44 protein-coding genes, 3 tRNA genes and 1 pseudogene (1 of these 48 running past the window's edge) are annotated in these 57,671 nt (G+C 67.3%); 28 read left to right on the top strand and 20 right to left on the bottom strand.

Annotation, left to right across the window (positions count from 1 at the left end):
- The 3 genes from QRO91_RS05830 to QRO91_RS05820 all read right to left on the bottom strand — a co-directional run.
- Positions 1–1,726, bottom strand: the 5' portion of a protein-coding gene (locus QRO91_RS05830; RefSeq protein ID WP_049428725.1) for a ligand-binding sensor domain-containing diguanylate cyclase. The gene continues 1,301 nt to the left of window position 1, outside the view; the window shows 1,726 of its 3,027 coding nt (coding positions 1–1,726); its start codon is at positions 1,724–1,726; its stop codon lies off the left edge, out of view.
- A gap of 177 nt (positions 1,727–1,903) precedes the next feature.
- Positions 1,904–3,313, bottom strand: coding sequence for an ATP-binding protein (locus QRO91_RS05825; RefSeq protein ID WP_049428723.1), 1,410 nt, complete (start codon positions 3,311–3,313; stop codon positions 1,904–1,906).
- A 6-nt stretch (positions 3,314–3,319) separates the two neighbouring features.
- Complete coding sequence (locus QRO91_RS05820; RefSeq protein ID WP_005408779.1) at positions 3,320–4,048, bottom strand: response regulator; 729 nt, start codon at positions 4,046–4,048, stop codon at positions 3,320–3,322.
- Between the two features lie 203 nt (positions 4,049–4,251).
- On the opposite strand from QRO91_RS05820, the gene QRO91_RS05815 reads away from it, so the two are divergent.
- From QRO91_RS05815 to QRO91_RS05805, 3 genes are read left to right on the top strand one after another with little or no spacing between them, the layout of a single operon-like run.
- Positions 4,252–5,490: an efflux RND transporter periplasmic adaptor subunit gene (locus tag QRO91_RS05815; protein ID WP_049430101.1), complete on the top strand. Its 1,239-nt coding sequence runs from the start codon at positions 4,252–4,254 to the stop codon at positions 5,488–5,490.
- A complete protein-coding gene (locus QRO91_RS05810) occupies positions 5,487–7,445 on the top strand; it encodes a MacB family efflux pump subunit (protein WP_049430102.1) in 1,959 nt (652 codons plus the stop codon). The genes QRO91_RS05815 and QRO91_RS05810 overlap by 4 nt, the downstream gene beginning before the upstream one ends.
- A complete protein-coding gene (locus QRO91_RS05805; protein ID WP_197620003.1) occupies positions 7,442–8,881 on the top strand; it encodes a TolC family protein in 1,440 nt (479 codons plus the stop codon). Before QRO91_RS05810 ends, QRO91_RS05805 begins: the two co-directional genes overlap by 4 nt.
- A 172-nt stretch (positions 8,882–9,053) precedes the next feature.
- Here the strand turns inward: QRO91_RS05805 and rlmB are convergent, their stop codons facing one another.
- The 3 genes from rlmB to rnr all read right to left on the bottom strand — a co-directional run bounded on the left by rlmB (position 9,054) and on the right by rnr (position 12,938).
- Entirely contained in the window at positions 9,054–9,797 is a 744-nt protein-coding gene (gene rlmB / locus QRO91_RS05800) for a 23S rRNA (guanosine(2251)-2'-O)-methyltransferase RlmB (RefSeq protein ID WP_049430104.1), read from the bottom strand.
- Between the two features lie 93 nt (positions 9,798–9,890).
- The gene (locus QRO91_RS05795) at positions 9,891–10,385 is read right to left on the bottom strand and encodes a GFA family protein (protein ID WP_197620002.1); all 495 of its coding nucleotides are present in this window, start codon (positions 10,383–10,385) and stop codon (positions 9,891–9,893) included.
- 87 nt (positions 10,386–10,472) lie between these two features.
- Positions 10,473–12,938, bottom strand: a complete 2,466-nt coding sequence (gene rnr, locus QRO91_RS05790; protein WP_049430106.1) for a ribonuclease R — start codon at positions 12,936–12,938, stop codon at positions 10,473–10,475.
- 128 nt (positions 12,939–13,066) lie between these two features.
- Between rnr and QRO91_RS05785 the strand changes: the two genes are divergently transcribed.
- Both QRO91_RS05785 and QRO91_RS05780 read left to right on the top strand, forming a co-directional pair.
- Positions 13,067–13,151, top strand: a tRNA-Leu gene (locus tag QRO91_RS05785).
- Positions 13,152–13,359: 208 nt separating this feature from the next.
- A tRNA-Leu gene (locus tag QRO91_RS05780) sits at positions 13,360–13,444 on the top strand.
- 56 nt (positions 13,445–13,500) lie between these two features.
- Here the strand turns inward: QRO91_RS05780 and QRO91_RS05775 are convergent.
- On the bottom strand, positions 13,501–14,247 hold the full coding sequence (locus QRO91_RS05775) for a sulfite exporter TauE/SafE family protein (protein ID WP_049426719.1): 747 nt from the start codon (positions 14,245–14,247) through the stop codon (positions 13,501–13,503).
- 98 nt (positions 14,248–14,345) lie between these two features.
- Between QRO91_RS05775 and QRO91_RS05770 the strand changes: the two genes are divergently transcribed.
- The 3 genes from QRO91_RS05770 (at position 14,346) to QRO91_RS05760 (ending at position 16,323) form a co-directional block, all read left to right on the top strand.
- Entirely contained in the window at positions 14,346–15,239 is an 894-nt protein-coding gene (locus tag QRO91_RS05770; RefSeq protein WP_049426718.1) for a LysR family transcriptional regulator, read from the top strand.
- A 56-nt stretch (positions 15,240–15,295) separates the two neighbouring features.
- Positions 15,296–15,380, top strand: a tRNA-Leu gene (locus QRO91_RS05765).
- A gap of 157 nt (positions 15,381–15,537) precedes the next feature.
- Entirely contained in the window at positions 15,538–16,323 is a 786-nt protein-coding gene (locus tag QRO91_RS05760) for a hypothetical protein (RefSeq protein WP_049427535.1), read from the top strand.
- A gap of 99 nt (positions 16,324–16,422) precedes the next feature.
- On the opposite strand, the gene emrB is transcribed toward QRO91_RS05760, so the two are convergent.
- The 4 genes and pseudogenes from emrB to emrR all read right to left on the bottom strand — a co-directional run bounded on the left by emrB (position 16,423) and on the right by emrR (position 21,143).
- The gene (gene emrB / locus QRO91_RS05755) at positions 16,423–18,009 is read right to left on the bottom strand and encodes a multidrug efflux MFS transporter permease subunit EmrB (protein ID WP_197620001.1); all 1,587 of its coding nucleotides are present in this window, start codon (positions 18,007–18,009) and stop codon (positions 16,423–16,425) included.
- 7 nt (positions 18,010–18,016) lie between these two features.
- Positions 18,017–19,366: a biotin/lipoyl-binding protein gene (locus QRO91_RS05750; RefSeq protein WP_336621512.1), complete on the bottom strand. Its 1,350-nt coding sequence runs from the start codon at positions 19,364–19,366 to the stop codon at positions 18,017–18,019.
- A pseudogene (gene emrC, locus QRO91_RS05745) lies at positions 19,333–20,703 on the bottom strand (multidrug efflux transporter outer membrane subunit EmrC); the annotation flags it as partial. The pseudogene emrC and the gene QRO91_RS05750, both read right to left, overlap by 34 nt.
- Positions 20,700–21,143, bottom strand: a complete 444-nt coding sequence (gene emrR, locus QRO91_RS05740; RefSeq protein ID WP_049429561.1) for a multidrug efflux system transcriptional regulator EmrR — start codon at positions 21,141–21,143, stop codon at positions 20,700–20,702. The pseudogene emrC and the gene emrR, both read right to left, overlap by 4 nt.
- Before the next feature lie 172 nt (positions 21,144–21,315).
- Here emrR and QRO91_RS05735 point away from each other — a divergent pair, with 172 nt between their 5' ends.
- Both QRO91_RS05735 and parC read left to right on the top strand, forming a co-directional pair.
- Positions 21,316–22,197, top strand: a complete 882-nt coding sequence (locus QRO91_RS05735) for an AraC family transcriptional regulator (protein WP_180849161.1) — start codon at positions 21,316–21,318, stop codon at positions 22,195–22,197.
- A 60-nt stretch (positions 22,198–22,257) separates the two neighbouring features.
- A complete protein-coding gene (gene parC / locus QRO91_RS05730; RefSeq protein ID WP_049429559.1) occupies positions 22,258–24,501 on the top strand; it encodes a DNA topoisomerase IV subunit A in 2,244 nt (747 codons plus the stop codon).
- Between the two features lie 250 nt (positions 24,502–24,751).
- Here the strand turns inward: parC and bfr are convergent, their stop codons facing one another.
- Positions 24,752–25,240: a bacterioferritin gene (gene bfr, locus QRO91_RS05725; RefSeq protein WP_049429558.1), complete on the bottom strand. Its 489-nt coding sequence runs from the start codon at positions 25,238–25,240 to the stop codon at positions 24,752–24,754.
- 124 nt (positions 25,241–25,364) lie between these two features.
- Here bfr and QRO91_RS05720 point away from each other — a divergent pair, with 124 nt between their 5' ends.
- Positions 25,365–27,692, top strand: coding sequence for a penicillin acylase family protein (locus QRO91_RS05720; protein WP_197619999.1), 2,328 nt, complete (start codon positions 25,365–25,367; stop codon positions 27,690–27,692).
- Between the two features lie 75 nt (positions 27,693–27,767).
- On the opposite strand, the gene QRO91_RS05715 is transcribed toward QRO91_RS05720, so the two are convergent.
- A complete protein-coding gene (locus QRO91_RS05715) occupies positions 27,768–29,159 on the bottom strand; it encodes a cation:proton antiporter (protein WP_197619998.1) in 1,392 nt (463 codons plus the stop codon).
- A 131-nt stretch (positions 29,160–29,290) separates the two neighbouring features.
- Complete coding sequence (gene asnB / locus QRO91_RS05710; protein WP_049427311.1) at positions 29,291–30,982, bottom strand: asparagine synthase B; 1,692 nt, start codon at positions 30,980–30,982, stop codon at positions 29,291–29,293.
- A 336-nt stretch (positions 30,983–31,318) separates the two neighbouring features.
- Between asnB and QRO91_RS05705 the strand changes: the two genes are divergently transcribed.
- The gene (locus tag QRO91_RS05705; RefSeq protein ID WP_370672020.1) at positions 31,319–32,197 is read left to right on the top strand and encodes a tetratricopeptide repeat protein; all 879 of its coding nucleotides are present in this window, start codon (positions 31,319–31,321) and stop codon (positions 32,195–32,197) included.
- A 132-nt stretch (positions 32,198–32,329) separates the two neighbouring features.
- Here the strand turns inward: QRO91_RS05705 and dapE are convergent, their stop codons facing one another.
- Genes dapE through map form a run of 6 tightly spaced genes read right to left on the bottom strand, consistent with a single transcriptional unit; the run spans position 32,330 to position 39,259 of the window.
- On the bottom strand, positions 32,330–33,457 hold the full coding sequence (dapE, locus tag QRO91_RS05700) for a succinyl-diaminopimelate desuccinylase (protein WP_049429630.1): 1,128 nt from the start codon (positions 33,455–33,457) through the stop codon (positions 32,330–32,332).
- Positions 33,454–33,825, bottom strand: a complete 372-nt coding sequence (locus tag QRO91_RS05695; protein WP_180849163.1) for an arsenate reductase — start codon at positions 33,823–33,825, stop codon at positions 33,454–33,456. The genes dapE and QRO91_RS05695 overlap by 4 nt, the downstream gene beginning before the upstream one ends.
- A gap of 31 nt (positions 33,826–33,856) precedes the next feature.
- Complete coding sequence (locus QRO91_RS05690; protein WP_197619996.1) at positions 33,857–34,723, bottom strand: hypothetical protein; 867 nt, start codon at positions 34,721–34,723, stop codon at positions 33,857–33,859.
- 2 nt (positions 34,724–34,725) lie between these two features.
- A complete protein-coding gene (dapD, locus tag QRO91_RS05685) occupies positions 34,726–35,787 on the bottom strand; it encodes a 2,3,4,5-tetrahydropyridine-2,6-dicarboxylate N-succinyltransferase (protein ID WP_197619995.1) in 1,062 nt (353 codons plus the stop codon).
- Positions 35,787–38,414, bottom strand: a complete 2,628-nt coding sequence (locus QRO91_RS05680) for a [protein-PII] uridylyltransferase (protein WP_100443635.1) — start codon at positions 38,412–38,414, stop codon at positions 35,787–35,789. The genes dapD and QRO91_RS05680 overlap by 1 nt, the downstream gene beginning before the upstream one ends.
- Positions 38,415–38,416: 2 nt before the next feature.
- Entirely contained in the window at positions 38,417–39,259 is an 843-nt protein-coding gene (gene map, locus QRO91_RS05675) for a type I methionyl aminopeptidase (protein WP_005408754.1), read from the bottom strand.
- A gap of 173 nt (positions 39,260–39,432) precedes the next feature.
- On the opposite strand from map, the gene QRO91_RS05670 reads away from it, so the two are divergent.
- The 16 genes from QRO91_RS05670 (at position 39,433) to bamA (ending at position 57,206) form a co-directional block, all read left to right on the top strand.
- Complete coding sequence (locus tag QRO91_RS05670; protein ID WP_049427402.1) at positions 39,433–39,963, top strand: spore coat U domain-containing protein; 531 nt, start codon at positions 39,433–39,435, stop codon at positions 39,961–39,963.
- Positions 39,963–40,712, top strand: a complete 750-nt coding sequence (locus tag QRO91_RS05665) for a molecular chaperone (RefSeq protein WP_049427399.1) — start codon at positions 39,963–39,965, stop codon at positions 40,710–40,712. The genes QRO91_RS05670 and QRO91_RS05665 overlap by 1 nt, the downstream gene beginning before the upstream one ends.
- 7 nt (positions 40,713–40,719) lie before the next feature.
- The gene (locus QRO91_RS05660) at positions 40,720–43,098 is read left to right on the top strand and encodes a fimbria/pilus outer membrane usher protein (protein WP_285310311.1); all 2,379 of its coding nucleotides are present in this window, start codon (positions 40,720–40,722) and stop codon (positions 43,096–43,098) included.
- Positions 43,095–44,132 carry a spore coat U domain-containing protein gene (locus tag QRO91_RS05655; RefSeq protein WP_197619993.1) on the top strand — a complete coding sequence of 346 codons (1,038 nt, stop codon included), beginning with the start codon at positions 43,095–43,097 and terminating at the stop codon, positions 44,130–44,132. Before QRO91_RS05660 ends, QRO91_RS05655 begins: the two co-directional genes overlap by 4 nt.
- 59 nt (positions 44,133–44,191) lie before the next feature.
- On the top strand, positions 44,192–44,512 hold the full coding sequence (locus QRO91_RS05650) for a hypothetical protein (protein ID WP_238378633.1): 321 nt from the start codon (positions 44,192–44,194) through the stop codon (positions 44,510–44,512).
- Positions 44,512–45,210, top strand: a complete 699-nt coding sequence (locus QRO91_RS05645) for a molecular chaperone (protein WP_049428030.1) — start codon at positions 44,512–44,514, stop codon at positions 45,208–45,210. The genes QRO91_RS05650 and QRO91_RS05645 overlap by 1 nt, the downstream gene beginning before the upstream one ends.
- A gap of 220 nt (positions 45,211–45,430) precedes the next feature.
- Complete coding sequence (rpsB, locus tag QRO91_RS05640; protein ID WP_005408748.1) at positions 45,431–46,237, top strand: 30S ribosomal protein S2; 807 nt, start codon at positions 45,431–45,433, stop codon at positions 46,235–46,237.
- Positions 46,238–46,364: 127 nt separating this feature from the next.
- Entirely contained in the window at positions 46,365–47,240 is an 876-nt protein-coding gene (tsf, locus tag QRO91_RS05635) for a translation elongation factor Ts (RefSeq protein WP_005408747.1), read from the top strand.
- A 275-nt stretch (positions 47,241–47,515) separates the two neighbouring features.
- Positions 47,516–49,054 (top strand): GGDEF domain-containing protein, encoded by a 1,539-nt coding sequence (locus QRO91_RS05630; RefSeq protein ID WP_197619992.1) that lies wholly within the window; start codon positions 47,516–47,518, stop codon positions 49,052–49,054.
- A gap of 121 nt (positions 49,055–49,175) precedes the next feature.
- Positions 49,176–49,904 (top strand): UMP kinase, encoded by a 729-nt coding sequence (gene pyrH / locus QRO91_RS05625; protein WP_005408745.1) that lies wholly within the window; start codon positions 49,176–49,178, stop codon positions 49,902–49,904.
- A gap of 96 nt (positions 49,905–50,000) precedes the next feature.
- Positions 50,001–50,555 carry a ribosome recycling factor gene (gene frr, locus QRO91_RS05620; RefSeq protein ID WP_049427358.1) on the top strand — a complete coding sequence of 185 codons (555 nt, stop codon included), beginning with the start codon at positions 50,001–50,003 and terminating at the stop codon, positions 50,553–50,555.
- 5 nt (positions 50,556–50,560) lie between these two features.
- A complete protein-coding gene (gene uppS, locus QRO91_RS05615; protein WP_049427360.1) occupies positions 50,561–51,328 on the top strand; it encodes a polyprenyl diphosphate synthase in 768 nt (255 codons plus the stop codon).
- Complete coding sequence (locus tag QRO91_RS05610; RefSeq protein WP_100443637.1) at positions 51,325–52,161, top strand: phosphatidate cytidylyltransferase; 837 nt, start codon at positions 51,325–51,327, stop codon at positions 52,159–52,161. Before uppS ends, QRO91_RS05610 begins: the two co-directional genes overlap by 4 nt.
- A gap of 2 nt (positions 52,162–52,163) precedes the next feature.
- Positions 52,164–53,354: a 1-deoxy-D-xylulose-5-phosphate reductoisomerase gene (locus QRO91_RS05605; RefSeq protein ID WP_285310310.1), complete on the top strand. Its 1,191-nt coding sequence runs from the start codon at positions 52,164–52,166 to the stop codon at positions 53,352–53,354.
- Between the two features lie 55 nt (positions 53,355–53,409).
- Entirely contained in the window at positions 53,410–54,768 is a 1,359-nt protein-coding gene (rseP, locus tag QRO91_RS05600; RefSeq protein ID WP_049432376.1) for an RIP metalloprotease RseP, read from the top strand.
- Between the two features lie 74 nt (positions 54,769–54,842).
- A complete protein-coding gene (gene bamA, locus QRO91_RS05595) occupies positions 54,843–57,206 on the top strand; it encodes an outer membrane protein assembly factor BamA (RefSeq protein WP_197619991.1) in 2,364 nt (787 codons plus the stop codon).
- The last annotated feature ends 465 nt before the right edge of the window (positions 57,207–57,671 follow it).

Genomic DNA, 57,671 nt, shown 5'->3' with positions numbered 1-57,671 from the left:
GGCGGTCCGGCACCAGCTGGAACACTGCATCCACCGGCATGCCCTGCTCCAGGCCGACGCGTGCCAGTTTTCCGTCGCGCCAGCGGTACAGGCCGCGGTCGCTGCTGACCCACATCGCATCGCCCAGCTGATGGAAGCCGAACACACTGCGGCCCCCGCCCATCGGTGCCAGGTCGATCGACTGCACGTGGTCGCCACGCAGCACGCGGATGCCCTCGATGGTGCCGATCCACAGATTGCCTTGGTGATCATGCTCGAGTGCGGTGATCAGGCCACTGGGCATGCCCACAACGTTTGATACCTGCACGCGGTCGCCGTCGATGCGGACTACGCCCTTCTGCGTGCCTGCCCAGACCACGCCCTGCGGGTCCACGCTGATCGCGCGGATGTTGCCGCCCGGCATGCCATCGGCGGCGGCATAGTTGTGCCGCAGCCGGCCATCGCGGCCAAGACGGTAGACACCATCGCCAAACGTTCCGACCCACAGGTCACCGTCCGGGCCCTGCGCCAGGCTGAGCACCGAAGGTGCCTTGCCGCCGCGGTTGTGCAGCGGCATTGCGCGGAAGCGGCCATCGGCGGTCTGCAGATCCAGGCCACTGGCGCTGCCGACCCACAACTGGCGGTCGCGGTCCTCCAGCACCGTGCGCACATAGTCGCCACTGAGACCATCGCGCTCGGTGTAGCTGCTGAACAGGGTTTCTCGCAGGCGGTACAGGCCACCGTTGGCCCCCACCCAGATGCTGCCTTCGGCATCCTCGCGCAGGCTGACAACGCGCCCGCCCGGCAGGTTCAGGCCGGCCGGCAACCGCTCCAGCCCATGCGCCGAGATCCGCAGCAGGCCCTGGTTCTCGGTTCCCAGCCACAGGTCGCCGTGCCGGTCCTGCAGCATCGAGGTCATGTGCAGCTGTCCCGGCAGCCGGTGCACCAGCACCAGCTGATCGTCCTCCACGCGGTACAGGCGCTCGCCGGCGACGATCCACAGCGCGCCATCCGGCGCCCGGTACGGCCATGACAGGCCCGTGCCGGCACCCAGGCCCCACGCCGCGGGTGCGCGCTTGAGCACGCCGTCGTTGTCGCGCAGCACCAGCCCGTCCAGCGTGCCAACCCAGACCCGGTCCTGCGCATCGACCACCAGCTTGGTGAAGCTCATCGCCATCGGCAGGTCGGCCGCCGGTGCCTGGTAGACGATGCCCTTGTCCGGCGTCAGATAGCCGATGCCCTTGCCTTCGTACAGCAACCACAGGCGCCCCTGGCTGTCCATCTGCATGGACTGGATCAGCACCTGCGGGGTGTCGGCCTGATGCTCCCAGACCCGCCACTGGCCGTCGTTGCCGCGATGGCTGACATTACCGCGCGAATCACTGATCCACAGCCCACCCTGCCGATCCACCAGCAGTGCGCCGATGCCGTTGTCGCGCAGCCCCGGGCGGGTGCTGCGGTCGAACACGGTGAAATCCAGGCCGTTGTAGCGCACCAGGCCTTCCCAGGTGGCAAACCACAGATGCCCCTCGGGGGTCTGCGCGATATCGCGCAGCGAGTTGTGCGGCAGGCCATTGCGCGAGGTCCACACATCGATGGCGTAGTCGCGCAGGGTCGGTGCTCCCTCCTGCGCGGCCAGCGGCAGCGCCAGGACAAGCAACAGCCACAGCAGGCCGCGCTGCAGCGCCTGCCTGGCTTTCGAAACGCGGCGCTCCACCCAGCACCCGTTGTCCCCTGGCCTGCCCATCAGCTCGGCGGCAGTGGCCGGTGGCGGCTGCAGGGCATGGCAGCAAGCGGGAACGACCGGGCAACGCGGAACAGCGTGCCGGCAGGAACAGGCTGACTCATCGGGGAGAAACTGGGGAGATGCGCAGATGATAGGCCAAACCCTGGCCCCGGCGTCATCACCGTGCGGCCGGCAGGCTCAGCCGGCCCGGCCTGGCGGCACCACCTGTGCACTGGCCGGCCACTGCACTACCGCCTCCAGCCCGCCTTCGGCGCGGTTGCGCAGCCACAGCCGCGCGCCATCCTTTTCGGCCAGGGCGCGGGCGATGGTCAAGCCCAGACCGGCGCCGCCGGTTTCGCGCGAACGCGAGGTCTCCACCCGCACGAACGGATCGAACACGGCTTCCAGCTGATCCTCGGCCAGGCCCGGGCCATCGTCGGACACCATCGCCGTGATCGCGCCGCCGCTGCGCTCCACCCGCACGCGCACGCGGTGGGCATACATCACGGCGTTGTCCACCAGGTTGGAGAACAGCCGGTGCATGGCCAGCGGGCGCAGCATCAGCACCGCACCGGTGCCACCTTCGAAGACCACGTCGGCACCGCCCTCGGCGGCGTCTTCCACGATGCTTTCCAGTAACGAATCCAGATCCAGCGCGGCGCGCTGCTCGGCGCTCTCTGCGCTGCGGGCCAGCTCCAGGCCTTCGCGCACCAGTGCCTGCATCGCCGCCAGATCGCCGATCAGGCGTTCGCGCAGCACCTCGTCGCTGACGTTCTCCAGGCGCAGGCGCAGGCGGGTCAACGGGGTCTGCAGGTCGTGGGTAATCGCCGCCAGCATCTGCGTGCGTTCGGCCAGGTGCCGCTGCAGGCGGTGCTGCATGGCATTGAAGGCCTCGGCGGCGCGCTGCACCTCGCGCGGTCCGCGCAATGGCAGTGGATCGCGCTGCAGATCGTCGCCGAGATCCTCGGCGGCGGCCGCCAGCTCCTGCAGCGGCGCGCTGGCCATGCGCGCGACGATGTAGGCCAGCACGGCGATGGCCAGCACCAGCAGGGTCAGGAACCACGGGTCCACGGCCAGAATGCCGTTGTGGGCCACCGCCGGCGAATCCAGCGCCAGCTTCAGCAGCGTACCGTCGTTGAGCGTCACGTCGACCGCGCGGCACTTGGGCGGAATGAAGGCCGGATCGCGCTCACGCGGATGCCGCCGGTGCCCGGGCGGAGGCGGCGGCAGCAGATCCTGCAGCTTGGGAATGCAGGAACGGAACGAAGTGAAGTGCACGTGCGCGCGCGACACCGGGCCGGGCCGGTCATCCAGGACTTCCATCAGTGCGGTATCCGCCCGCCCCAGGCGCGCGCCGGGCTGCAGCGCACGCACGCTGGGCCCACCGACCTCAAGCAGGCGCTCACGCAGTTCGGGATTGCCATCGAGCAGGTTGACGTAGCCCTGCAGGCGGTCGGCAATGCGGTTCAGGTTCTGCCGCTCGAACTCCTGCTGGCGTTTGGACGTAGCCAGCATGGTCGCGCCGATCGCAGCCACGCTCATGCCCAGCAGCAGGATGACGAACAACCGCCCGACCATCGAGGACAGGAAATGGCGCAGGCGCTTCATGGCGGCTTATTCCAGGTTCACCGAGGAGGCCAGTACGTAGCCTTCGTTGCGCACAGTCTTGATCAGGCCATCCGGGCCACCATCATCGCCCAGCTTGTTGCGCAGGCGGCTGACCTGCAGATCGATCGCGCGGTCCTGCGCCTCATAGTTGCGGCCACTGCTGAGCGCGACCAGCTGCTCGCGCGACAGCACCTTGTTGGCATGCGCGATGAACACCCGCAGCAGGCGGAACTCGGCGCCGGACAGCACCACCACGCGATCGTCCGGGTCCACCAGGTGGCGATGCTCCAGATCGAACACCCAGCGCGAGAAGCGGGCGCGGCGCACCGCCAGGGGCTCGAGATTGGCCGGCAGCGCCTCGGTCCGGCGCAGCACGTTGCGGATGCGCGCCAGCAGCTCGCGCGGTTCGAACGGCTTGGCCAGATAGTCGTCGGCGCCCATTTCCAGGCCCAGCACGCGGTCGATCGGCTCGGCGCGCGCGGTCAGCATGATCACCGGCGTGTTCGATCGTGCGCGCAGGTCGCGGCACAGGGTCAGGCCATCCTCGCGCGGCAGGTTGAGGTCGAGCACGATCAGATCCACGTGCTCGCGGTCCAGCAGCTGGCGCATGGCAGTGCCATCGGCGGCGGTGCTCACCTGGTAACCGGCACGGCCGAGCTGCTCGGCCAACAGGGTGCGGATGTCGTTGTCGTCGTCGACGATCAGCAGTCGATGCATCGTGTTTTCAGTCTCCATGGCGCGATCATCCCGTGTCGGCAGCTGAACCGCATCCGGGGCAATGCGTACCAGTGTATCCAGCCGGGGGCGGGATACCTGTGGTTACGCGTATTCACCGACAGTGTTACATAGAGACATACCCCGAGGATTGAGCCGCCCATCGCCCGGTCTTCACAATGCCCACCAACGCCGCCACCGCGGCCCGAGAGTGAAGCCACGACGTGACGTTCCGCCTGTTGCCCGCGACCCGCCGGGGTCGCCTGATACTGATCGCCCTGCTTGCCCTGATCGTTGCCGTGGCCGCCTGGTGGCTGCTTCGCAAGCCCGCCGCCCCGGCCGTGGCGACCACCCCGGTCAGCCGCGGCGACATCGAACAGACCGTGGATGCCACCGGCGTGATCGACGCCTACAAGCTGGTCAGCGTGGGTGCGCAGGCCTCGGGCCAGATCAAGTCGCTGAAGGTGCAGCTGGGCGACACGGTGAAGGAAGGCGACCTGATCGCCGAGATCGACGCCACCACCCAGCAGAACCAAGTGCTCAACGCGCAGGCCTCGCTGGACCAGGTCACCGCCCAGCGCGCCGTGCAGCAGGCCACCCTGCGCCAGGCCGAACTGGAGTTCGCGCGCCAGCAGCAGATGCTGGCCGCCGAAGCCACCTCGCGCCAGGAATATGATGCCGCCGAGGCCCAGCTGAAGACCGCCCGCGCCCAGTTGCAGTCCTACGAGGCGCAGATCAAGGGTCGCCAGACCGAACTGGGCACCGCCCGCGCCAACCTGGCCTACACCCGCATCACCGCGCCGATGGATGGCACCGTGGTGGCGGTGGTGGCCGAGGAAGGCCGCACCGTGAACGCCAACCAGACCGCGCCCACCATCGTGATGCTGGCGCGGCTGGACGTCGTCACCGTCAATGCCGAGATCTCCGAGGCCGACGTGGTCAAGATCAAGGCCGGCATGCCGGTGTACTTCACCACCCTGGGTGACCCGGACCGCAAGTACCACGCCACCCTGCGCCAGATCAATCCGGCGCCGGCCTCGATCGCCAACGAGAACTCCTCCAGTTCCAGCAGTTCGTCCAGCTCCAGTTCCAGCAGCGCGGTCTACTACAACGCGCTGTTCGACGTGGAAAACCCGGACGGCACGCTGCGCATCGACATGACCGCGCAGGTCTCGGTACTGCTCAAGCAGGCCAAGAACGTGCTGATGGTGCCGGCGGTAGCGCTGGGGCCGAAGCGCCGTGGCGATGAGCGCATGGTGCGGGTGCTGGATGACAAGGGCCAGCCGCAGCCGCGCAAGGTGACGGTCGGCATCAACAACGGCGCCTCGGCAGAAATCCTGTCCGGGCTGAAGGAAGGCGAGCGCGTGGTGGTCGGCGAGGCCAATGCGGCTGCGGCCGGTGGCGGCAGCCGTGGCGGCATGCAGATGCGGGTCGGCGGCCCGGGCATGGGTCCGCGCCGATGAGCACGACGGCGCCGCTGCTGCGCCTGCGCGACCTGCGACGCGAATTCCCGGCTGGCGATGACGTCATCGCCGTACTGCGTGACGTCAACCTGGATATCCACGCCGGCGAGATGGTGGCGATCGTCGGCCAGTCCGGCTCGGGCAAGTCGACGCTGATGAACATTCTCGGCTGCCTCGACCGCCCTACCCGCGGCAGCTACCAGGTGGCCGGGCGCGAAACCGGCAGGATGGAGCCGGACGAACTGGCCGAACTGCGCCGCGAGCATTTCGGCTTCATCTTCCAGCGCTACCACCTGCTGGGTGACCTGGACGCGCGTGGCAACGTGGAAGTCCCCGCGGTGTATGCCGGCAGCCCCGGCCCGGTGCGCAACGCGCGCGCCGAACAGCTGCTGCAGCGGCTGGGCCTGGGTGATCGCATGCACCACAAGCCGGGCCAGTTGTCCGGCGGCCAGCAGCAGCGCGTATCGATCGCGCGTGCGCTGATGAACGGCGGCGAGGTGATCCTGGCCGACGAACCGACCGGCGCGCTGGACACGAAATCCGGCGAAGAAGTGATGGCGATCCTCGGGGAGCTGCATGCCGAAGGCCACACCATCATCATCGTCACCCACGACATGAGCGTGGCCCAGCACGCGCAGCGCATCATCGAGATCCGTGATGGCGAGATCATCGCCGACCGCGCCAACCCGGAGGCACCGACCTACCGTGCGCAGCGCGAAGCCAGCACCGGCGTTGCCCACGGCAACAGCTGGCGGGCGGCCCGGGATCGTTTCACCGAAGCGTTCCGCATGGCCCTGCTGGCGATGAACGCGCATCGGCTGCGCACCTTCCTGACCATGCTCGGCATCATCATCGGCATTGCCTCGGTGGTCTCGGTGGTGGCGCTGGGCAACGGCTCGCAGCAGCAGATCCTGCAGAACATCAGTGCGCTGGGCACCAACACCATCGACGTCTATCCCGGCCGCGGCTTCGGCGACATGCGCTCGGCCCGCGTGCAGACCCTCAAGGCCAGCGATGCCGATGCCCTGTCCCGGCAGAGTTATGTGGACAGCGCCACGCCCAGCGTGTCCAGTTCGGTCACCGCGCGCTACCGCAACCAGTCGTCCACCGCGCAGGTCAGCGGTGTCGGCGAGCAGTTCTTCCGGGTCAAGGGCGTGAACCTGCTCAGCGGCAGCTTCTTCGATGCCGATGCGGTGAAGGGCCTGGGCCAGGTGGCGGTGATCGATGAGAACACCCAGACCCAGTTCTTCCCCGATGTCGATCCGATCGGCCAGGTGATCCTGCTCGGCAACGTGCCGGCACGCGTGGTCGGCGTGGCCAAGCGGCAGAGCTTCGGCTTCGGTGGCAGCACCAGCCTCAGCGTATGGGTGCCCTACACCACGGTGATGTCGCGCATGCTCGGCCAGAGCCACGTCTCCAGCATCACCGTACGCGTGGACGACAGCACGCCGATGGATGCCGCACAGGAAGCGATCACCCGCCTGCTGACCCTGCGCCACGGCACCGAGGATTTCTTCCTAAGCAACAGCGCCGAGATCCGCGAGACCATCGAACAGACCACGCGCACGATGACCCTGCTGATCGGCGCCATTGCCGCCATCGCGCTGCTGGTCGGCGGCATCGGCGTGATGAACATCATGCTGGTGTCGGTGACCGAGCGAACGCGCGAGATCGGCGTGCGCATGGCCGTGGGCGCACGGCAGAGTGACATCCGCCAGCAGTTCCTGATCGAAGCGGTACTGGTGTGCCTGCTCGGTGGCGTACTCGGCATCGGCCTGGCCTTGCTGCTGGGCTCGATGATCGGCCGCTTCGCCAGTGACTTCCAGGTGCTGTTCTCCACCGCTTCGATTGTTGCCGCGTTCGCCTGCTCGACCCTGATCGGCGTGGCGTTCGGCTTCCTGCCCGCGCGCAATGCCGCGCAGCTCGACCCGGTCGAGGCCCTGGCCCGCGAATGACGATGATGACCCGACTGCCCTTCCCCGCTCCCTCGCGCCTGCTGCTGGCCGGCGCTGTCCTGCTCGCCCTGTCCGCGTGTGCCTCGGTGGGTCGCTATCCGGTGCAGGACCCCGACGTGGCGGCCAGCTACGGGCGTGGCGATGCCACGCTCAATGCACCGGCCGACGACCCGCGCAGCAGCCTGGATACCCCCGGCCGCGACATCCGCCAGGACACCTGGTGGACCGGCTTCGGCGATGAGCGGCTGGACCGTCTGGTGGCCCGCGCGCTGGCCGCCAACAGCGACCTTGCCGCCGCCGGCCTGGCCGTGCAACGCTCACGCCTGCAGGCCGGGCTGGCCAGCAACGCGCTGTGGCCGCAGCCTTCTTCGTCCGGCGTAAGCGGTAATGCCAGCCGCGCCACCGACCAAGCCGACGACTGGCGCCGCAGTTATTCCACTGGCGTCTCGCTGGGCTGGGAGGTCGATCTGTGGGGCCGCCTGCGCACCCAGCGCGACATCGCCCGCTGGGAAGCCCAGGCCAGCGAGGAAGACCGGCAGAACACCGCGCTGCTGGTGATCAGCGACACCATCACCCAGTACTGGAACCTGGCCTATCTCAACCAGTCGATCGCCACCGGGCAGGCCAACCTGGAGCGGCTCGAACGCACCCGCGAACTGGTGCAGGCGCGCTTCGATGCCGGTGCTGTGTCGCGCCTGGAAGTGCGCCAGGCACTGCAGAACCTGCAGTCGCAGCGGTCCTCGCAGAGCGCGCTGGAACAGCAGCGGGTGGAGGTGCGCAATGCGCTGACCGTGCTGCTGGACGGCACGCCGTGGCCGCAGCAGGACGAGCCGCAGGACCTGCTGGGCGCACACAGCCCGGGCATCAGCGAAGGCCTGCCGGCCGACCTGCTCGGCCGCCGTCCCGACCTGCGCGCGGCCGAACTTCGCCTGCGCAACAGCCTGAAGACCATCAAGGTGACCGCCACCCAGTACTACCCCGCGTTGAGCCTGACCGGCAGCCTCGGCTCCAGTGCAACCTCGCTGGGTGATGTGCTGCGCAACCCGGTGGCCACGCTCGGCGCGGGCCTGTCGCTGCCGTTCCTCAACCTGCAGCGCGCGCAGCTGGATACGGATATCGCCGGCACCGCCTATCAGATCGCCGCCACAAACTTCCGCAAGACGCTGTACACCGCGCTCTCGGAAGTGGACAACGCGTTGTCCGCGCGCGAACAGCTGGCACGCCAGGTGGCGGCCTCGCAGGCCTCGTACGACGAAGCGGTGGAAGTGGAGCGCGCGCAGGAAGTGCGTTACCGCGTGGGCGCCACCGACCTGCGCACCTGGCTGGAAGCGCAGCAGACCCGGCGCGATGCCGAGCTGTCGCTGGCGCGCGTGCGCCAGGGGCAGCTGAATAACGACGTCACCCTGTTCAAGGCGTTGGGCGGCAGCGCGGGGTGAAGCCGCGAGAGCGCCAACCAAGGTTGGCGACTACCGGGCAGGTGTCGACCTGGGTCGACACGCTACTTCTGTAGAGCCGAGCCCATGCTCGGCTGCTTTCTGATCGGGAAGACGCGCCCGCGCTGCGTGCGACAGCCGAGCGTGGGCTCGGCTCTACAAGACCGCTGGCGGATCAACCGCGCTGGCGCACGGCCTCGAACAGGCTGACGCCGGCAGCGACCGAGACATTCAGGCTCTCGATCTCGCCCGGCATCGGGATCTTGACCAGGCCATCGCAGTTCTCGCGGGTCAGGCGACGCAGGCCATCGGCCTCGCCACCGAGCACCAGGGCGATGTTGCCCTTCAGGTCCAGCTGGTACAGCGAAGCGGTGGCTTCACCGGCCAGGCCATAGATCCACACGCCCAGCTTCTGCAGGTCCTTCAGGCAGCGCGACAGGTTGGTCACCGCCACCACCGGGATCAGATCGGCGGCACCGGCCGAGGTCTTGCGCACGGTGGCATTGACCGTAGCCGACTTGTCCTTGGGGATGATCACGGCGGTCGCACCGGCCGCAGCGGCCGAGCGCAGGCAGGCGCCGAGGTTGTGCGGGTCCTGCACTTCGTCCAGCACCAGCAGCAGGGCCTTGCCTTCGGCTGCGGTGACCAGGCCTTCCAGCTCGTTCTCGCTGTAGGTGCGGGCAGCAGCATAGCGCGCGGCCACGCCCTGGTGGCGCACCGAACCGCCCACGCCATCCAGCGCCTGACTGTTCACCTTGCGCACGTCGATGCCCTTGCGGCGGGCATTTTCCTCGATCTCGGTCAGGCGCGGGTTCTTCGCACCGGCCTCGACCAGCACTTCGCGGACGTTCTCGGCGTCGTTCTCGATGGAGGAGGCGACGGCGTTGACGCCGACGATCCACTGGCTGTTCTTGCTCATGCGGGCGGGGACCGGAAAGGGGGTGGCTATGGTAGAGCATCGGCGGCGGCCGCGCTTCGCGCTCGCCGGGCATGGCCCGGCGCTACCCGCCTTTCACCCTTCGGCTGAACGGCTGCGCGGCGGCCAGTGCGGCGTGTCGTGGTCCGGGTGCTGATGGGACACGATGGTAGCCAGGAACTCCAGCGCCGCGATGTCTTCCTCGGTACGACGGGCCGGCAGGCTGGCCAGCGTATCGACAAACGGCAGCTTGCGCTCGACTCCGTACTGGATCGTCGGCGGCAGGCGCTCGGGTTCGTCAAAGGCACCGGCGGCCACCGCCACGCCGTCCGGCGCCTCGTAGGTCAGCGGCGTGCCGCAGTCGGCGCAGAAGCCACGCCGCACCACGTTGGACGACTGGAAATAGCGCGGCTGGCCGCGGGTCCAGCTGAACTGCACGCCGCGCACGGATACCAGCGGCGCGTAATAGGCACCGAACGCCTTCTGGCACATCCGGCAATGGCAGATCGAGCTGTCGGTCAGCGCACCGCGCGCCTGGAAGCGGATCGCGCCGCACTGGCAGCCGCCGCTGTATTCGGGTTGGCCTTGCATGGTGCGTTCCTCCGAAACGTCGTGCCAACGCACGGTTGGCACCTACCGGGTGAGGTGGGGGCCGACCGTTGGTCGGCACGCCTTTCATCAATATTGCTTCTTGGTGCGCTTGGCCGGCTTGCCACGCTCGGGCAGCGGCGGCAGGCCATCGCCTTCGTCCTCGCCCTTGTGCTCGACCAGGCGGAAATCGATCTTGCGCTCTTCCATGCTGGCCTTCAGTACCAGGATGCGCACGCGGTCGCCCAGGCGGTAGCTGCTGCCGCGGCGTTCGCCGGTCAGCGTCTTGCGGGTGGCGTCGAACTTGTAATAGTCCTGCGGCAGTTGGGTCACGTGCACCAGGCCCTGCACCTTCGACTCGTCCAGTTCCACGAACAGGCCGAAGCTGGTTACGCCGCTGATCACGCCGTCGAACTGGCCGCCCACATGCTTTTCCATCCACGCGGCGCGGTAGCGCTCGTCCACCTCGCGCTCTGCCTCGTCGGCACGTCGCTCGCGTTCGGAACATTGCAGTGCCAGCGCGGCCATCTCGCGGGCGTTGTAGGTGAACTTGTCCAGCGGCTTGCCGGACAGTGCGTGCTTGATCGCGCGATGCACCAGCAGATCGGGGTAGCGGCGGATCGGCGAGGTGAAATGCGCGTACGCCTCCAGCGCCAGGCCGAAGTGGCCGTGATTCTCCGGGCTGTAGATCGCCAGGCTCTGGCTGCGCAGCAGCACCGATTCCAGCAGCGTGGCATCGGGGCGGTCGCGGATCTTCTTCAGCAGCTTGGTGTAGTCACCCGGGCGCACCTTCGACCACGGCGGCAGGCTCAGCTTGAACTCCTTGAGGAATTCCAGAAGGTCGGCGTACTTGGTTTCCGGCGGCTTCTCGTGGATGCGGTACGGGGCCGGCACGTGGCGCGACAGCAGGTACTTCGCCGCCTCGACGTTGGCCGCGATCATGCATTCCTCGATCAGCTTGTGCGCGTCGTTGCGCACCAGCATGCCGGCCTGGGTGACTTCACCGCGGTTGTCCAGCACGAAGCGCACTTCACTGCTTTCGAACTCGATGGCACCGCGCTTGGTGCGCGCCTTGGACAGCACCTTGTACAGCTGGTGCAGGCGCTGTACCTGCGGCAGCAGGTCGCCCATCCAGGCTTTGGTATCGGCATCGTCCTCGCCCACCGCCTTCCACACCTGGGTGTAGGTCAGGCGCGCGTGCGAGTTCATCACCGCTTCGTAGAAGCGCGAATGCGTGACCAGGCCGTCGCGGTCGATCTGCATGTCGCAGACGAAGCACATGCGGTCGACCTTCGGCATCAAAGAGCAGATGCCGTTGGACAGCGTCTCCGGCAGCATCGGCACCACGAAGCCCGGGAAATACACCGAGGTCGCGCGCTTCTGCGCTTCCTCGTCCAGCGGCGTGCCGGGGCGAACGTAGTTGGATACATCGGCAATCGCCACCACCAGGCGGAAGCCATCGGCATTCGGTTCGCAGTACACCGCGTCGTCGAAGTCCTTGGCATCTTCACCATCGATGGTCACCAGCGGCGTGCTGCGCAGGTCGACGCGGTCGCCGATCATCGCCGGCTCGACCACCATCGGCACCGACGCGGCTTCGTCCAGCACTTCCTGCGGGAACTCGAACGGCAGTTCGTGGCCGTGGATCGCGGTTTCCACCACCAGCGAGGCGGTCAGCTTGTCGCCGAGCACGGCGATGATGCGGCCGATCGGCGGACGGCGGCTGTCCGGCGCCTGGGTCAGCTCGCAGACCACCAGCTGGCCGTCACGCGCGCCACCGGTCTGGTCCGGCGGCACCTGCACGTTGCGCTGCACGCGCTTGTCGTCGGGCACCACGTAATTGATACCCATCTCGATGCTGAAGCGGCCGATCAGGCGGGTCATGCCGCGTTCGAGCACGCGTGCAATGCTGCCTTCGCGACGGCCACGGTGGTCGATGCCGGTCACGCGGGCCAGCACCTTGTCGCCGTGCATCACCTTGCGCATTTCATACGGCGGCAGGAACAGATCATCGCCACCCTCGACCGGGCGCAGGAAGCCGAACCCTTCCGGGTTGGCGATCACCACGCCGGTCACCAGGTTCAGGGTCTGGATCGGGGCGAAGCCGCCACGGCGGTTCTGCACCAGCTGGCCATCACGGACCATGGCGCCGAGCCGGCGCGACAGCGCCTCGGCACGGTCCGGCGCGGTCAGTCCCAGGCGTGCGCCCAGTTCCTCGGCGGTCTGCGGCCCTTCGCAACGCTCCAGCAGGGCCAGGATGGCCTCGCGGCTGGCGATGGGCTGTTCGTATTTCTCGGCTTCGCGCGCGGCATAGGGATCGTCGATCACCTTGCCGGTCGGCGGCAGCTTACGGCCCGGCGCCGGGCCGGGGGCAGTGGCATCGGTATTGCGGACCTTGCGGCCGCGCGGCGGTGCGCCGCCTTCATTCAATTCGGGGAACCAGCCCGGCAACGGCTTGCCCGGCTTGGTGATGCGGGCTGCGCCCGCCTTGGCGCCCTTCTTTGGGGCCTGGCTGCGGGAATTGCTCCCGCCCTTGCTTGGTTTTTTGGTAGTCATCGCCCTACATGGTAGCCGTTGATGGCGTGCAGAACGGGTCAGCGCCCGCCTTGGAGGCGTTGGATTAATAAATTTCAGAAAGTCGTTGACAGTCCCCGGATTCATCTTCACAATTGCGCCTCTGGAACGCCCAGGTGGCGGAATTGGTAGACGCACTAGTTTCAGGTACTAGCGGGTAAAACCGTGGAGGTTCGAGTCCTCTCCTGGGCACCAACGAAAAAACTCCTCGCTTCGGCGAGGATTTTTTTTGCCCGCGATTTGGCGTCGAGGGTCGGATCGCTTTCCGCGAGGCAAAGGGCTCTGACCCCGACACCAGCCCTTGGGGTCAGAGCCACTTTCGCACGCGAAACGGGTTCCGACCCCGGCCCTGCAAAAAGTATTGACACCCCCGTCACAGCACCCCATAATCTCGCTCCTCGACGCCCAGGTGGCGGAATTGGTAGACGCACTAGTTTCAGGTACTAGCGGGTAAAACCGTGGAGGTTCGAGTCCTCTCCTGGGCACCACGTCGAGAATGAGAAAAACCCGCGAAAGCGGGTTTTTTCATGCCCGGAATCCGGCATCAGAACAGCGGCCGCAACACCAGTTCCAGCCCAAGCAGCAGCAGGAACCCGAGGAAACAGGCGCGGAACACCCGTGCGCTGATGCGCTGCCGGATCACTTGGCCCAGCCACATGCCCAGCAGCGCCGGCACCACCGCCAGCGCACTCAGGCCCAGCTGCTGGATGCCGAATGCACCGTGCATCACCAGTCCGGTGGTCAGCGAAATCGTTGACACGGTGAACGCCAGCCCCAGCGCCTGCACCAGTTCCTCGCGCTGCAGCCCCAGCGACTGCAGGTACGGCACCGCCGGCATCACGAACACACCCGTCGCACCGGTGACCACGCCCGACAGCGCACCGACCAGCGGCCCCAACCAACGCTCGCGCCGCTGCGGCACGCGGAACACCGGCGCCAGCAGCGCATAGGCCGCATAGACCACCAGGGCCAGGCCCAGGGCAACGCGCGACCCGGTGCGGTCGACCCGCACCAGCAGCGCTGCCGAAGCCAGGGTCACCACCACCACTGCCAGCATCATCGGCCACAGCCGCCGCACGATGCCGCCCAGCGACGGACCGGACACCAATTGCCACGCGTTGGTGACGAAGGTGGGAATGAACAGCATCGATGCGGCCGCCACCGGCGACAACGCGCCGCCCAACAGGCCCATCGCCACCGTCGGCAGCCCCATGCCGGTCACGCCCTTGACCACGCCGGCCAGCACGAACACCACCACCAGCAACCCATAGAAGTACATCGCCTCGTTCATGCCGCCATTGGAGCGGCCGCGGCAACGGCGCACAATGCGGCTTTGCGGCCCCACCCTTCGGACCAGCCGAAGGCAGCCGCCCTGCCGAGGTCATTCCCATGCGACTGGACATTGCCGATCTGCGCCTGTTCCTGGCCGTCGCCGACGCGGGCAGCATCACCGCCGGTGCGGCACAGGCCAACCTGGCCCTGGCATCGGCCAGTGAACGCCTGCGCGCCATCGAAGCCGATGCCGGCAGCACGCTGCTGGACCGGCATCCACGCGGGGTAAGCCTGACCGAAGCCGGTGCCGCCCTCGCCCACCATGCGCGCTTGATCGTGCAGCAGCAGACGCAGCTGCGCGGCGAGCTGCAGGCATTCGCACAGGGCGCGCGCGGCACCCTGCACCTGTATGCCAATACCGCTGCGCTGACCAACTACCTGCCCTCGCGCCTGGCACCGTGGCTGGCCCAGCGGCCACGGCTGCGGGTGGAACTGCACGAGCGCACCAGCAACGAAGTCGTGCGCGCACTGCGCGCCGGGCAGGCCGAGGCCGGCATCATCAGCGACGCCGTGCCGGCCGAGGGACTGCAGCGCCATGTGGTGGCCGAAGATCCGCTGGTGATGCTGTTGCCGGGCCACCACCGTTTCGCCCAGCGCCGCAGCGTGTCCTTCGCCGATGTGCTGGGTGAAACTTTCGTCGCGCTGGCCGACGGCAATGCCCTGCAGACCTACATCGAAGAACTGGCCGCTGCCGCCGGTCGCGTGCTGGATGTGCGCATCCGCATGAAAACCTTCGAGGGCCTGTGCACGATGGTCGGCCACGGCATCGGCGTGGGCATCATGCCGCGCACGCTGGCCCGGCAACACCGGCGCAGCACCGGCACCGTTGCAGTTCCACTGGAAGATGCCTGGGCACAGCGTCGTCTCTGCGTGTGCATTGCCGACGCGCAGGCACTGTCAGCACCGATGCGCAGCCTGCTGCAGCACCTGGGCGTTCGCACTGAAAAATAAATGTGAAATTGTGTTGACACATCGGCGTGCTTACCGCACAATTTCTCTCCTGAGTCGCCCAGGTGGCGGAATTGGTAGACGCACTAGTTTCAGGTACTAGCGGGTAAAACCGTGGAGGTTCGAGTCCTCTCCTGGGCACCATGACTCAAGATGATCAAACCCGCGAAAGCGGGTTTTTTCGTTTCTGCAGTCCCCGTCGACCTGGATTGACAGCGCGCCCATCCTGAGCGCCTGCAACTGATTCAAGTCCGCCCATCCGGTACCGATATGGAAGGCAGGACCGTGAACATCTGGGCTTATGGACAAGGCAAAGAAAGACCCGATCACACTGGATGTTGCCTCGCTCTTCAACGAGATGAAGGAATTTGATGGCGCTTATGTGAAAGCGCGCAAGGCACACTCCCCTCCGATCCTCAGCGATACGGTACTGGTCGCCCTCGGAATCGCGCTCGCCGTCCTGCTGACCGTGATCGCAATGGCCGCCATCATCAAGCAATTTGCGTATGAAGGCGACCAAACCTTCTGGAATCCCATGGGTCTGGGATTCATGATTTTCCTTGTGGTCCTCGCGCTGCTCTGGGCAGTCTGGTTCGCACTGGATGCCGTTCACTCGGCATTGACGATGTATCGCACACGACTGACAGGTATCGATCAAGCACTCCGCCGCGACGATTGGGTCGCTGCCGCACTTCAGGAGCGGATCTACAGTGCGCAGAAGCAAGCAGCGAATGGCAAGGCTTCCTCGCCCATGGAGCCCGCCGGGACATGCGCGCGTTTGCAGCAATTGATCCGCCACCTGCAGTCGGAATGCCGAGTCCGCTTGGCACGTGCCAATACTGGAGGTCTACTGGGCGCAATGGCGGGCTTGATCATCACCGGGTCGGATACGGCGCAGAAGCTCATGCAGATCAAAGTGCCGATCGAGGTCCCCTCCTACACTGTGGCACTGGCCATCGGAATCATGCTTGGCGCAATCCTCCAAACCTACTTCGCCGCCAGACTCTCACGACTGGCGGAACTGCTGGAACGGGTCGTACTGGGCCTTCAGTCGCATTCATCGGCCAGCGCGGGCCAAAGCCGATAGCCCGTAGCATGCATTTCAGGTGTGACGGCCGCCACGACACCCCTCAAACAAAAACCCCGCCTTGCGGCGGGGTTCTTGCATTTCAACGGCAATGATCGATCAATGGCCGCCGGCAGACGCCGCACCCGCACCCGCGCCGAACGGTGGTTTGGCCAGCCACAGGAACGTGATGATCGCCAGGAAGATCCAGCCCAGCAGGAAGAAGATGTCGTTGAAGCCCATCTGCGAAGCCTGGTGGTTGATCATGTTGTTCAGCACCGCTGCACCGTTCTGCAGGTTGCCCTGCCCCATCGCGGTCACCTGGTCCTGCATGCCCGGCTGATAGGCCGAGATGTGCTCGGTCAGATCCGCATGGTGCACCTGGGTACGACGCGCCCACAGCCACGTGGTCAGCGATGCTGCGAAGCTGCCGCCCAGCGTACGCAGGAAGGTGGCCAGGCCGGAACCCGCCGCGATCTCGCGGCCATCCAGGTCCGACAGCAGGATCTGCAGCACCGGCATGAAGAACAGCGCCACGCCGATGCCCATGATCAGCTGCACGCCGGCCACGTGCATGTAGTCCACCTGCAGGTTGAAGTTCGAGCGCAGGAAGCTGGTCATCGACAGCACGATGAAGGCGATCGTGGCCAGCATGCGCATGTCGAAGCGCGATGCGTACTTGCCCACGAACGGGGTCATGATCACTGGCAGGATACCGATCGGCGCGGTCGCCAGGCCCGCCCAGATCGCGGTGTAGCCCATGTCACGCTGCAGCCACTGCGGGATCAGCAGCGCCACGCTGAAGAACGCCGCATAGGCCACCACCATCGCCAGCGTGCCTGCGCGGAAGTTTCGATGCCGGAACAGCTTGAGGTCGACGATCGGATCCTTGTCGGTCAGCTCCCAGATCAGGAAGACCGTCAGCGTCACCACTGCCACGCAGGCCAGCACCACGATCTTCATCGACGAGAACCAGTCCTCGTCATTGCCCAGATCGAGCACCAGCTGCAGCGCGCCGACACCGATCACCAGGGTGGCCAGGCCGACATAGTCCATCTTCGGCTTCTCGATCTGCTCCGGGCGCCCCTTCAACTGGTTGCCCACCACCAGCGCGGCAAAGATGCCCAGCGGCACGTTGATCAGGAAGATCCACTCCCAACTGTAGTTGTCGGTGATCCAGCCACCGAGGATCGGGCCGCAGATCGGCGCCACCACCGTGATCATCGCCAGCAGCGCCAGCGCCTGCCCGCGCTTCTCGCGTGGATAGATCGAGACCAGCAGCGACTGCGTGATCGGATACATCGGGCCGGCCACGAAGCCCTGCAGCGCGCGTGACAGCACCAGCATGCCCATGCTCTGGGCCAGGCCGCACAGCAGCGAGGTGATGACGAAGGCCAGCGTGGCCCAGACGAACAGCTTGCGTTCGCCGAAGCGGCGGCTGAGCCAGCCGGTCAGCGGCAGCGCGATGGCCGTGCTGACCGCGAATGAGGTGATGACCCACGTCGCCTGCTGCGAACTGGCGCCGAGATTACCGGCGATGGTCGGCAGCGAGACGTTGGCGATGGTGGTGTCGAGCACCTGCATGAACGACGCCATCGCCAGGCCCACGGTGCACAGGGCGACGCTGGGCGGCAGGAATCCGGAGGCCGCTCCCGGCGCCGCCGGTGCGCCCGGAGCGCCGGGCGCGGCTGGAGCTTGTGCGGACATGGCGACCTCAGCCCGCCTTCGCCTGCTGCTGCGGCAGGTTGCCCTGGATGATCGTGTGGATCACCTCGTCGGCATCATGCAGCTGCTTGGCATACACGTCGGTGTCGAACACCGTGCCCTTGGCCGGGGTGCTCGGCAGCACTTCACCCTTCTGGTCGCGCAGGCTCACTTCAGCCTTCATCGACAGGCCGATGCGCAGCGGGTGTTCGGCCAGCTGCTTGGCATCGATGGCGATGCGCACCGGCACGCGCTGCACGATCTTGATCCAGTTGCCGCTGGCGTTCTGCGCCGGCAGCAGCGAGAACGCCGAACCGGTGCCCAGGCCCAGGCTCTGGATGCGGCCCTTGTACTTCACGTCACCGGCATACAGGTCCGACTTCAGCTCCACTTCCTGGCCCAGGCGCATGTGGCGCAGCTGGGTTTCCTTGAAGTTGGCCTCGACCCACATCTGCTCGGTCGGCACTACCGCCATCAGCGCGTTGCCCGGCTGCACGCGCTGGCCGACCTGCACCGAACGACGGGCGACGTAGCCGGTGACCGGCGCGACGATGCCGGCGCGGGCGTTGTTGAGGAAGGCCTGGCGCAGCTGCGCGGCTGCCGCCTGCACGTCCGGCTGGGTGGCGATCACGGTGTCGTCGACCAACGCGCGGTTGCGTTCGACGGTCTCGCGCGACCCGGCAACGGCCGCTTCGGCCGCAGCCAGCTCATCGCGGGCGTGGGCCAGTTCTTCGTTGGAGATGGCGCCGGTGGCGGCCAGGTCCTTGCGGCGGGCGAAGTCATCACGCACGCGCTTCAGGGTCACCTGGCGCGCGTTCAAGTCCGCCTGCGCGCCTTCCACGCTGCGGTACAGGCCACGGGTCTGGCGCACGGTCTTGGCCAGGTTGGCTTCGGCCTGCTGCAGCGCCACCGAGGTGTCGGACGGGTCCAGCTGCACCAGCAGCTGGCCGCGCTCCACGCGCATGCCGTCATCGGCGTTGATGGCGACCACGGTACCGGCCACCAGCGGGGTGATCTGCACTTGGTTGCCCTGCACGTAGGCATCGTCGGTCTCTTCGAACCAACGACCGAACATGAAGTACCACAGCGCCAGCGCGGCAAGCAGCAGCACGACGATCACGAACAGGCCGCGCAGCAGGTTGCCACGGCGGTTGGAGGCGGCCGGGGCCGCGGTGTCTTGGGTCTGGCTCATGGCAGGGGTCTTCAGGAATGCGAGGAATCGGAATGGGAGGCGATCGGTGCGCGGTCGGCGTCGGCGGGCTGGAAACCACCACCCAGTGCCTTGCTCAGGCGCACCGAGGACTGCACCTGCTGCGACTGCAGGCCGGCCAGCTGCTGCTGCGACTGCAACAGCGTGGATTGCGCGGTCAGCACGTCCAGGTAGCTGCCGATGCCGGCGCGGTAGCGCTGCTGGGCCAGGTCGAAGGCCGAGCGCGCGGTGTCCACCGCCTGCTGCTGCGAGTGCGCCTGCTGCGCCAGCGAGCGCACCGCATTGACCTGGTCGGCCACGTCGCGCAGCGCGTCGAGTACGGCCTGGTTGTAGTTGGCCACCGCCAGGTCGTACTGCGCATCGGTGTTGGCCAGGTTGGCACGCAGCTTGCCGCCTTCGAAGATCGGCAGGCTCAGCGCCGGGCCGATGTAGGCGAAGGTGGAGCTGCTCTTCAGCAGGTCGCCCACGTTCGGGGCGACCACGCCGGCCAGCGCGGTCAGGTTGAAGCTCGGGTAGAACTTGGTCCTGGCCACCTTGATCTGCTTGTCGGCCGCTTCCACGCGCCAGCGCGCGGCGACGATGTCGGGGCGACGGCCCAGCAGTTCGCTGGGCAGCACGCCCGGCAGCTGCAGTGCCACCGGGTTCAGCGGTTGCGGGCGCTGGATCGACAGGCCACGGTCCGGGCCCTTGCCGACCAGCGCGGCCAGTGCGGTGCGGGCCGCGTCGATGCGCTGCTGCGCGGCCTGCATCTGCTGCTGCGCGGCCGGTACGCGAGCCTCGGCCTGGCGCACCTGCAGGTCGCTGTCGATGCCGGCACTGCGGCGCTGGCGGGTCAGCTCCAGCGACTTCTGCGAACGGGTCAGCTCTTCCTCGGCCACGTCATTGAGCTGCCACGCATAGGCCAGGTCGGCATAGGCCTGGGTGATGCCGGTGGACAGGTTCAGGCGGGCGGCCTGGGCTTCGACGGTGGCGGCGTGGGCACCATCCACGGCGGCTTCCCAGGCAGCGCGCTTGCCGCCCCACAGGTCCACGCCGTAGCTGAAGTCGAAGGCGACCTGGCTGCTGCCGCCGTAGCGGCCACCCATTTCGCTGCCGACCATCGACTCAGGCAGGCGCAGGCCAGTGTAGCCGCCGGACACCGACAGGCTGGGCAGCTGGTCAGCGCGCGCGGTACCGACCTGGGCCTGGGCCTGGCGCAGGCGCGCGTCGGCGGCGTCCAGGCTCGGATGACCGGCCAGGCCCTCGGCAACCAGCGCGTCCAGCTGCGCATCGCCCAGCGCCTTCCACCAGTCCTGCGCCGGGAAGCCGGTGGCGCTCAGGTCGGTGTCGGCCAGGGTGCGTTCGCTGTGCAGGCTGTCCACGTCTAGCACGTGGCCCTGCGGGGTGAGGCCACGGCTGCTGGCGCAGGCGGCCAGGGCCAGGGCCAGCGCTGACACCAGCAGCGCGCGCCCGGACCGGCGGAGAGTGGGATGCGGGATCGGGTTCATGGGGTCGTCAGTGAATCGCGGATTCGGGTAAGGAGGGACAGCAGCAGCGTGCGCTCGTCGGTGGAAAGATCGCGCAAGGCGTAATCCATCACCGCGTCGCCGCGCAGCTTCAGCCGCGCCCACAACGCGCGGCCTTCATCGGTCAGCACGATCTGCAGCGCGCGGCGGTCCTGCGCATGCGGTTCGCGGCGGACGCAGCCCAGCGCCTCCAGCTTGTCCAGCAGGCGGGTGACCGCGCTGGGCACCTGGTCGATGGCCTGGGCCAGCTCGTTGGCGGTGCACGGGGCCATGTGCGAAAGCACCTTCAGCCCGATGTAGTGGGTGAAGCCGATACCCAGATCTTCTTCGGCCATGGACGCGTCGAGTTGCCGGACCAGGCCGTCGCGCACCTGGCGCAGCAGCAGGCCGAAGCTGGGGGGAGTGGTTGCAGGACAGATCATGGGGGAGCATTCTCTTCCAAAAAAAATATTTCTCAATGGAAATATTTGATCTGGCATCGAATGCTGTGTTGCAGCAGTGGGCTGGATCAGTGACGGCGCACACCTTAATGGCCCGCTCAGCTGGCCCGGTAGTACAATTAAGCCAATGGATGACACATTTCAGCCAGCGGATATGATGAACAAGGCAGAAATCCCCCCTCCGAAACGCCTGCTGCGTGACGACGCACTGGACTGGTTCGAGCGCAACGACGGCCCGCCGGTGGTCGCCTTCCGCTTCGACAGCCCCCTCGGCCTGGTCCGGGAAGTGGACTGGCACCACCACCAGCGCGCCCAGCTGATCTGCGTCGAACGCGGCCTGCTGACCACCCGCACCTCGCACGGGACGTGGTCGCTGGCGCCGGGCTCGGCCGGCTGGATGCCGCCGCTGGAGCCGCATACGGTGACCCTGGACGGTCCGCTGCGTGGCTGGGGCATGGCGCTGGCCGCACCGGCCTGCGCCACCCTGCCCGCCGATCCCTGCGTGCTGGGCCTGTCCAAGCTGGCGCAGGCGCTGGCCGACCGCATCTGCGAATGGCCGCTGGGCTACGACACCACGCCCGAGCGCCAGCACATCATCGACGTGCTGCTGGACGAGATCCGCACTGCGCCGCGCCAGCGCATGCACCTGCCGATGCCGCATGACCGGCGCCTGCTGAAGATCGCCTCGCAGCTGCTGGCCGACCCGTCCGACGAGCGCAGCCTGGCCGAATGGGCGCACTGGGCCGGCCTGTCGCCGCGCAGCCTCACCCGCCACTTCCGCGACGAGACCACGCTCAGCTTCGCCCAGTGGCGGCAGCAGGCCCGGCTCTCCGAAGCCCTGCGCCAGTTGACCGATGGCCGCAGCGTGGCCGACATCGCCCACGCACTGGGCTTCAGCAGCGCCAGCGCCTTCGTCACCGTGTTCCGCCGCCACTTCGGGCTGCCGCCCGGGCGCTACCTGGCGCGGGCCGGGCATGGCCTGGAAACCGGGCTGGACCCTGCGCGCGGCTTGGCATCCCCCGCCGCATCCGGATAATCACAGGATTGCGAGCGGCGACCGCCGTCGCCGCCTCCCGACAACAGGTAACAACGCCGCATGACCGAACTTGCCCGCCCCGTGTTCCACGGATTCGAACAACTGCCGCTGCGCGAGTACGCCGAACGCGCCTACCTCGATTACTCGATGTACGTGGTCCTGGACCGCGCCCTGCCGTTCATCGGCGACGGCCTGAAGCCAGTGCAGCGCCGCATCATCTATTCGATGAGCGAGCTGGGCCTGAATGCCGCGTCCAAGCCGAAGAAGTCCGCGCGCACCGTCGGTGACGTCATCGGTAAGTACCACCCGCACGGCGACAGCGCGTGCTACGAGGCGCTGGTGCTGATGGCGCAGCCGTTCTCGTACCGCTACCCGCTGATCGAGGGCCAGGGCAACTTCGGCTCCAGCGACGACCCGAAGTCGTTCGCGGCGATGCGTTACACCGAATCCAAGCTGACCCCGATCGCCGAAGTGCTGCTGGGCGAGCTGGGCCAGGGCACCACCGACTGGGCGCCGAACTTCGACGGCACCCTGCAGGAACCGACCTGGATGCCGGCGCGGCTGCCGCACCTGCTGCTGAACGGCACCACCGGCATCGCCGTCGGCATGGCCACCGACGTACCGCCGCACAATCTCAACGAGATTGTCAGCGCGCTGCTGCACCTGCTGGACAACCCCGATGCGACCGTGCGCGACCTGTGCGAGCACGTGCAGGGCCCGGACTACCCGTCCAGCGCCGAGATCATCACCGCGGCCAACGATCTGCGGAACATGTACGAGACCGGCAACGGCAGCGTGCGTGCGCGTGCGACCTTCACCAAGGAAGCCAACAACATCGTGGTGACGGCGCTGCCGTTCCAGGTGTCGCCGTCGAAGGTGATCGAGCAGATTGCCGCGCAGATGCGCGCCAAGAAGCTGCCGTGGCTGGAAGACATCCGCGATGAATCCGACCACGCCAACCCGGTGCGCGTGGTGCTGGTGCCGCGTTCCAACCGCGTCGACGCCGAGCAGCTGATGGGCCACCTGTTCGCCACCACGGACATGGAGCGCAGCTACCGCGTCAACCTCAACGTGATCGGGCTGGACGGCCGTCCGCAGGTGAAGAACCTGAAGATGCTGCTCAGCGAATGGCTGACCTTCCGCAGCAACACCGTCACCCGCCGCCTGCAGCACCGCCTGCAGAAGGTCGAGCGCCGCCTGCACCTGCTGGAAGGCCTGCTGATCGCCTTCCTCAACCTGGACGAGGTGATCCACATCATCCGTACCGAGGACGAACCGAAGGCGGCGCTGATCGCGCGCTTCGGCCTGTCCGAGGAACAGGCCGAGTACATCCTGGAAACCAAGCTGAAGCAGCTGGCCCGCCTGGAGGAGATGAAGATCCGCGGCGAGCAGGACGAGCTGGCCAAGGAGCGCGAGAAGATCCTCGGCATCCTCGACAGCAAGGCCAAGCTGAAGAAGCTGATCCGCGACGAACTGACCGCCGACGCCAAGAAGTTCGGCGACGCACGCCGTTCGCCGCTGGTGCAGCGCCAGGCCGCGCAGGCCATCGATGAGACCGAGCTGGTGCCGAGCGAGCCGATGACCGTGGTGCTGTCGGAGAAGGGCTGGATCCGTGCCGCCAAGGGCCACGACGTCGATGCATCGGCCCTGTCCTACCGCGAAGGCGACGGACTGCAGGGCGCGGTGCGCGCGCGCAGCACCCAGCAGGTCGCGTTCCTCGACAGCGAGGGCCGCGCCTACTCGACGCCGGTGCACACCCTGCCCTCCGCGCGTGGCAATGGCGAACCGCTGACCGGCCGCTTCTCGCCGGCGCCGGGCACCAGCTTCGTGACCCTGGCCAGTGCCGAGCCGGAGGCCCGCTTCGTGCTGGCCTCCAGTCATGGCTATGGCTTCGTCACCCGCTTCGAGAACCTGATCGGTCGCAACAAGGCCGGCAAGGCGATGCTGAATCTGTCGTCCGGCTCGTCGGTGCTCACTCCGTCGGTGCTCGCCAACGTGGCCACCGACCGCATCGTGGCGGTGACCAGCTCGGGCAACCTGCTGGCGATCGCCGCCAACGACCTGCCGGAACTGGACAAGGGCAAGGGCAACAAGATCATCGAGATCCCGAAGGCCAAGCTCGCCACCGAACGCGTGGTCGCCATCGTGGCGATCAGCCCGGGGCAGACCCTGCAGGTGCGCAGTGGCCAGCGCACGATGGGGCTGAAGTTCAACGAGCTCGACGCCTACCTCGGCGCCCGCGCCACCCGTGGCCACCTGCTGCCGCGCGGCTGGCAGAAGGTGGAAGGGTTGTCGGTGGAATAAGGGCTGGGGCCCTGCCCTGGTGGGTGTCAACCTTGGTTGACACGCCTTGCCGGGGATCAGACACGAAAAAGCCGGGGCAATCCCCGGCTTTTTCGTTGTCGGCTGGCGGGCGGTGGAGCAGCTGGCGAGCGAAGGCTGGCGGGCGGTGCGCCGGTGCTGGCGGGCGACAGAACGTTGTAGAGTCGAGCCATGCTCGACTCGGATCCAAAGCAGCCGAGCATGGCCCGGCTCTACAGAGAGCGGTGCCGGCTCAGTGCGCCGGGGCGCCGCTGCCGTCGATCTTGCTCAGCTGGTACAGCTCCAGGCCGATGCGCTTGATCAGGCCGAGCTGCTGTTCCAGCCACCAGGCGTGGTCTTCTTCGGTGTCCTTCAGCTGCGCCAGCAGGATGTCGCGGCTCACGTAGTCGCCGTTCTCCTCGCACAGCTTCATGCCGGCGGCGAGATTGTTCCGAACGGCGTATTCAGTGTCGAGATCCTTCTGCAGCATCTCTTCCACAGTCTTGCCCGGCTCGGTGGCATGCGGGCGCATGTCCGGGTCGCCGCCCAGGAACAGGATCCGGCGCAGCAGCGCATCGGCGTGCTGGGTTTCCTCTTCCATCTCGTGGTTCAGGCGTTCGTACAGCGCGAACAGGCCCTGATCCTCGTAGCGGCGGGAATGGATGAAGTACTGGTCGCGGGCAGCGAGCTCGCCGCGCAGCAGTTCCTTCAGACAGGCGATGACGTCCGGGTTGCCTTTCATGGGGGGGCTCCTGTGAATCGATGTGGCATAGGGTGCCGCATTTCAGAATACGGTGATCTAATCGGAATCAGTCGCAGTTGCGCCTGCGGCTACAATCGGCCCACGAGTTCGGAAAGGACGTGCGATGCGACGTACATGGCGTTGGGTGCTGGGCGTATTGATCGCCATCGTCCTGGTCACCGCCCTGGTGCTGTGGCTGCTGCTGCGCGGCAGCCTGGCCGACCTGGACGGCGAGCATGCGCTGCCGGGGCTGGCCAAGCCGGTCACCCTCGAACGCGATGCGCTGGGCGTGGTGACCATCACCGCCGCCAGCCAGGCCGACGCGATGCGCGCATTGGGTCGCGTGCATGCGCAGGAACGTTATTTCGAAATGGACCTGATGCGCCGCAGTGCCGCCGGTGAGCTGTCGGCGCTGTTCGGGCCGAAGGCCATCGACGCCGACAAGCGCATGCGCGTGCATCGGCTGCGCGCGCGCACCGAGGCGAACATGCAGGCTGCACTGGGCGACAACATCGAAGCCGTGAGCGCCTACGTCGGTGGGGTCAATGAAGGCCTGGCCGATCTCTCCGTGCGCCCGTGGGCCTACCTGCTGCTGCGGCAGTCACCGCAACCGTGGAAGGCCAGCGACAGCGTGCTGACCGGGCTGGCCATGTACGCCGACCTGCAGGACCCGGGCAACCAGACCGAGCTTGCACTGAGCCGCATCCGCGCAGTGGTGCCGTCCGCGCTGTACGCGCTGATCGCCCACGACGGCACCGAATGGGATGCACCGCTGTTCGGCGAACCGACCGGCAACGCCACGCTCCCCGATGCCAGCCAGCTCGACCTGCACACATTGAAGGGAAAATCCGGCACCGCGCAGGAAGAGGTGGACGCTGTCGGCAGCAACAACTTCGCGGTGGCGGGGGCGCTTACCGCCGATGGCCGCGCTATCGTCGCCGACGACATGCACCTGGGCCTGCGCGCACCGGGCCTGTGGTTCCGCGTGCGCCTGCGCTACCCCGACCCGCAGGCTGCCGGCGGCCAGGTCGACGTCACCGGCTTCTCGCTGCCCGGCCTGCCGGCCGTGATCGTCGGCAGCAACGGGCACGTGGCCTGGGGCTTCACCAACAGCTACATCGACACGGCGGACTACCGGACTGAACCGGCCAACGCCGCCGCGACCGTACATGAAGAACGCATCACCGTAGCCGGCCGGGCCGACGTGGTGTTCCCGGTGCGCGAAACCGCCTGGGGCCCGATCCTGCACACCCATGCCGATGGCCGCAGCGACGCGCTGCGCTGGGTCGCCCATCTGCCGGGCGCGGTACGGCTGGACTTCAGTGACCTCGCCCGCGCTGGCGATCTGGACGCGGCCCTGCGGTTCGCCGACCACGCCGGCATTCCCGCGCAGAACCTGGTGGTCGGCGACCGCAGCGGACGCATCGCCTGGCGCCTGATCGGCGCCCGCCCGGACCGCGGTCCGGGCTGTGCACCGGCCGGCTTCACGGCCACCAGCAACCAGGACTGCGCCCCCTGGCCGATCCGCAGCGATGCCTCGCCGGCACTGATCGACCCACCCAACCATCGCCTGTGGACCGCCAACGGCCGCGTCCTCGACGGCGAGGCACTGGCCAGTGTCGGCAACGGTGGTTATGACCTCGGCGCTCGTGCGCGGCAGATCCGCGACCTGCTGGCGATCCAGGAGCGCTTCGACGAACACGACCTGCTTGCGATCCAGCTCGACGACCGCGCGGTGTTCCTGCAGCGCTGGTGGGCACTGCTGCACGACGTCATCGAACGCAGTGACGATCCCGCGCTGAAGCGATTGAAGGCGGTCAGCCATCAGTGGGGCGGGCGCGCTTCCGCCAACTCGGTCAGCTACCGGGTGGTGCGCGAGTTCCGCACGCAGGTGATGGAGACGCTGTCCGATGCGCTGCTGGCACCGGCCAATGCGCAGCTGGGTGAGGACTACCTCGATCCGCGCCTGGCGCAGCTGGAAGGCGTGGCCTGGCCGATGCTGCAGCAGCGCCCGGCCAACCTGCTGCCGCCAGCGTTCGACAGCTGGGATGCGCTGCTGATCGATGCAGCACGTCGCACGGAAGCCGAGCTCTCCAGGCAAGGCCCACTGGCCAAGCGCACGTGGGGGGAACGCAATACCGCGGCAATCTGCCATCCGATCGCACGCGCGCTGCCGGAGTTCGCCAAGCGCTGGCTGTGCATGCCGGCCGACCGCCTGCCTGGTGACCGCGACATGCCGCGGGTGCAGACGCCGAACTTCGGTGCTTCCGAGCGCATGGTGGTATCGCCCGGCCACGAGGCCGACGGCATCGTGCACATGCCCGGCGGCCAGAGCGGGCATCCCCTGTCTCCGTACTGGGGCGCCGGCCACGAAGACTGGGTGCATGGCCGCCCGACCCCGTTCCTGCCCGGCAAGGCGCAGCACACCATGACGCTGGTGCCAGCGCGGTAGTGCCGGCCGCTGGCCGGCAACCCCGGAAGACCCGGGGTCAGATCCCTTTTCCAAGGGAAAAGGGATCTGACCCCATCACCGACGGTAGCGCCGCTCGATCAGGTTCAACAGCGGCCCGGTCATCGCCGTGGTCACCAGCGCCATGATCACCAGCACCGCAAACAGGCGGTCACCGAGCAGGCCCAGCTCGTAGCCCAGGTTGAGCACGATCAGCTCCATCAGGCCGCGGGTATTCATCAGCGCGCCCAACCGCCATGCCTCACGCGTGGGCATGCCGGCACTGCGCGCAGCACTGAAGGTGCCCAGCAGCTTGCCGGCCGTGGCCACCACGATCACCACCGCGCACAGCACGATATCGCTGGCCTGCAATGCGTCGGCGCGCATCCGCAGACCGGTCATGGCGAAGAACAGCGGCAGCAGCAGCGTCACCACGAACGGTTCGACGCGGGCCATCAGCAGCTCGCGCAGCTGCACGTTGGACGACACCGCCACGCCCGCAGCAAAGGCACCGAACAGCGCATGGATGCCGAGCATCTCGGTGACCAGCGCACTGGCCAGCGACAGCAGCAGGATGCCCAGCAGCCAGCGCCCTTCGCGTCCCGGCGCGATCTGCTGGCGGGCGAACCAGGGCTTCACCAGCCCCAGCATCAACGCCACGAACGCAACCACGCACAGCAGGTTGAGGCTGGCCGGCAGCCAGCCACTCGCCTGGGCCGCGGCAACGATCAGCGCCAGCAGGCACCACGCGGTGGCGTCGCCCAAGGCGGCGCAGGCGATGGCGGTCTGGCCCAGCGATGTCTGGGTGATGCCACGGTCGGCGAGGATGCGCAGCAGCACCGGGAACGCGGTGATGCTCATCGAGATGCCGACGAACAGCGCGAACGCAGTGAAGCCCACACCTTCGGGGCCGTGCTGCGGGTACAGCCAGATCGCCAGCGCGATGCCGAGCACGAACGGCACCGCGATGCCGGCATGGCTGACCGTGAACGCAAAACGCCGTCGCCCGCGCAGCGCAGCCAGATCCAGCTCGGCACCGGCCACCAGCAGGAACATCAGCACGCCCAGCTGGCTGAGCATGCCCAGCGGCCCCAGCGAACTGCCCGGGAACAGCGCCCCATGCAGCTGCGGCAGCACGCTGCCCAGCACCAACGGGCCCATCATCAGGCCGGCCGCCATCTCGCCGATCACCGCCGGCTGGCCCAGCCGCTTCAGCAGTGCGCCCGCCCCCTTGGCCACCAGCAACAGCACCAGCAACTGCAGCAGGAACAGGCCCAGCGGCGAGGCCAGATGCTGCGCCCAGCCGCCCTCTGCCACAGCCGTAGCGCGGGCAACCGCAGCGGGTGCAGCAGGGCCAGCGAAGCGTGCCAGCAGTACACCGGCAAGCAAGGGCAGCGCGGCCCATGCCAGATAGCGCCATCCCCACTTCATCGGCGGCCGTTGGCTACCGCGCGGTACGTCCATGAACATTCCCCAATGTGCAGGGCGCCGATGATACGTCGCAAAAAGGGGACGGAGGGGACTAAGTCCTCCTTGTGCTCGCCGGTCATGGCCCGGCGCTACCATCGCTCGGTAGCGCCGGGCCATGCCTGGCGGAAGCATTACGCCAGGGCTTGTTCGTGCACGCCGGCGATCGCGCGTCCGGAAGGGTCGGCCGCCGCCGCGAAGCTGGCATCCCAGGCGATCGCCGCCGGCGAGGAACAGGCAATCGATTTGCCGCCCGGCACGGTCTCGGCCGCCGCGCGGCTCGGGAAGAACTGCTCGAACAGGTGGCGGTAGTAGTACGCCTCCTTGGTCTGCGGCGGGTTGTGCGGGAAGCGCTTGTCGGCGGCCGCCAGCACACGATCGCTCACCTGCGCTTCGGCATGCGCCTTCAGCCCATCGATCCAGCCGTAGCCGACGCCATCGCTGAACTGCTCCTTCTGCCGCCACAGGATGCTGTCCGGCAGGTAGCCATCGAACGCCTCGCGCAGCACCGCCTTCTCGATGCGACGGCCACCGAACCCGGCACCGACCATCTTGTGCGCGGCATCGAAGCGCATCGCCACGTCGAGGAATTCACGATCCAGGAACGGCACGCGCGGCTCCACGCCCCAGGCCATCATCGATTTGTTGGCACGCAGGCAATCGTAGTTGTGCAGGGCGTCGAGCTTGCGCACCAGCTCGTCGTGGAATTCGCGCGCATCCGGCGCCTTGTGGAAGTACAGGTAACCACCGAAGATCTCGTCGCTGCCTTCGCCGGACAGCACCATCTTCACGCCCATCGCCTTGATCCGCCGCGCCAGCAGGAACATCGGCGTCGACGCGCGGATGGTGGTGACGTCGTAGGTTTCGATGTGGCGGATCACTTCCGGCAGCACGTCCAGGCCTTCTTCGAAGGTGTATTCGAACCCGTGGTGCACAGTACCCAGCGCTTCGGCAGCAACCGCGGCAGCGGCCAGATCGGGGGATCCCTTCAGCCCGATCGCGAACGAGTGCAGGCGCGGCCACCAGGCTTCGGTCTGCCCGCCGTCCTCGATGCGACGGCGCGCGTAGCGTGCGGCCACGGCGGCCACCAGCGATGAATCCAGACCACCGGACAGCAGTACGCCATACGGCACGTCGCTCATCAGCTGGCGCTCCACGGCGTGCTCGAAGGCCTGCCGCAGTTCGGCGAGGTCGGCCTGGCGGCCCTGCACATCCGCATACTCACGCCACGGCTGCTGGTAGTAGCGCACCAGTTCACCACTGGCGCTGTCGAAATAGTGGCCCGGCGGGAACTGCGCGACATCGGCGCAGGAATCGACCAGCGCCTTCATCTCCGAAGCCACGCGCAGGCGCCCCTGCGCATCGTGGCCCCAGTACAGCGGCACCACGCCGACCGGGTCGCGCGCCACCAGCACGCGGCCGCTGTCACGGTCCCACAGCGCAAAGGCGAAGATGCCGTTGAGCTGCTCCAGCCACTGCGCCGGCGATCCGCCCTGGCGGTACAGCGCGTTGATCACTTCGCAGTCCGAGCCGGTCTGGAAGTCGTAGGCGGTGGTCAGCGCGGCCTTCAGTTGCTGGTGGTTGTAGATTTCGCCGTTCACCGCCAGCGCCAGCTGGCCGTCGGCAGACAGCAGCGGTTGCGAGCCGCCGGCCGGATCGACGATGGCCAGCCGCTCGTGGACCAGCAATGCGCCTTCGTCCAGGTACACGCCGCTCCAGTCCGGGCCACGGTGGCGCTGGCGCTGCGACAGTTCCAGCGCGTGCCGGCGCAGGGCGGGAAGATCGTCACCGGCCTGCAGGCCGAAGATTCCGAAGATCGAACACATGGCGGAGCTCCTGTTGGGGGATTTCACGAGGGGAAGGTGTTCGACCGGCCATCCAGGCCCGGGAAGGCTGCGCCCGGGCACAAAAAAACCCGCATCGGCCGATGCGGGTTTTCTGGTGTCCGGGCGTGTGTTGCTGTCTATCTACCCAGGGCGCAGTCCCGCATCGGCCGCGCACGATTATTCGCGCGCAGATTATTGCGGTTGTTGTTATTGACGGCGGTGGCCAGGCGGATCGACATGGGATCGACCGTACCCCGGTTTCCGGCGCGGCGCAACAGTTGCGTTGGCAACCACGCGTGAAGCGCATAATGGCGCGCCCAGCAATGTGTAATGGAAATGCAACACCGCACTGGATGCACTGCCGTACTGGCCGCCCTGCTCTGCCTGGGCCTGGCGGCCTGCCATACCCTGTCCCCGCCCTCCAGGCTGCCGCCCGCGCAGCAGCAGGCCCTGGAACAGCGCGGCAGCGACGGCAGCTTTGACGGCGCCTGGGATACCGCAGAGACCTTCGAGCGCTTCAACGACCCGCGCGCGATCGCCTACTACGAGCGTGCCGCTGCGGCCACGCCCTGGACCTTCCACAACACCAAGGCGGAAGAAGCACTGGGCCGGATCTGGACCTTCGGCACGCTGCGGCATGCCGACAGCCCCCGCATCGATCCTGCACCGGTGCTGCGCGCTTCGTGGCGACGCGGCGAGCGCGCCTACCTGGCTGCGGCCAACCACGGCAATCCCTACGCGTTCCACGACTTGGCTGCAGCCTATCGCCAGCAGGGCGACGCACAGCAGGCCCTGCGCTGGGACCTGCGCGCGATGATCCATCACCGCTATCCAAGCCGTTCCTCGCGACTGCCGGATGCAGTGGCCGCGAAGGCCGGCACCGTGCACCCGCTGGTCGCCCACCTGCAGCGTCGCGCGGCGCGTGGCGATGCCGAGGCGCAGGTGGATCTGGGCGCGCTGCTGGAACGCGGCGTGGGCGTGCCGAGCGATCCGGCACATGCGTTGCAGCTGTATCAGCGTGCCGGGGAACAGGGCAATGTGTTCGGCCAGTACTTTGCCGGGCTGCTGCTGGGCCGGAGTGCGCCGGGCGTGGAGAAGGACACCGAGGCGGCGGCACGCTGGTTCGCGAAGGCCGAAGCGCAGCACTTCTACATGGCGGCGCCCAGCTACTGGAAAAAAGCGGTCGAGCCGCCGTTCTTCCTTTTTTCGGAATAGTAGAGCCGGGCCGTGCTCGGCTGCTTCTGCCGGTAGACACCAGCCGAGCATGGCTCGGCTCTACAGGGATGCAGCCCCGGCGGGGGGCGTGCCGACCAACGGTCGGCACCCACCATTCCCACCTCACCGTCCTTACACCAGCAGCCGTTCCACCAGCCGCTGGTACAGCCCGGGCAGTGCTTCCAGTTCGTCCACGCGCACGTTCTCGTCCACCTGGTGGATGCTGGCGTTGACCGGTCCTACTTCGATGCACTGCGCCCCCAAGGGTGCGATGAAGCGCGCATCGGAGGTACCGCCGCCGGTACTTTCTTCCGGCGCGCGGCCGATGTGCTCGGCCAGCACTGCGCGTGCAGCGGCGCGCAGCGTGCCTTCCGGGGTGTAGAACGGCTCGCCGCTACGGTGCCACTTCAGCGTGTACTGCAGGCCATGCCGGTCCAGCAGTGCGGCGATCTCTGCTTCCAGCTTCGGCGCGTCCCAATGCGGGTTGTAGCGGAGGTTGAAATCCACTTCGAGCTCGCCGGGAATCACGTTGTTGGCACCGGTGCCGGCGTGGATGTTGGAGATCTGCAGGCTGGTCGGCGGGAAGCTCTCGTAGCCGTCGTCCCAGCGTCGCGCACTCAGTTCGGCCAGTGCCGGCGCCGCCTGGTGGATCGGATTGCGCGCTTTCTCCGGGTACGCCACATGCCCCTGAACGCCCTGCACGCGCAGCTTGGCGGACAGGCTGCCGCGGCGGCCCACGCGCAGCAGGTCGCCCAGCGTCGCGGTCGATGACGGCTCACCGGTGATGCACCAGTCGATGCGCTGCCCCCGTGCGGCGAACAGGCGTGCAACGTGGCGCACGCCATCGATGGCATCGCCCTCCTCGTCGCTGGTCAGCAGTACCGCCAGCGTGCCGGGATGATCGGGATGCGCGGCGACGAACTGCTCGGCGGCGACCACGAACGCAGCCACGCTGCCTTTCATGTCGGCAGCACCGCGCCCATACAGCACGCCATCGCGGATCTGTGGGGTGAACGGGTCGCTGGTCCAGGCTTCGCGCGGGCCGGTTGGCACCACGTCAGTGTGGCCCAGCAGGACCAGTACCGGTGCGCCCTGGCCATGGGTCGCCCACAGATTGTCGACATCGCCCAGGCGCAGGTGGTCACAGTGGAATCCAGCCTGCTTCAGCCGCGCCGCCAGCAGCGCCTGGCAACCCGCATCGTCCGGCGTCACCGAAGGCCGTGCGATCAGCTCGCAGGCCAGGTCAAGGACGGTACTCATGCGTCGCCCAGGCCGAAGCGGGCCTTGAAGCCGTTGTCACTGAAACCCTGGCTGGCCTTGCCATCGGCGGTGACCACCAGCGGGCGCTTGATCAGCTGCGGGTACTCGCGCAGCAGCAGCTTCCACTCGGCCTCGGAATCGGCGGCCTTGCGGTTGTCCGGCAGCTGCCGCCAGGTGGTGGAGGACTTGTTGACCATCGCCGCCAGCCCCCCCAGCTGCGCGGCCCATTCCAGCAGCATTTCCGGGCTGGGTTTGTTCTCGCGGTAATCGACGAAGGTGTACGGCACGCCGAAGCGGTCGAGCCACTTGGTCGCCTTCTTGCAGGTATCGCAGTTCTTCAAACCGTAGACAGTGGTGCTCATGGCCATCTGTGATGCTGGAAAACAGGGGTCCAGAATCTCACAACAGGCGCTCGGACACGACCCGGAACGGCACTCTCGGCAAGCGGAAGACCAGGCCCGATTCAAGCGCCACGCCCATCGCCTGCAGGCGCGGGCAGTGCAGCTCGCCCGACAGGCGCAGCGGCTGCAGGCTGCCGATGTCCACCGGCAGCGCGATGCGGGTACTGGCCCAGTACCGATCGCAGGTGCGGGCGATGGCTTCGTCCTGGCAGGTCAGGAAGCGCAGCAGGGCCTGACGGCCACCGAACGCCGCCGACCATGCGTCGTGCCGCCAGCCATCGGCTGCCTGCCACTGCAGTCCCAACGCGGGTGCACTGCCCTGCCCGCCTTCAATCAGCGTGTGGCCACGACCCGAGGCATCCAGCACATGTTCGAAGCGGATGGAAAGATGGGGTTGCATGGCATCGCTGAACGCGCGCGCGCCAGCGACGAAGGCCAGCTGGTCCATCACATTGCGATCAAACAGCACCACCGGTGTGCCTTCCGGATCGTCGTCGCGGCGCAGGTACCAGCGCCAGTTGCTCTGCCGCGGCGACGGCATCAGCGCGCGCAGCGGCCCGGCCAGCGCGGGCCCGAAGTGCCCGTGACGGTAGCTGAGGATGGTGTACGGCGTGCGCCCGGCATGCACCACGTAGTGATGGCCCGGTGGCGGCAACGGTGCATGGCGCACGTCGACCCACCAGCTCGCGTAGACCACGTCGCGCACATCGCTGGCCAGCGCTGGCATCGGCCAACGCCGTGACAGCGCGCGACGCAGCCGGCTCCAGCGGGATGCATGCAGCAGGCGCGGCAGCATCCGTCCGAACGCGGTGTCGGACGGATGCCGGTAGATCGCGGACTGCGCCAGGTCTTCCGGCGCAGCCACCTTCAGTCGGCCAGGCCGCGCAGCAGATCGTTGACGCTGGTCTTGCTGCGGGTCTTGGCATCGACCTGCTTGACGATCACCGCGCAGTACAGCGAGTGGGTGCCGTCCTTGCTCGGCAGCGAGCCGGATACCACCACGCTGTACGGCGGGATGTAGCCGTAGCTGATCTCGCCGGTGGCGCGGTTGTAGATGCGGGTGCTCTGGCTGAGGAACACGCCCATGCCGATCACGCTGTGGTGGCCGACCACCACGCCTTCCACCACTTCCGAACGCGCGCCGATGAAGCAGTGGTCTTCAATGATGGTCGGGCTGGCCTGCAGCGGTTCCAGCACGCCGCCGATACCGGCACCGCCGGACAGATGGCAGTGCTGGCCGATCTGCGCGCAGGAACCAACGGTGGCCCAGGTATCGACCATGGTGCCTTCACCGACATAGGCGCCGATGTTGGTGAAGCTCGGCATCAGCACCACGTCCTTGCCGAAGTACGTACCGCGGCGGGCAATGGCGCCCGGCACCACGCGCACGCCACCACGACGGAACTTCGCTTCGTCATAGCCGGCAAAACGCGATTCGACTTTGTCCCAGAACGGCGCCGGGCGCGCATCGACCACGGCCATGTCGTTGACGCGGAAGTACAGCAGCACCGCCTTCTTCAACCACTCGTTGACCTTCCAGCCACCATGGCCGTCCGGTTCGGCAACGCGGAATTCCCCGCTTTCCAGGCCATCGATCACACGGTTGACCAGCGGCCTGGTCGAGCCTTCCAGTTCGTGCAGGGTCAGCGTGGCGCGGCGTTCGAAGGCACTTTCGATGCCGAACTTCAGTTCTTCCACGCCCGGCGTGGCCGGCTTGCGCAGCGATTTGCGGGCGATGGTTTCGGCGCGTGCGGCTTCGGCACTCTTGGCCGGGGCCTTCTTCGGTGCCGCCACCTTCTTCGCCGGCGCCTTCACCGCTGCGGCTTTCTTCGGCGCAGCCGCCTTCTTCGCGGCCGGCACGGCGGCAGTTTTTTTGGCCGCTGCGCTCTTGGCGGTGGCAGCAGTCTTCTTAACAGGCTTGGTGGCCATCAGGCGGGGTCTCCGGCGTTTCGATCAGGGTCCAGGCAGGCCAGCATCGCGTCATGCAGCTGCTGCCGGGCAGGTTCAGTCAGGGGGAGGTCGTGTTCGTCACTGATCACGAAGGTGTCTTCGGCGCGTTCGCCGAACGTAGCAATGCGCGCATCATGCACGCGCAGGCCCTGGTTGCGCAGCACGAACGCCACGTCGGCCAGCAGGCCAGGACGGTCGGGAGCGACCAGGGCAAATCGGGTTGCGCCCGGTTCATCGCGGAACTCGATGCGCGGCGCGAAGCGGAAATGACGCAGCTGCCGCGGCACCACCCGGCGCGACGGGCGCAGGCGCGACAGGTCACCACTGAGTGCCTCGCGCAGCGCGGCCTCCAGATTGGCACTGCTGCCATCGGCGAAGCTGTCGGCCGGGTTCACTTCGAAGGTATCGAAAATGGTGTCGGCCGGACCATCCAGCACGCGCGCGCGATGGATGCCGTAGCCCTTGCGGTCCAGGGTCATCACGATGGCGGCGAACAGGCCGTCGCGGTCCGGTGAATGTACGAACACTTCCAGTGCCGGGTCGTCGACGCTGATGCGGCGCACCTTCACCAGCGCCTGGCCCTGTTTCACCGGTACCAGCGCGGCGGCCTGCCAGGCCAGCTGCTCCGGGCGCAGGCGGATGAAGCCTTCGTCGGGCATCACCGCGAACTGGCGGTCGATGGTGGCATCGTCGTAGCCCTGCTCGCGCACCAGCGCACGCACGCTGTCACGCGCCTCGGCCACGCGCTCGGCGGCAGGCACCGGGTGCTCAAGGCCTTCACGCAGCGCGCGCCGGGTGGCGAAATACAGGTCGGCCAACAGGCGGTCCTTCCACGCGTTCCAGAGCTTCGGGCTGGTGCCGGCGATATCGGCACAGGTCAGCAGGTACAGGTAGTCCAGCCGGTCGCGGCTGCCGACCAGGGTCGCAAAGCGATGGATCACCACCGGATCGGCGATGTCCTGCTTCTGCGCGGTCACCGACATGCGCAGATGCTGTTCGACCAGCCAGGCCACCAGTTCGGTGTCGGAGATGCTCAGGGCATGGGTCTGGCAGAACGCGCGCGCATCGACCGCGCCCAGTTCGGAGTGATCACCGCCACGGCCCTTGGCGATGTCATGGAACAGGCCGGCCAGCAGCAGGAGCTCCGGCTTGCGCAGGCGCGGCCACACTTCATGCGCGATCGAGAAGCGCTCGTCGGCGCGGCTGCTGGCGAACTGGCCGATGTTGCGCAGGACCATCAGCGTGTGCTGGTCCACCGTATAGACATGGAACAGGTCGAACTGCATGCGCCCGCTGACCTGGGCGAATGCCGGAATCCACTGGCCGAGCACGCCAAGCCTCGCCATGCGCGAAAGCGTATCGACCGGGCGCTGGCCACGCAGCAGGGCCAGGAACTGCTCGCGCGCGTCGGCGTCGGCCTGGTCGTAGGCCGGCAGCAGCGGCAACGATTCGGCCAGCGCGCGCGCGGTCAGCGAATGCAGGCCGCGTACCTGCGGATTGTTGGCCCAGCCGGAGAACAGCGCGAACACCTGGCCGATATCGCCGCGCGGCCAGTCAGCATCATTGGCCGCCAGGTAGCCGCGTCGCAGGGAAAAACCCACGGTCAGCGGTTCCGGCTGCGCCTCGCCATCGAACTGTTCCTCGAAGCGCTGCAGCAGGCGGTCACTGATCCGGCGCACCACCAGCGCGGCGCGGTAGAAGCCCTGCATCATCTTTTCGACACCGAGATTCTCGGCATCGTCTTCGAAGCCCAGGCGCGCGGCCAAGGTCTTCTGGTAATCGAAGCGCAACCGTTCTTCCGGGCGCCGCGCCACCAGGTGCAGCCCGAAGCGCAGACGCGCCAGCACCGCACGCTCGCGCTTCAGCGCGGCCGCTTCGTCGGCCCCCAGGTGGCCCAGGCCGACCAGCGCTTCCAGGTCGCGTACGCCAAAGGCGCGCAGCGCCATCCAGCCCAGCGTGTTGAGATCGCGCAGGCCGCCGGGGCCATCCTTGAGATCCGGTTCCAGGTTGTCGGCGGTATCGCCGAAACGCTGGTGGCGGTTGCGCAGCTCTTCCAGCTTGGCCAGGAAGAAGGCACGTGCAGGCCACAGCTCACGGTCGTCGATGGCCTCGCGCAGCGCACGGCGGGCAGTGTCCTCGGCCAGGATCGGACGCGCCTCGATCAGCGCGGTCAACACGGTCTGGTCGGCAGCAGCCTCGCGGCACTGCGCTGCACTGCGCACCGCATGGCTGACCGCCAGCCCGCAATCCCACAGCAGCGCGAACAGGCGTGCCAGTGCGGATTCGTGCGCCAACTGTGCCGGCGGGTCGCCAAACACCAGCAGGTCGATGTCCGAGCGCGGGAAAAGTTCGCCGCGCCCATACCCCCCCACTGCGAACAGCGACAGGCCGCTGTCGAACGGCAGGCAGCGCTGCCAAGCCAGGCGGATCAGATGGTCGGCCGCACGCGCACGCAGCGCCAGCAGGCGCTCGATGTTGTCGCCCTGGTCGAAGCGGCGGTACAGGCGCGCGTCCGCCTGCTGCAGCGCCTGGCGCGCAGCAGCAGCCCAGTCCGGGTCGTTGAGCGACGCGGCCGGCGTGTCCAGCAGCGAACTCGCCGGCAACATCCTCAGGAGACCTGCGACTCGCCCGGCGACAGGGTAAGCACGTCGACGCCGGTCTCGGTGACCGCGATCATGTGCTCCCACTGCGCCGACAGCTTGCGGTCCTTGGTCACCACGGTCCAGCCATCCGGCAGCACCTTGTTGTAACGGGTGCCCTCGTTGATCATCGGCTCGATGGTGAAGGTCATGCCCGGCTGCAGCACCAGGCCCTGGCCCGGACGGCCGTAATGCACCACCTGCGGCTCGTCGTGGTAGACCTTGCCGATGCCGTGGCCGCAGTACTCGCGCACCACGCTGAAACGCTCGCCTTCGGCGTAGCTCTGGATGGCATGGCCGATGTCGCCCAGGGTTGCGCCCGGACGCACCGCACGGATGCCACGCCACATCGCTTCGTACGTGGTTTCCACCAGGCGGCGGGCCATCACCGACGGCGTGCCGACGAAGTACATGCGGCTGGTGTCGCCGTGCCAGCCGTCCTTGATGACGGTCACGTCGATATTGATGATGTCGCCATCCTTGAGCACCTTCCCTTCGCTGGGAATGCCGTGGCAGATGACGTTGTTGACCGAGGTGCACACGGTCTTCGGGAAGCCGCGGTAGCCGACGTTGGCCGGAATCGCGCCCTGCACGTTCACGATGTGGTCGTGGCAGATGCGGTCCAGCTCCTCGGTGGTGACACCGGGCTTGACGTGGGGGGTGACGATGTCGAGCACTTCACTGGCCAGGCGGCCGGCGATGCGCATCATCTCGATTTCCTGCGGGGTTTTCAGATTCACGCTCATGGCGCCCATTATCGCCGATCCGGCTGCAATCTGAACGAACGCCACCCAACTGGCGATCCGGGGCATGCACGGTTCCGGCAAGGAAAGTGAAAGCGTGACGCGCTCCACTCTTTCGCATGCCTATTTATCACGGATTACAGACACTTACCCGCACAAGCTGGCCCTGACCATCATCAAAGCGGCCCTGAACGTGCCGCCTTCGCCTTGTTCAACAGACCTTCGGGTCAGGGAGGTTGTCCATGCGATCCACGCTCCGCTCACCGCTCGCCTGGGCCCTGACCGGACTGTTGCTGGCCGGCCCCGCACTGGCGGCCGATACCACGACCTTCAACGTCACCCTGGTGGTCACCAAGGCCTGCACGATCACGGCCGCGGCCGCCACCAACGTTGATTTCGGCACGGCGGCTTCGACCACGGCGACCCCCACCCTGGGCCAGGGTACGGTGACCGCGCAGTGCTCGGCGCTGACCCCGTACACGATCTCGCTGAACGCGGGCGCCAACGCCAGCACGGCCAACGACGTCACCACCCGCCGCATGAAGAACACCAATGCGGCCGTGACCGCCAACAACTACGTCGGCTACCAGCTCTACCAGGACGCCGCCCACACCCTGGTCTGGGGCGCCACCACCGGCACCAATACCCAGGCCGGCATCGGCACCGGCCTGGCCGTGCCCTACATCGTCTACGGCCAGATCCTGAACCTGAGCACCAACAATCCGGCCACCGGCAACTACCTGGATACGGTCACCGCCACGATCACCTATTGATGGAGCACGCCCGCATGGCCGGACCCCGCCCGTGGCGCGCCACTGGCGTGGCGCTGCTCGCCCTGAGCCTGCTGCTCGCCACCGCCGTCGGCGCCACCAGCCTGCAGGTCGCCCCCACCAGCCTGCAGCTCGAAGCCCGCCAGCGCGCAGGCGAACTGTGGCTGACCAACAGCGGCACCTCGCCGGTCAGGCTGCAGGTGCGGGTCTTCCGCTGGGTACAGCAGGATGGCCAGGAACAACTGCTGCCCACCGATGAACTGCTGGCCACCCCTCCGATGCAGGAACTGGGCGCTGGCCAGCAGCAGCTGGTACGGGTGATGCGCCCGAACCACGAACCGCCTGCGGCACAGCAGTACTACCGGCTGATCGTCGACGAAGTGCCTGACCTGGCGACCCGCGCCAACGGCATGCAGTTCGTGCTGCGCTATTCGATTCCGGTGTTCGTGCAACCCTCGGGGGGCAAGCTGGCCGCGCAACTCCGGGCGCACCTGGTGAAGCTGGAAGACGGACGCAACGGCGTGGAGGTGGCCAACACCGGCAACAGCTATGCACAGATCGCCGACCTCGCGCTGGGCAGCGTCCAGCGTCCGCGCATCGTGCACCCCGGCCTGCTGGGGTATGTACTGCCTGGGCAGGTGATGCGCTGGCCGATTGAGCGCACAGCCATCGACCGCGACAACGACCAGATCACGGCCAAGCTCAATGGCGAGTCGGAACAGACGCCGCTGTCGCCACCACCGGCTCGCTGAGGCGTTGATGGGCGCGCTGTTGGTTGCCCTGGCTCCTGCGGCGACCGAGGCCGCCGATGTGTCCGGCATGGCTGCTGCCGGGGCTGCGGATGTCTCCGGGGTATCGGCCGATGCGATCCTGCCTGCGCCCACGCCCCTGACCGCCGGCCAGACGCTTTACCTGGATGTCTCGCTCAACAGCACGCCGCGCGGCCTGCTGCCGTTCACCGAAAACCGTGGCCGGCTGCAGGCCAGTCCGGACGTGCTGCGCCAGCTCGGCTTCAGCGCCCGCGGCGATGCGCCGGTCTATCTGGACCAGATCAGCGGGGCCGTGGTGCGCTACGACGCGCATATGCAGACCCTGGCCCTGGACGTGCCACTGGACCAGCTGACCCTGCCGACCACCGTGCTCAGCCAGCCGCAGACCCGCGCACCGGCCGGCAGCGCCTCGCCGGGTCTGCTGCTGAACTACGACGTCTATGGCAGCCGGGTCGAAACGCTCGGCAACCTCAGCCTCAGCTCGGAGCTGCGCCTGTTCGGGATCGGCAACGGCACCTTCGAAAACACGGCGATCAGCCGCCGCTACCAGCAATCCGGTGACCGCCGCTGGCGTGGTGAGAGCGTGCGCCTGGACACCCGCTGGAGCCTGGACTTCCCCGACAGGGCGATGACCCTGGACGTCGGCGACTTCTACAGCGGTTTCGTCGACTGGACCCGCCCCGTGCGCATGGGTGGCCTGCAGATCGGCCGCAACTACGGCCTGCAGCCCTACCGCGTGCTCACGCCCACCCCCAGCTTCCTCGGCCAGGCCGTGGTGCCGTCCACGGTCGAGCTGTACGTCGACGGCCTGCGCCAGTACAGCGGGCAGGTGCCGGTCGGTCCATTCCAGCTGGCCGCGCAACCCGGCATCAGCGGCACCGGCAGTGCACAGGTGGTGGTGACCGATGCATTCGGGCGCATGCAGACGCTGGATTTCAGTTTCTATGGCACCCAGCAGCTGCTGGCCAAGGGCCTGTCGGACTGGTCGGTCGGCGTTGGCCACCTGCGTGAGGATTTCGGCCAGCGCTCCTTCACCTACGACGATCGCACCGTGGCCAGTGCCAGCTGGCGCGGCGGCGTGAGCGATACCTTTACCGGTGAAGCGCATGCCGAAGGCGGTGGGGGTCTGGCCCAGGCCGGCATCGGCGGCTGGTGGCTGCTCGGCGGTGCGGGCGTGTTCAACGCCGCCTATGCGCACAGCGACTACCATGGCCTGCAGGGTGAGCAATGGGCACTGGGCTACAGCTGGAACAACCGCCGACTCAACGTCAATCTGCGCACCGTTCGCAGCCATGGAGATTACCGCGACCTGGGCGCGCTGCAGGGCAACCTGCCGCCGAGCATCAGCGAACAGGCCACGGTCGGCACCGATCTGCTGCGACTCGGCACGCTCAGCGCCAGCTATCTGCGCCTGCGCTATCCCGATGGCGAGGACAACCGCTACGCCAGCCTGTTCTGGTCGCGCACCTGGAGCCAGCGCTGGTCGGCCTATCTGTCGGTGAACCAGAACCTGGACAAGAGCGATGACCGCAGCATCTACCTCTCGGTCACCGCCAGCCTGGGCAACAACCGCCAGGCCAGCCTGTCCAGCCAGCGCAATGGCAACAGCCAGAGCTGGGTGGCCGATGTCACCCAGCCGGTGCCCGGCGACGGCAGCGCCGGCGGTGTCGGTTGGCGCGCGCAGGTCCGCCATGGCGAGGATGGCAATGGCGGCCTGGCCGAAGTCGGCATCCTCAATGACGTCGGCCGCTACTCGTTCGGCGCCTCGCGCCAGGGCGGCCTGAACTATGCCTACGCCAGTGCCAGTGGCAGCCTGGTATGGATGGGCGGGCACGCCTTCGCCACCCGCGAGGTCTCCGATGCATTCGCGGTGATCAGCACCAATGGGGTCGGCGGTGTGCCGGTACGGCTGGAGAACCGACTGATAGGCGTGACCGACGATCGCGGCCTGCTGCTGGTCAGCCCGCTGCTGTCCTGGCAGCGCAACCGGGTCTCTATCGACACTCTGGACCTGCCTGAGGACATGCGCGCCGACCGCATCGAAGACTGGGTGACCCCACGCCAGCGCGCGGGCACGCGGGTGACCTTCGCGCTGCTTTCGCGGCCCTCGCTGAGCCTGACCCTGCACGGCATGGACGGGCAACCGCTGGAGGTCGGCAGCGAGGTTCAGCTGCCGGACGGTCGCCAGGCGCTGGTGGGCTATGACGGCCTGCTGTACCTGGAAGACGTGGCCGCCGGCAGCGTGCTGTACATCACCACCAGCCGGGGCCAGTGCCGGGTGAAGGTACCGGACCTGCCCAAGGTGGTGGCCACCGGTGCACGCCCCAAACCGGCGCCGCTGCAGTGCATTCCGGAGGTGGCGCCATGAAGGTGCTGCTGCTCGGATTGCTGCTGGTTGCCGGCCTGCTGGCGGCGGTGCCGGCACGTGCCACCGCGGTCTGCACCGCCATCGCCGACCCGACGCTGCCGTTCGGCAGTGTGAACAGCAATGCGCCCGGCGCAACCACCGGCACGCTCAACATCACGGTGTCCTGTACCACCGCCGCGCTCAGCCTGCTGGCCACCACCGGCGTGCGGGTCTGCGTGGGCATCGGCGCCGGCAGCGGCGGCGGCAGCAGCTCCACCTGGCGCACGATGAAGACCAGCGCCAGCGACAGCATGAATTTCCAGCTCTACAACACCTCCAACTTCAGCCAGGCAACCGGGCTGACCCCGCGCGGCACGCCGCCGGCGCAGGAACTGACCATGACCTACAACGTGCCGTTGCTGACCGGCGGCAGTGGCGCGCAGGCCACCCAGCTGTTCGCGCAGATCCCGGCCAACCAGGTGCTGGCCTCCGGCGCTTACAGCAGCACCTTCAGTGGGGCGAACGTGGTGCTGACCTGGGCCTGGAACGAAGTGCTGCTCGGCACGGCCACCGTGCCCGCCACCTGCAACGGCGGCGCCACCGGCACCAACAGCGCCAGTGCCGCCTTCAGCTTCACCGCCACCGCCGAGGTGTTGCCGCAGTGCGGGAGCTACGTCACCACCAACATGAACTTCGGCAACGTCTCCGGCAGCATCCCCGCCAACATCGACCAGACCGCCACCTTGACCCTGACCTGCCTGAAGAACACCGCCTACCAGGTCAGCCTCAACAACGGCCAGAACAACCCCACTGCCACCAGCACGCGACGCATGGCCACCACCATCGGCGCCAGCACCTACTACCTCACCTACGAGCTGTACCGCGATTCCACACGCACCCAGCGCTGGGGCAACACGTTGACCGTCGATACCGCCAGTGGCACCGGCACTGGCAGCGCGCAGCAGCTGACGATCTATGGCCGGGTGCCGCCGGTCACTGGCCAACCGCCGGCCGGCACCTACAACGACGTTGTGCAGGTGACGATCACCTATTGAGTCCCCTGTAGAGCCGAGCCCTTGCTCGGCTGCATTTTTTGGCTGCCGGCAGGCCGAGCATGGGCTCGGCTCTACAGTTCCGGCACATCCAGCCGATACCGCGCAGCGAGATCTTTCAGCACGGTGGTTGGCAGGTGGTTCGCGCAATTCTGATCGGGGCGATGCTGGTCGCCAGCACGCCCGCATGGGCTGAACCCAGTCCCGCGCCGCTGCAGATCCGCCTGACCGTGGTCGAAGCCTGTCGCGATGACCCCGGCAGCACCCACTGCCCCGCCCCCCACCAGCGCAGCGACGCACCGCAACTGCCTCCCCAGGTCCGCGAGCTCGCACCTCCCGCCGACGACGAAGACTCGACGTCCGCCGTAACCGTCATCTACTGATGCGGGCACTTCCGACCCTGTTGGCGATGCTGCTGGCGTGGCCTGCCGCAGCACTGGACCTGTTGCCGACCACACTGCAACTGCCCGCCGAAGGTGGCCAGGGCGAACTGTGGCTCTACAACCCCGGTCCCGGCCGCTGGCAGGGGCGGGTGCAGATCCTGGCGTGGGAACAGCAGACCGACGCCGAAGTGCTGCGCCCCACCGACCAGGTTCTCGCCAGCCCCACCCAGCTCGACATCCCGCCCGGTATCCGCCAGCGCATCTGGCTGCTGCCACGCCAGCCGACACCCTCAGTCGGCGAACAGGCCTATCGGGTCGTCCTGGCCCCCGCTACGCCAGGCCTGCAGCGCTATTCCCTGCCGCTGTTCCGAGGGCACGCCACACCAATGGCCCAGCCGCGGCTGCATGCAGGGATCGAACCGGGCCAGTCACAGACCTTTCTGCGACTGCGAAACACCGGTACCCTGCACGCACGCCTGAACGATCTCGCCTACATCGCCAGCGACGGCCGGCGCACCCTGCTGCTGCCGGGCCTGGCCGGCTATCTGCTGGCCGGCCGTGAGCGCCGCTGGGCCCTTCCCGCCCACGCCGATGGCTACGCCGGCGGTCATTTCCAGGCCCGGCTGCAGGATGGCCGCGTGGTCGATCTGGCCGCTCCAGACCCGGCAATTGCAGCGAGCGCACCGAGCGGGCTATAATCGACCGGATTCCTGCCGCCTGCGTGCGCGGGAGCCCGTCCACACCGGACGTCACCGGTGAATCCACACCTGCTGCCCCCATCCGTGCCGGGGTGCTCCGCAAGGAGTTCGGCCACGGAGGCAACAGGGAAGCCCAACCCCGGAACCGATCGCGCTTCCACGTGTCCCGCATACCTATCCCCGCGGGCGGAATCGCTGGTTCCATATCAGGAGTATTGCAATGCCCCAGGTCACCATGCGTCAGATGCTGGAAGCCGGCGTCCACTTCGGCCACCAGACCCGCTACTGGAACCCGAAGATGGCTCCGTACATCTTCGGCGCCCGCGGCAAGATCCACATCATCAACCTGGAAAAGACCGTCCCGCTGTTCAACGACGCGATGAACTTCATCTCGTCGGTTGCCCAGAAGCGCGGCACCGTCCTGTTCCTGGGCACCAAGCGCAGCGCCCGCGAAACCATCAAGGAAGAAGCCGAACGTTGCGGCATGCCGTTCATGAACCAGCGTTGGCTGGGCGGCACCCTGACCAACTTCCGTACCGTCAAGCAGTCGGTTGCCCGCCTGAAGGAACTGGAAGCCGGTGAAACCGACGGCACCTTCGAGAAGCTGGTCAAGCACGAAGTGCTGGGCCTGCGTCGCGAGCGCGACAAGCTGGAAGCCTCGCTGGGCGGCATCAAGGACATGAACCGCCTGCCGGACGCCATCTTCGTGATCGACATCGGCCACGAAGACATCGCGATCAAGGAAGCCAAGAAGCTGGGCATCCCGGTCATCGCCGTGGTCGACACCAACTACAACCCGGAACTGGTTGATTACGCCATCCCGGGCAACGACGACGCCATCCGCGCCGTGCAGCTGTACGCCCGCGCCGCTGCCGACGCCGTGCTGGAAGGCAAGGCCGCTGCTCCGCACGCCGCTTCGGTGCGCGAAGAGGAGTTCGCTGAAGCCGCTGCCGAAGGCGAAGAGAAGCCGGCCCGCCGCGCTCCGGCCAAGAAGGCTGCCAAGAAGGGCGACGACGCCCAGGCCTGATCCAGGCCCCGGGGTGGACGCCCGGCGTCCACCCTCCCTGCGCGCAGCCCCTTGGCGCGTGACAGGACCGTGTCACACGGGCCGGCCACCATGCCGGCCCTACCCCTTTCTTTCGTGAGGTAATCCCGTGGAAATCACTGCTTCCCTGGTCAAGGAACTGCGCGAGCGCACCGGCGCCGGCATGATGGAATGCAAGAAGGCGCTCACCGAAGCCAACGGCGACATCGACGCTGCTGCTGAAGCCATGCGCAAGTCCGGCGCTGCCAAGGCCGACAAGAAGGCTGACCGCGTGGCCGCCGAAGGCCGTCTGGGCCTGGCCCAGGACGGCGGCAAGGCCGTGCTGGTCGAAGTCAACTCGGAAACCGACTTCGTCGCCAACGATGACAACTTCAAGTCCTTCGTCAACGCCGTCGCCGCTGCCGCCCTGGCATCGGGCGCCACCGACGTGGAAGCCGTGAAGGCTGCCAAGCTGGCCGATGGCCGCACCGTTGAAGAAGCCCGCGCCACCGCCGTGCAGACCCTGGGTGAGAACATCCAGATCCGTCGCATGGTGAATGTCGACACCACCGGCAACATCGGTGCGTATGTCCACACCAACGGCAAGGTCGGCGTGCTGGTCGATCTGATCGGCGGCGACGTCGAGCTGGCTCGTGGCCTGGCCATGCACGTGGCTGCGCTGAAGCCGCCGCACAACAAGGCTGCGGACGTTCCGGCCGACTTCGTCGAGAAGGAAAAGGAAATCGAGCTGGCCAAGATGTCCGAAAAGGACAAGGCCAAGCCGGCCGACATCCTGGAAAAGATCATCAGCGGCAAGATCAACAAGATCGTCAGCGACGTGACCCTGTACGGCCAGACCTACGTGCTGGGCGACACCACCGTCGAGCAGGTGGTCAAGGCCGCTGGCGCCGATGTTGCTGGCTTCAAGCTGCTGATCGTCGGCGAAGGCATCGAGAAGGTGGTGGAAGACTACGCCGCCGAAGTTGCCAAGGCGATGCAGGTCTGATTCCAGCCCTCGGGCTGTGAAACGACCAGAAGGAGCCGCGGGAAACCGCGGCTCTTTTTTTATGTCCGGGACAACGGGAGGCCCATGCTCCACCTGTAGGCGCCCCCGCCTTCTGTGGGTGCGCACCGTTGATGCGCACACCTGCACCTTTGCGTTGCGCGCGAATCAGGCCGATACTCGGCACAGGGAATCAACAGTCATTTAGCAGGAACGAAAATCGCGGACTGTGATGCATTCCTAGGTATTCTTGTCCCAATGGAATTGAACGACCCGACATGCCTCCCGAGCTGACAGCTGCCCTGGCGCTCTGCCGCAACCTGCCCTCGCCACCCGGTATTGCCCTGCGCATCATCGAACTGGCACAGGACCCGGAAGCGGATATCGCCACCGCCGCCGACATCATCGCCATCGACATGGCGCTGAGTGCTCGCATGCTGCGCATCGCCAATTCGCCGCTGTACGCCAGCCGCCGCCGGATCGAGAACCTCGGCCAGGCGCTGACCATGCTCGGCCTGAATGCCACGATCAGCCTCGCCCTCGGCTTCACCGTCACCGAGGGACTGACCGGCGGTACCGGCGCCGACCACGACCTGCGCCAACGCGCCTGGAAGCGCAGCATCCTCAGCGCGCTGGCCGCCAGCCAGCTGGGCCAGGCCCGCGGCCTGCGCCGGCTGGAAGAACTGATGCTGGCCGGCCTGCTGCAGGACCTGGGCGTACTGTGCCTGGCCCAGGCCGAATCGGAGCGCTACCTGCCGCTGCTGCGCAAAGCGCGCGACAACATCGATCTGGTCGCGCGCGAGCGTGACGAACTGGGCTGCAGCCACGCCGAGGTCGGCGCCTGGGTGGCCGAGCAGTGGGGCCTGCCCCGCTATCTGGTGGAGAGCATCAACCACAGCGAAGACCTGGACGCTGCGGAATCGCCATTCCAGGCCTGCGTGCAGCTGTCCGGCGCGGTGGCCGACATCTGGCTGGACGATGACGCCGATGCCGCCCGCGAGCGCGCCCTGCAGCAGGTGCATGACCGCCTTGAACTGGACAGTGCCCGCTTCGACCAGGTCCTGGCCCGCATGAGCGAGGCGCTGCCGGACATCGCCAGCCTGTTCGAGGCCGGCCTGAATTCCCCCTCGCGGGTGCGCGAGCTGATCGACCACGCGCAGGAGCTGGCAACCCTGCGCAACCTGCGCGAGCTGCAGGATGCCGACCAGGCCCGTCGCCGCGCCGACGAATTCGAAGCCCGGGCCAAGCGCCTGGCCGACCAGGCCCATCGTGACGCCCTCACCGGCGTGCTCAACCGGCGCCAGCTGGAAGCCGTGCTGGAGCAGGAATTCCTGCGCGCCGGTCGCCAGGGCTGGCCACTGTCGGTGGCCTTCATCGACCTGGACGACTTCAAGAAGATCAACGACGCCCATGGCCACCTGACCGGCGACGAGGTGCTGCGGGCCTTTGCCGGCAAACTGCAGGGCCAGCTGCGCCACAGCGACACCGTGGCCCGCTTCGGCGGTGAGGAGTTCGTCGCGCTGCTGCCCAACACCAGCGAAACGGTGGCCCTGGACGTGATCCGCCGGGTGCTGGCCAACATCGTCGCCACGCCGATGGCCGAACTGGAAGGCGGCCCGCTGTTCGTCACCTTCTCCGCCGGCGTGGCCACCCAGGGCGGCTACGAACGCTTCGCCGACGTGCAGGACCTGCTGCGCGCCGCCGACGACGTGCTGTACCGCTCCAAGAACCTCGGCCGCAACCGGGTGATCGCGCGCTCCCCCGGCGCCCTCGGCCACGACGAGCTGTCAGCGACCGCGGGCGCCGAGCTGGGCTGAACGGGAAGCCCCGGATGACCGGGGCGAACGCCAGGATTTTGCGCCGCAGTGCACAAAACACTATGGCCTGACGCCGCATGCGCGTAGAATCGCCCGCGATTTCCACGCACCCGAGGTCCCCATGTCCAAGCTCGCCTATCGCCGCATCCTTCTGAAACTGTCCGGGGAGGCGCTGATGGGAGATGAGGACTACGGCATCGACCCGAAGATCATCAACCGCCTGGCCCGTGAGGTCATCGAAGCCCAGCAGGCCGGTGCCGAAGTGGCGCTGGTGATCGGCGGCGGCAACATCTTCCGCGGCGCCGGCCTGGCCGCCGGTGGCATGGACCGGGTCACCGGCGACCAGATGGGCATGCTGGCCACCGTCATCAACGCCCTGGCCATGCAGGACGCGCTGGAGAAGCTCGGCGCCAAGGCGCGCGTGATGAGCGCCATCAAGATCAACGACGTGTGCGAGGACTACATCCGCCGCCGCGCCATCCGCCACCTGGAAAAGGGACGCCTGGTGATTTTCGCCGCCGGCGTCGGCAGCCCCTTCTTCACCACAGACTCCGGTGCCGCCCTGCGCGCGATCGAGATCGGCGCCGACCTGCTGCTGAAGGCCACCAAGGTCGATGGCGTGTACGACAAGGACCCGAACAAGCACAGCGATGCGGTCCGCTTCGACAGCCTGAGCTACGACGAAGTGATCCGCCGCGGCCTGGAAGTGATGGATACCGCCGCCTTCGCACTGGCCCGCGACAGCGACCTGCCGATGCGCGTGTTCGACATGGGCCAGCCGGGCGAGCTGCTGAAGATCCTCAACGGCGAGAACATCGGCACCCTGGTCCAGGGCCGCGATCCGGCCTGAGCCTGAGCGGGCGGCGACAACCGGGCCGATTCAGGCCCGGCAGCGTCCCGTATTCGCCTATAATCGCCCGATTCCAGATACATCCAGGACCGGGCGATGCTCAACGACATCAAGAACAACGCGCAGACGCGCATGGCCAAGAGCATCGACGCTCTGAAGCACACCCTCACCTCCATCCGGACCGGGCGTGCCACGCCAGCCCTGCTGGACCGCGTGACGGTCAATGCCTACGGCAATGCCAGCACCCCGCTGAACCAGGTTGCCTCGATCTCCAATGCCGACGCGCACTCGCTGCTGGTCACCCCGTTCGACAAGGGCATGATCAAGGAGATCGAAAAGGGTCTCTACAACGCCGAGTTCACCCCGAACACGCTGGGCACCGCGATCCGCATCAACATGCCGCCGCCGACCGAAGAGCGCCGCAAGGAACTGGCCAAGCAGGTGCAGAAGGAAGGCGAAGGCGCCAAGATCGCGATCCGCAACATCCGTCAGGACGCGAACAAGGAAATCGCCAAGCTGGTCAAGGACAAAGCGATCAGCGAAGACGAAAAGAAGCGTGGCGAAGACGACATCCAGAAGCTGACCGACGCCAACATCAAGGACGTCGACAAGGTCGTCGCCGACAAGGAAAAAGAACTGCTGTCGGTCTGAAGTCGATGCCTTCAGTCCCGCCTCCGTTGCCGGCCGCCCTGCCCCGCCACGTCGCCATCATCATGGATGGCAACGGGCGTTGGGCACAGCAGCGCCGCCGCCCGCGCGTGATCGGCCACCGCGCCGGCGCGCGCGCGGTCAACCGCACCATCGAGCGCTGCCTTGAACTGGGCATTCCGGCGCTGACCCTGTTCGCGTTTTCCAGCGAGAACTGGGGCCGGCCGCAGGAAGAAGTCGACGCCCTGATGAAGCTGTTCCTCGGCGCGCTCGACCGCGAAGTGGACGAGCTGCACCGGCGTGGCGTGCGCGTACGCTTCATCGGCGAACGCGAGCGCTTCGGTGCCGGACTGGTCAGCCGCATGCAGCTGGCCGAGCAGCGCACCGCCGACAACACCACCCTGACCCTGTCGATCGCCGCCAGTTACGGCGGTCGCCAGGACATCGCCCGTGCCGCGCGCGCGCTGGCCACTGAAGTCGCCGCAGGTCGCCTGCTGCCCGAACAGATCGACGAATCGCTGCTGGGCAGCCAGGTCGCCCTGGCCGACCTGCCGCCGCCGGATCTGTTCATCCGCACCGGTGGCGACACCCGCATCAGCAACTTCCTGCTGTGGCAGCTGGCCTACACCGAGCTGTGGTTCACCGAGGCGCTGTGGCCGGACTTCGATGCCGCCCTGCTGCAGCAGGCGTTGGATGCCTATGGCAGCCGCGAGCGTCGTTTCGGCCTGACCAGCGCCCAGATCGCCGCACTGGCCACCGAGACCTCCAGCCCATGACCAAGACCCGAGTCCTCGCCGCGCTGATCATGGCGCCGGTCGCCATTGCTGCGATCCTGCTGCTGCCCACGCAATGGCTGGCCGCCGCCGCCGCCGCCGTGCTGCTGATCGGCCTGTGGGAATGGCTGAAGCTGGCCGGCATCGAAGACACCCTCGCCCGCACCGTGCTGCTGGTGCTGAACCTGCTGCTGATGGTGCTGCTGGTGTGGGCCGATGGCAGCACGCTGGTACTGTTCCAGATCACCACATTGGCGGGTGTCGCCTGGTGGCTGGCGGCGCTGGTCTGGCTGCGCTTCTTCAACTTCGGCGCACAGCCCACGGCCCCCTCGCGGATCGTGAAGATGCTGGCCGGCACCCTGGCCATCGTCCCGGCCTGGGCAGCACTGGTGCTGATCCATGCCGGCGGTGACCCGCCGGGCAAGCAGGGTCACCTGTGGCTGCTGGCGGCACTGGCACTGGTCTGGGCAGCCGATTCGGGTGCCTATTTCGCCGGTCGTCACTTCGGCAAGCACAAGCTGGCCCCGCGCATCAGCCCCAACAAGACCTGGGAAGGCCTGTTCGGCGGCCTGCTGGCCGGTGTCGCCGTCGCCGTCGGCCTTGGTTGGCTGGCCGGCGTCGACGTCGCCCACCTGCCGGGCCTGCTGATCACCTCGGTGGTGGCGGTATTCGCGTCGGTGCTGGGTGATCTGTTCGAAAGCCTGATCAAGCGTCACGCCGGTGCCAAGGACTCGGGCCACCTGATCCCGGGCCATGGTGGCGTGCTCGACCGCGTCGACGGCGTCCTCGCCGCCGTGCCGGTGTTCGCGCTGGGCAAGGAAATCTTCGGGTTCTGACCATGAATGCTGTCGCAGACCTGCGCCGGGTCGCCGTATACGGCGCCACCGGCTCGATCGGTGCCTCCACGCTGGACGTGATCGCCCGCCACCCGCAGCGCTACCAGGCCACGGTGCTGGCCGCCGGCCGCCAGGTGCAGGCGCTGCTGGCGCTGTGCCGCCAGCACAAGCCCGCGCACGCGGTCATCGCCGATGAAGCGCTGTTCACCGAACTGCGCGACGGCCTGCGCGATGCCGGGCTGTCCACCGAGGCCCACGCCGGGCATGCCGCACTGGACCAGCTGGCAGCAAGCGATGCCTGCGACACCGTCGTCGCAGCCATTGTCGGTGCTGCCGGGCTGTCCTCGACCCTCGCCGCCGCTGCGGCCGGCAAGCGCATCCTTCTGGCCAACAAGGAATCGCTGGTACTGGCCGGCGAACTGCTGACCCGCACCACCGAGCGCGCCGGCGCCGAGATCATTCCGATCGACAGCGAGCACAGCGCGATCTTCCAGTGCCTGCGTTCGCGCGACGCCAGCATCGACGGCGCCGGCGTGCGCCGGATCCTGCTGACCGCGTCGGGTGGCCCGTTCCGCGGCCGCAGCCGCGCCGAGCTGGCCAAGGTCACCCCCGCCCAGGCCGTGGCCCACCCGAAGTGGTCGATGGGCCCGAAGATCTCGGTCGATTCGGCGACGTTGATGAACAAGGGCCTTGAAGTGATCGAGGCCCACCACCTGTTCGCGGTGCCCGGCGAGCGCATCGAGGTACTGGTGCACCCGCAGAGCCTGGTGCATTCGCTGGTCGAGTTCGTCGACGGCTCGACCCTGGCCCAGATGGGCCTGCCGGACATGCGCACCACCCTGGCGGTCGGCCTGGGCTGGCCGCAGCGCATCGAATCCGGCGTGTCCGGACTGGACCTGCTGGCGCAGGGCCGGCTGGATTTCGAGGCCCCCGACACCGACGCCTTCCCCTGCCTGGCGCTGGCCTGGCAGGCGATGCAGGCCGGCGGTACCGCCCCGGCGGTGCTGAACGCCGCCAACGAAGAGGCGGTTTCAGCATTTCTTCAGGGCCGGATCGGTTTCCTGACCATCCCGGAGCTGGTTGCTAACGCTCTTTCAACACTGCCGACCCAGCCAGCCGATACACTGGAGGTCCTGTTGTCCGCCGACCAGCGGGCACGCCAGCTCACCCTGAACGCCATCGACGCCGCCTGAACGACCGCCTCGCCCAGCATGACGCCGCCGCCCCTGCCCGCCACTGTGAGCCTGCATGACTGACTTCATCGGATCGGTCTGGTGGATGATTGTCAGCCTCGGGCTGCTGGTCACGTTCCACGAGTTCGGGCATTACTGGGTCGGCCGCCTCTGTGGGGTCAAGATCCTGCGCTTCTCGGTCGGCTTCGGTCGCCCGCTGTGGTCGCGCCGCGACAAGCACGGTACCGAGTTCGCCATTGCCGCCATCCCGCTGGGTGGCTACGTGAAGTTCCTCGACGAACGTGAGGTCGAAGTCCATCCCCACGAGCGTGGCCAGGCCTTCAACCACAAGACCGTGTGGCAGCGCATCGCCATTGTTGCTGCAGGGCCGATCGCCAATCTGCTGCTGTGCATCCTGCTGCTGTGGGCGATGTTCGTGATCGGCAAGCAGGACTACTCGCCGACGATCGGCCGGGTTGACGGCATCGCCGCCAGTGCCGGCCTGGCCAGCGGTGACCGCGTTCTGCGGGTGGATGACCGCCAGGTCGCCACCCTGGGCGAGGCCAGCATGGCGCTGACCGCCGCCGCCATGGATCGCCGCGACGTCAAGCTTGAAGTACTCGACCCTGCGGACCAGGTGCGCGTGCGCACCCTGCCGCTGTCGCAGCTGCCCGCCGGTTTCGATGAACGACGGGTGCCGATCCTTGCCGGTCTGTATTGGCAGTCGTGGCTGCAGCCTGCGCTGGTCGACTCGCTCACCGCCGATTCGGTGGTCACCGGGCTGCTGCAGCCGGGCGACCTGATCGTCGCGATCGACGGCCAGCGCATCGACAGCGTCGACCAGGTGATCGGCCAGATCCAGGCCCTCGGCCGTGCCGGAGGCCCCGGCATGATCGAGGTCCTGCGCGGCGGTGAACGGCTGGCACTGGAAGTCACGCCCCGCCAGGGCAAGGATGGCAAGGGCAACCCGGTCTGGCAGATCGGCGTCGGCTTCCCCACCACCTACAGCCCCTCCTACGACACCCTGCTGCGCTATGGGCCGCTGGATGCCGTGACCGTCGCCGTACGTGAAACCGGCCGGCTTGCCGCCGATTCGCTGGGCATGATGGGCCGCATCGTCACCGGCAAAGCCTCGCTGCAGAACGTTTCCGGGCCCGTCACCATCGCCCGCGTGGCCAATGTCTCGGCCAAACGCGGCCTCGACTGGTTCCTGCAGTTCCTTGCCCTGCTGTCACTCAGCCTGTGCATCATCAACCTGTTGCCGATCCCGATCTTGGACGGCGGGCACCTGCTGTATTACCTTATCGAGTTGGTCAAGGGCAGCCCGCTGAGCGAGCGCGCCATCGCCGCCGGCCAATACATCGGCCTGGCGTTGCTGGCCGGGCTGATGGGGTTGGCGTTCTACAACGACATCCTCGGCCTGGTCCCGCGATGAACTTTTCCACGTTGTTGCCGTCTACAGCGTCGGCATCCCGCACCAATGAAATCGACCTTCCTACCGGACGTGACATGACGCGACTCCCCAATCGCCGCCTGCTGGCCCTCGCCCTCGCCGCCGTCACCGGCGCTCCCGCCCTGGCCCAGGCAGCCGAGCCCTTCACTGTCAGCGACATCCGCGTCGATGGCCTGCAGCGCATCAGCTCGGGCACGGTGTTCACCTACCTGCCGGTGGAACGTGGCGAGACGATCACCGACAACAAGGTCGGCGAGACCATCCGCGCCCTGTACAAGACCGGCTTCTTCGAAGACGTGCAGCTGGACCGCCAGGGCAGCATCCTGGTGGTGACCGTCAAGGAACGCCCGGCGATCAACAAGCTGACCGTGACCGGCAACAAGGACATCAAGTCCGAGCAGCTGCTCAAGGGCCTGTCCGACATCGGCCTGACCGAGGGTGGCACCTTCGACCGCCTGAGCCTGGACCGCGTGACCCAGGAACTGCGCCGCCAGTACAACGACCGCGGCAAGTACACCGTCGAGATCACCCCGACCGTGAGCCCGCTGGACCGCAACCGCGTCGACATCGCGATCGCCATCAAGGAAGGCAAGGCGGCCAAGATCCGCCACGTCAACCTGGTCGGCACCGAGAAGTTCGAGAGCAAGGACATCCTGGAGACCTGGGAGTCCAAGGAGCACAACTGGGCGTCGTGGTACCGCCGTGACGACCAGTACTCCAAGGAAAAGCTGTCCGGCGACCTGGAAAAGCTCAACTCCTGGTACCTGGACCGCGGCTACGTCGACTTCAGCATCGATTCCACCCAGGTCTCGATCAGCCCCGACAAGCGCGACATGTTCCTCACCGCGGGCGTGACCGAGGGTGCGCAGTACAAGATCTCCGAGATCAAGGTCAGCGGCGACACCATCCTCCCGCAGGAGGACGTCGAGCGCATGGTGATCCAGAAGTCGGGCGACACCTTCTCGCGTGCCCTGCTGGAATTCAGCTCGGACACCATCACCAACTCGCTGTCCAACATCGGCTACGCGTTCGCCAAGGTGAACCCGATCCCGACCACCAACCGCGCCGACCAGACCGTGGCCATCAACATGCAGGTCGTTCCGGGCCCGCGCGTGTCGGTGCGCCGCATCCTGTTCCGTGGCAACACCCGCACCTCCGACGAAGTGATGCGTCGCGAAATGCGCCAGTTCGAGAACAGCTGGTACTCGCAGGCCGCGATCGACCGTTCCAAGATCCGCCTGCAGCGCCTGGGCTACTTCGAGTCGGTGGACGTCGAGACCCCGGCCGTCAGCGGCAGCAACGACCAGGTCGACGTCGTCTACAACGTCAAGGAAACCACCTCCGGCAGCTTCGTGTTCGGCCTGGGCTACTCCCAGTCCTACGGCATGACCACCTCGGTGCAGCTGTCGCAGAACAACTTCCTCGGCGGCGGCAACCGCGTGTCGGTCGAAGCCTCCCGCAGCAGCTACCTGCAGCGCTACGGCTTCAGCTACACCAACCCGTACTTCACCGATGACGGCGTGTCGCTGGGCTACAACCTGTCCTGGCGCGAACTGGACTACTCCGACTTCAACACCGCGCAGTACAACAGCACCAATGGCTCGGCGCAGGTGGTGTTCGGCGTGCCGCTGACCGAGACCGATACCGTCTCGCTGATGTTCGGCATCGACAGCAACCAGATCACCACGTACCAGGGCTCGACCCCGCAGTCGATCATCGATTACATCAACGTGCTGGGCAGCAGGACGTTCCATGCCTGGCGCACGGAACTGGGTTGGGCGCGTGACTCGCGCAACGACTACTTCATGCCGACCCGCGGCACCTATCAGCGTGTTGGCCTGGAAACCACGCTGCCGGGCTCGACCATCGAGTACTACAAGCTGAACTACCAGATCAGCAAGTACTGGCCAATCATGCCCTCGCTGGTGATCAATACCCGCGCTGAAATCGGCTACGGCGACAGCTATGGCAGCGACAAGACCGCCATGGTGCCGGACGAGAACGGCAACCTGCGCCCGGTCACCGCCAAGGGCCTACCGTTCTACGAGAACTTCTACGCCGGCGGCACCAACTCCGTACGCGGCTTCGAGGACAACACGCTCGGCCCACGCGAAGTAACCCGCGGTTATCCGGAAGGCCAGCCGCTGGGCGGTTCGCTGAAGACCGTCGGTTCGGTCGAAGCCTACTTCCCGCGTTTGTTCGACAGCCCGTCGGCCCGCGTGTCGGCCTTCGTCGACTTCGGCAACGTCTACAACGGCGCCGATAACTTCAAGGCCAACGAACTGCGAGTGTCTACCGGTGTAGCCCTGCTGTGGCGCGCCCCGGTCGGACCGATCTCGATCAGCTACGCGTTCCCGCTGAAGAAGGAAGACGGCGACAAGATCGAACGCCTGCAGTTCACGTTCGGTGGGCAGTTCTGACGAACCGCCCTGCGGTTCATCAGAACTGCACGCGCATCCCTCCTATCCCCCGCGCCGTCGGCGCGCCCCCCTTAACAAAGGGGGGCTCTCCACCAGACGGAGCGCGAAGCGCCGGGCACTGCCCGGCGTTTTCGTTTGGCCCGGATGCCGGAAACGCCCGCTCTGCTTTTGATCTTTTCTGTTTTTCCGTGGCTGGCACTCGCGCCACGCCGTCGGAGGTCGGACGGGGCGGGGCTGCGGGGGTGTGAGCCCCCAGGCTTGGGGGCCCCCCCCCACACGGGCGTAGTAGGGCCGCCCCCCCGCCCCCCCCCCCGCGCGCCCCCCCCCATTTCAAATGGACTGCCCGCCGCGCCGGGGCCGTGCCTTTGGATGATAATGCCCCCCCAATTACCCCAATTGCGCTAACCTTTTACATCCCCCCCGTATAAAACCCAATAAAACCCCCCCCCAAACACCGCACCCTTA

Source organism: Stenotrophomonas maltophilia group sp. Smal32 (assembly GCF_030237085.1).
GTDB lineage: Bacteria > Pseudomonadota > Gammaproteobacteria > Xanthomonadales > Xanthomonadaceae > Stenotrophomonas > Stenotrophomonas maltophilia_Q.
The sequence above is the reverse complement of the archived record's forward strand: the minus strand, read 5'-3'. Positions and strand labels throughout refer to the sequence as shown.

What these genes read in the sequence shown, in the direction of transcription:
- rnr (WP_049430106.1), bottom strand. Translation starts at nt 12,938, where the DNA reads ATGACTACCAAAAAACCAAGCAAGGGCGGGAGCAATTCCCGCAGCCAG.
- QRO91_RS05695 (WP_180849163.1), bottom strand. Translation starts at nt 33,825, where the DNA reads ATGGCCATGAGCACCACTGTCTACGGTTTGAAGAACTGCGATACCTGC.
- QRO91_RS05770 (WP_049426718.1), top strand. Translation starts at nt 14,346, where the DNA reads ATGCGACTGGACATTGCCGATCTGCGCCTGTTCCTGGCCGTCGCCGAC.
- QRO91_RS05820 (WP_005408779.1), bottom strand. Translation starts at nt 4,048, where the DNA reads ATGGAGACTGAAAACACGATGCATCGACTGCTGATCGTCGACGACGAC.
- QRO91_RS05810 (WP_049430102.1), top strand. Translation starts at nt 5,487, where the DNA reads ATGAGCACGACGGCGCCGCTGCTGCGCCTGCGCGACCTGCGACGCGAA.
- QRO91_RS05670 (WP_049427402.1), top strand. Translation starts at nt 39,433, where the DNA reads ATGCGATCCACGCTCCGCTCACCGCTCGCCTGGGCCCTGACCGGACTG.
- QRO91_RS05660 (WP_285310311.1), top strand. Translation starts at nt 40,720, where the DNA reads ATGGGCGCGCTGTTGGTTGCCCTGGCTCCTGCGGCGACCGAGGCCGCC.
- QRO91_RS05650 (WP_238378633.1), top strand. Translation starts at nt 44,192, where the DNA reads ATGGGCTCGGCTCTACAGTTCCGGCACATCCAGCCGATACCGCGCAGC.
- QRO91_RS05805 (WP_197620003.1), top strand. Translation starts at nt 7,442, where the DNA reads ATGACGATGATGACCCGACTGCCCTTCCCCGCTCCCTCGCGCCTGCTG.
- QRO91_RS05645 (WP_049428030.1), top strand. Translation starts at nt 44,512, where the DNA reads ATGCGGGCACTTCCGACCCTGTTGGCGATGCTGCTGGCGTGGCCTGCC.
- bfr (WP_049429558.1), bottom strand. Translation starts at nt 25,240, where the DNA reads ATGAAAGGCAACCCGGACGTCATCGCCTGTCTGAAGGAACTGCTGCGC.
- frr (WP_049427358.1), top strand. Translation starts at nt 50,001, where the DNA reads ATGCTCAACGACATCAAGAACAACGCGCAGACGCGCATGGCCAAGAGC.
- QRO91_RS05720 (WP_197619999.1), top strand. Translation starts at nt 25,365, where the DNA reads ATGCGACGTACATGGCGTTGGGTGCTGGGCGTATTGATCGCCATCGTC.
- QRO91_RS05795 (WP_197620002.1), bottom strand. Translation starts at nt 10,385, where the DNA reads ATGCAAGGCCAACCCGAATACAGCGGCGGCTGCCAGTGCGGCGCGATC.
- bamA (WP_197619991.1), top strand. Translation starts at nt 54,843, where the DNA reads ATGACGCGACTCCCCAATCGCCGCCTGCTGGCCCTCGCCCTCGCCGCC.
- QRO91_RS05605 (WP_285310310.1), top strand. Translation starts at nt 52,164, where the DNA reads ATGAATGCTGTCGCAGACCTGCGCCGGGTCGCCGTATACGGCGCCACC.
- rlmB (WP_049430104.1), bottom strand. Translation starts at nt 9,797, where the DNA reads ATGAGCAAGAACAGCCAGTGGATCGTCGGCGTCAACGCCGTCGCCTCC.
- QRO91_RS05715 (WP_197619998.1), bottom strand. Translation starts at nt 29,159, where the DNA reads ATGTTCATGGACGTACCGCGCGGTAGCCAACGGCCGCCGATGAAGTGG.
- asnB (WP_049427311.1), bottom strand. Translation starts at nt 30,982, where the DNA reads ATGTGTTCGATCTTCGGAATCTTCGGCCTGCAGGCCGGTGACGATCTT.
- QRO91_RS05760 (WP_049427535.1), top strand. Translation starts at nt 15,538, where the DNA reads ATGGACAAGGCAAAGAAAGACCCGATCACACTGGATGTTGCCTCGCTC.
- QRO91_RS05705 (WP_370672020.1), top strand. Translation starts at nt 31,319, where the DNA reads ATGCAACACCGCACTGGATGCACTGCCGTACTGGCCGCCCTGCTCTGC.
- emrR (WP_049429561.1), bottom strand. Translation starts at nt 21,143, where the DNA reads ATGATCTGTCCTGCAACCACTCCCCCCAGCTTCGGCCTGCTGCTGCGC.
- QRO91_RS05775 (WP_049426719.1), bottom strand. Translation starts at nt 14,247, where the DNA reads ATGAACGAGGCGATGTACTTCTATGGGTTGCTGGTGGTGGTGTTCGTG.
- QRO91_RS05630 (WP_197619992.1), top strand. Translation starts at nt 47,516, where the DNA reads ATGCCTCCCGAGCTGACAGCTGCCCTGGCGCTCTGCCGCAACCTGCCC.
- parC (WP_049429559.1), top strand. Translation starts at nt 22,258, where the DNA reads ATGACCGAACTTGCCCGCCCCGTGTTCCACGGATTCGAACAACTGCCG.
- rpsB (WP_005408748.1), top strand. Translation starts at nt 45,431, where the DNA reads ATGCCCCAGGTCACCATGCGTCAGATGCTGGAAGCCGGCGTCCACTTC.
- dapD (WP_197619995.1), bottom strand. Translation starts at nt 35,787, where the DNA reads ATGGCCACCAAGCCTGTTAAGAAGACTGCTGCCACCGCCAAGAGCGCA.
- QRO91_RS05825 (WP_049428723.1), bottom strand. Translation starts at nt 3,313, where the DNA reads ATGAAGCGCCTGCGCCATTTCCTGTCCTCGATGGTCGGGCGGTTGTTC.
- QRO91_RS05610 (WP_100443637.1), top strand. Translation starts at nt 51,325, where the DNA reads ATGACCAAGACCCGAGTCCTCGCCGCGCTGATCATGGCGCCGGTCGCC.
- QRO91_RS05665 (WP_049427399.1), top strand. Translation starts at nt 39,963, where the DNA reads ATGGAGCACGCCCGCATGGCCGGACCCCGCCCGTGGCGCGCCACTGGC.
- pyrH (WP_005408745.1), top strand. Translation starts at nt 49,176, where the DNA reads ATGTCCAAGCTCGCCTATCGCCGCATCCTTCTGAAACTGTCCGGGGAG.
- emrB (WP_197620001.1), bottom strand. Translation starts at nt 18,009, where the DNA reads ATGTCCGCACAAGCTCCAGCCGCGCCCGGCGCTCCGGGCGCACCGGCG.
- rseP (WP_049432376.1), top strand. Translation starts at nt 53,410, where the DNA reads ATGACTGACTTCATCGGATCGGTCTGGTGGATGATTGTCAGCCTCGGG.
- map (WP_005408754.1), bottom strand. Translation starts at nt 39,259, where the DNA reads ATGCCCCGGATCGCCAGTTGGGTGGCGTTCGTTCAGATTGCAGCCGGA.
- dapE (WP_049429630.1), bottom strand. Translation starts at nt 33,457, where the DNA reads ATGAGTACCGTCCTTGACCTGGCCTGCGAGCTGATCGCACGGCCTTCG.
- QRO91_RS05655 (WP_197619993.1), top strand. Translation starts at nt 43,095, where the DNA reads ATGAAGGTGCTGCTGCTCGGATTGCTGCTGGTTGCCGGCCTGCTGGCG.
- uppS (WP_049427360.1), top strand. Translation starts at nt 50,561, where the DNA reads ATGCCTTCAGTCCCGCCTCCGTTGCCGGCCGCCCTGCCCCGCCACGTC.
- QRO91_RS05680 (WP_100443635.1), bottom strand. Translation starts at nt 38,414, where the DNA reads ATGTTGCCGGCGAGTTCGCTGCTGGACACGCCGGCCGCGTCGCTCAAC.
- QRO91_RS05735 (WP_180849161.1), top strand. Translation starts at nt 21,316, where the DNA reads ATGATGAACAAGGCAGAAATCCCCCCTCCGAAACGCCTGCTGCGTGAC.